Raw genomic sequence first — 56,464 nt, forward strand, 5'->3', positions numbered from 1 at the left:
AGGTTGCCGATGCCGGCGGCGCCGAAGCCCAGCGGGGCGACCTCGACACCGCTCCTGCCGAGGACGGTCACTGGCTCACCGGCCGCAGGCGCAGGCCCTGCATGCCGCCGTCCACGGCTAGGGAGGTGCCGGTGGTGGCGCCGGACAGCGGGCTCGCCAAGTAGGCGACGGCGCCGGCGACTTCGTCGGCCGAGACGAGACGGCCGGTGGGCTGGCGGGCCTCCAGGGCGGCGCGTTCGGCGGCGGGGTCGGGGGCCTTGGACAGCAGGCGGCCGATCCACGGGGTGTCCACCGTGCCGGGGTTGACGCAGTTCACGCGGATGCCCTCACGGACGTGGTCGGCGGCCATGGCGAGGGTCAGCGAGTACACGGCGCCCTTGGACGCGCTGTACAGCGCCCGCTGCGGCAGGCCGGCCGTGGCCGCGATGGAGCAGGTGTTGACGATCGCCGCGCGCCGCGAGGCGCGCAGATGCGGCAGCGCGGCGCGGGCGACGCGCACCATGCCGAGCACGTTGACGTCCATGACGCGGTGCCACTCGGCATCGTCGTTGTCCTCGACGGTGCCCTGGGCGCCGATGCCCGCGTTGTTGACCAGGATGTCGAGTCCGCCGAGCTCGGCGACCGCGGCCGCCACCGCCGCGCGTACGGAGGCGTCGTCGGTGACGTCGGCGCGAAAGCCGAGGAGCGGCTTCTCGACCGAGGAGGGGTCGAGGTCGAGGACGGCGACCTGGGCGCCGCGGGCGGCGAGGAGTTCGGCCGTGGCCCGCCCGATCCCGGAGGCCCCGCCCGTCACCAGAGCCTTCAGGCCCTCGAAGTCCGTCATGCCGCCCGTCCTTTCTTCGCGTCGCGGTCGGCGGCCCAGAAGGCGCCGTCGGGGAAGGAGTACCGCGCGATCGACTCGGGCCGCATGGCGGCCGAGAAGCCCGGCGCGGTGGGTGCCGTGTAGTGAGCCTCGCGGATCACCACCGGATCGAGGAAGTGGTCGTGCAGATGGTCCACGTACTCGATGACCCGGTTCTCGGTGGAGCCGGAGATGCCGACGTAGTCGAACATCGACAGGTGCTGGACGAGTTCGCACAGGCCGACGCCGCCCGCGTGCGGGCAGACCGGTACCCCGAACTTGGCCGCGAGCAGCAGGATGGCGAGGTTCTCGTTGACGCCGCCGACGCGGGCGGCGTCGATCTGGACGATGTCGAGGGCGCCGGCCTGGAGCATCTGCTTGAAGACGACGCGGTTCTGCACGTGCTCGCCGGTGGCGACCTTGACCGGGGCGACGGCCTCGCGGATCGCGGCGTGCCCGAGGACGTCGTCGGGGCTGGTGGGTTCCTCGATCCAGTACGGGTCGAACTCGGCGAGCGCCTTGGTCCAGCGGATCGCCTCCGCCACGTCCCAGCGCTGGTTGGCGTCGATGGCCATGCGGATGTCCGGGCCGATCACCGAGCGGGCGACGCGGCAGCGCCGTACGTCGTCCTCCAGGTCCGCGCCGACCTTCAGCTTGATCTGCTTGAAGCCGTCGGCGACGGCCTGGGCGGCGAGCCGGGTGAGTTTCTCGTCGCTGTAGCCGAGCCAGCCGGCGGAGGTGGTGTAGGCGGGATAGCCGCGCTCCAGCAGCCGGGCGGTCCGCTCGGCTGCGCCCTGCCGGCCGCGGCGCAGGATCTCCAGCGCCTCCGCCGGGGTGAGCGCGTCCGTCAGATACCTGAAGTCGATCTGCTCGACCAGCCATTCGGGGTCGGCCTCGGCGAGCAGCCGCCACAGGGGCTTCTCCGCGCGCTTGGCCGCCAGGTCCCACACGGCGTTGACGACCGCGCCGATCGCCATGTGCATCACGCCCTTCTCGGGCCCCAGCCAGCGCAGTTGGCTGTCGCCGATCAGGTCCCGGTAGAGCGTTCCCGGGTTGGCGCACACCTCCTCGACGGACCGTCCGACCACGTGGTGGCGCAGTGCGTGGATCGCGGCGACCTGGACCTCGTTGCCCCGCCCGATGGTGAAGGTGTAGCCGTGTCCCTCCGGCCCGTCCGCGCCCTCCTCGGATTCGGTGCGCAGCACCACGTACGCGGCCGAGTAGTCGGGGTCCGGATTCATCGCGTCGGAGCCGTCGAGCTCGCGCGAGGTCGGGAACCGGATGTCATGGGTGTCGACCGCGGTGATGCGGCACGAGGGGTCGGGCGTCGGGGACACGGATGGCCTTTCGGTCGGGGGCAGGGGGCGGTCAGTCCTGGGCGCGGCCGGTGGTCACCCGGGCGAGGATGAGCGCGAGCAGGATGATTCCGCCGTAGATGGCGTCGATCCAGAACGACGGCACCTGGGCCATGGTGAGCATGGTCTTGACCACTCCCAGCAGGAGTACGCCGGTCAGGGCGCCGAACATGGTGCCCTTGCCGCCGTCGAGACTGATCCCGCCGATCACCGCCGCGGCGAACACGGTGAAGATCATGTTCTGGCCCTGGTTGGCGCCGATCGCACCGACGTAACCCGTGTACATCAGTCCGCCGATCGAGGCGAGGACGCCGGCGACGACGTAGACGCCGAGCCGGACGCGGTCCACGCGGATGCCCGCGGCGCGGGCCGCCTCCAGGTTGCCGCCGATCGCGTACAACGAGCGGCCCACACGGTGGTACTTGAGCACCAGCCCGGCGACGGCGAAGGCGGCGGCGGCCACCCACACGGAGATCGGGATGCGCAGGAAGGTGGTGGTGGCCAGCGAGAAGAACGAGTCGGGCATGCCGAACAGCGTCTTGCCCTTCGTGGCACCGACGAGGAGCCCGCGCAGGATGATCAGCATGGCGAGCGTGACGATGAAGGCGTTGAGCTTCACCTTCACCACCAGGAACCCGTTGAAGGCACCGATGACCGCGCCCACCAGCGGAATGGCCAACAGGGCCAGCCCGGCGGGGAGTTCGGTGCCCCAGCCGGCCTGGGCCGCGGGCAGCACCAGCAGGGCCGCCACGGCCGGTGCGATGCCGACCACCGACTCCAGAGACAGATCGAACTTGCCGGTGATCAGCACCAGTGACTCGGCCAGCACCACCATGGCCAGCGATGCCGACGAGGCCAGGATGGAGATCAGCGTGGCCTCGGTGAAGAAGGAGTCGTTCAGCACGGCACCGAGCAGAAGAAGCAGCAACAGCGCCGGAACCAGGGCGAGTTCGCGGGCGCGCCGCACCAGCACGGCCCGCGCCGCCCGGGCGTCCGGCACGCTCACCGCCTTCACGGGCGGCGCCTTGGTGTCAGCCATGGTGGTCCACTCCTTCGATGGAGGCGATCAGCTCGTGGTCGCGCCAGCCCGCCGGGTGCTCGGCGGCGACGCGGCCGTGGAAGAGGACGAGGACGCGGTCGCAGCGCCGCAGGTCGTCGAGTTCGTCGGAGACGACGAGCACCGCGGTGCCGTCCTCGCGGGCGCTGTCCACGCGGGCCAGCAGCGACTCCTTGGACTTCACGTCCACGCCCGCGGTGGGGTTGATCAGGACGAGCAGCCGTGGGTCGGAGGCGAGCGCGCGGGCCATGACGACCTTCTGCGCGTTGCCGCCCGACAGGTCGGACACCGGCTGGCCGGGGCCCTCGGCATGGATGTCGAGGCGGTCGATCAGCTCGGTGGCGACGCTGCGCCTGCGGTCGGTGCCGACGAAGCCGAAGCGGCCCAGCCGGTCCAGGACGCTCATGGTGGCGTTGTCGCCGACGGTCATGCCGGCGATCAGGCCCTGGTCGTGCCGGTCGCGCGGGACGCAGCCGACACCGGCCTCCAGAGCGGCATGGACGTCGCCGAACGGCAGCTCCCTGCCGTCGAGTCGGGCTGTCCCGCCGGTCGGCGTGCGCAGCCCCGCGAAGGCCTCCGCCAGTTCGATCTTGCCGCTGGCGGAGGATCCGGCGAGCCCGACGACCTCACCGCGCCGGACGGTCAGGTCGATGTTCTCGTACGCCTCCGAGGTGAGCCCGCGGGCATCGAGCAGGACGGGCGCGCTGTCGTCGACGATCCTCTCCTGCACGCCCTGTTCGGCGAGGGTCTCGATGGACTCCCCCGCCATGGCCTCGATCAGGGCCGTCCTCGGCAGGTCGGCGACCGGGGCCGTGGTGATCCAGCGGGCGTCGCGCAGCACGGTGACCGTCTGGCAGACCTCGTACACCTCCTGGAGGTGGTGGGAGATGAACAGGAAGGTGACGCCCGAGTCCTGCAGCGCGCGCATGCGGTCGAAGAGCCGCTCGATCTCGCGGTTGTCGAGCTGGGCGGTGGGCTCGTCGAGGATGATGAAGCGGGCACCGAAGCTCAACGCCCGTGCGATCTCCACCATTTGGCGGTCCTCGACCTTGAGGTCGGCCGTGCGCGCCTCCGGGTCCACGTGCACGTCCCAGGTGTCGAGGAGCTGGGCCGCCTCGCTCCTCAGGCGGCGCCAGCTGATGAAGCCCCGGTGCAGCGGCTGGCGGTTGATGAAGAGGTTCTCCGCGACCGTCAACTCCGGTACGACCGTGGGGTGCTGGTAGACGCAGGCGACCTTGCGGCGCCAGGCGTCCCGGTCGGCGAGCGGGGGCGCGGGCTCGCCGTCGAAGCGGACCGTGCCCTCGTCGGGTGCCTCCAGGCCGGTGAGGACCCGGACCAGGGTCGACTTGCCGGCGCCGTTGCGGCCGACGAGTGCGTGGGACTCGCCGGCCAGCACGGTGAGCCGGCCGTCCGCGAGGGCGGTGGTGGGGCCGTAGCGCCTGACGACGTCCCGCGCCTCGACGAGGGGCACCACCGGACTCCCTTCGGCCAACTGGCTCTCGTGGGTGCTCATTTGACCGTGTTGCCCCAGAGCTTGGGGTCGTCGACGTTCTCCTTGGTGACCAGCGGGGCGGGCAGCTGGTCCTCGAGGATGCCGCTGGGCAGCTTGACGATCGTCGAGTCGTGGTCGGTGGGGCCGGGCTTGAAGCTCTTCCCCGCCATCGCGGCCTTGATGTAGTACATGCCGTACTTGGCGTATGCGTCGGCGGGCTGGGAGACGGTCGCGTCGATCTGGCCCTTGCGGATGGCGTCGAACTCCTGCGGGATGCCGTCGTTGGAGACGATGACGATGTGGCCCTTCTGGCCCGCCGTCCTGAGCAGGTTCTTCGCCTTCAGGGTCTGCAGGGTGGGCGCGAGGTAGACGCCGCCGGCCTGCATGTAGATGCCCTTGATGTCGGGGTTGGCGTTGAGCAGCGTGTCGAGCTTGGAGGCCGCGGCGTCGGACTCCCACTTGGCGGGGATCTCCAGGACCTTGAGCTTCGGGTACTTCTTCTTCACGCAGGAGCGGAACGCCTCGGAGCGGTCGCGCCCGTTGACCGAGGCGAGGTCGCCCATGATCTGCACGACCTTGCCGCTGGTGACGTGCGCTCCCAGGTAGTCGCACGCCTTGGTGCCGTAGGCGACGTTGTCGGCGCGCACGACCATGGCGACCTTGCCCTTGTCGGGCGCCACGTCGACGGCGACGACCGGCACGCCCTTGCGGTCGGCCTGGTCGAGGCCCGCCTCGATGGCGGCGCTGTCCAGCGGGGCCACCACCAGGCCCTTCACGCCTTGGTTCAGCTGGTTGTTGATGTCCGTGATCTGCTGCGAGGGGTCGCTGTTGGAGTTGACCGTCTTCAGTGCGTCGACGCCTTCGGACTTGGCCATCTTCGGCACGTAGTCGTTGTACGACTGCCAGAACGGCGAGGTCAGCAGGGGCAGGATCACGCCGACCTTGCCGCTGCCGCCGCCTCCCCCGGCGCTTGCGGAGCCGCCGGTGTCCTTGATGCTGCCGCAAGCGGCGAGCGCGAGTGAGGCGCAGGCGGCGATGGCCGCCACGCCGAGGATGTTGGACCTGTTCCGTTTCCGCACTGTCCTGCCGGGCATCTTGGCGGCTCCTCGTTGAGCGGGTTCGAGCAGATGACGGCATACTTATCAGACCACTTCCCCGAAACAACACCCCTGTACCCCAGATTTTGCGGCCACGGACCCATAGTGGTCCGACCACTCCGCTGGTTAGACTGCGGCGGACCCGGTGACTGGAGGCGCGGCGTGGACGAGACAGCTCCGCAGAAGGGCACCGTGACGCAGCGGGCCATGGAGCAGATCAAGGCGATGATCGGCGAGGGCCGCCTCGAGCCCGGCCAGCGGCTGCCCACCGAGCGCGACCTCGCGGCCCAACTGGGCATCTCCCGCAGCTCGATGCGCGAGGCGATCCGCGCGCTGACGGTGCTCGGCGTGCTGGAGGCCCGGCACGGCTCCGGCATCTACGTCACCCAGCTGGAGGCCGGCGACCTGCTGGAGACCTTCGGCGTGGTCGCCGACCTCTCCCGCGGCCCGCGCCTGGTGGAGCTGCTCGAGGTGCGGCGCATCCTGGAGTCGACGGCGACCGCGCTGGCGGCCGCCCGCATCACCCCCGACCAGCTCGCCGAGGTCGAGAAGCACCTCACGGCGATGAACGCCACCGACGACCCCGAGGAGATCCTCGCCCACGACCTCGCCTTCCACCGCGAGATCGCGGCCGCCGCGGGCAACGACACCATGGCGGCCATCCTGGAGGGCCTGTCCTCGCGCACCTTCCGCGCCCGGGTCTGGCGCGGCTACCAGGAGCAGGGCGCCTTCGAGCGCACCCGCCGCGAACACGCGGCCATCCACCGCGCCCTGGTCGCCCACGACCCGGAGGCGGCCCGCGCGGCGGCGGCCGCACATGTGGGCGAGGTCGAGCAGTGGCTGAGGACTCAACTGGGCCCGTGAGCCCGGGCGCTGCACGCGACGCGCAAGAGGAGGGCCGTCTCCTCCTTACGGCACCCCCATTCCGTCGTATTCCCGACCCCCCGGTTCTCTGCTTAGCTGCCCATCGACAGCCGCGGAGCATCGGGGGTTGCCCCGCTGTCACTCAGCTACGGGGGTACGGCTGTGAAAGCCTCTCAGAGAGCGTGACCCCGCCGACGACTCGTCGGGCCACCGGCGCGTAGTCCAACTCACGTACCGCCTTCACCCACGGGACCGCACCTCCCCGGCTCTGGTCCTACCGGTGTACCGCGCCTAGTCAGGCCCTGGCCAGCCGGAGCGTGACCAGCTCGAAGGGGCGCAGGGCGAGGCGGATCACCGAACCGTCCCGCTCCGGTGCCGCCGCGTCGGCGAGCGGGCGTTCCAGCAGGTCGGTCACGGCGGCACCGCCCAGCGGGAAACCGGCGGTGAGCGTGGCCCGGGTGCGGGCCCCGTGCGCCTCGTGCAGGCGCACGATCACATCGCCGCTGCCGTCGTCCGCCAGCTTGACCGCCGTGACGACGACCGCGTCCCGATCGACGCCCACCAGCGGCGCCACCTCCCCCGCACCCGTCGCCCGCCGCTCGGGCAGGTTGATCCGCCAGCCCTCGCGCACCGCGTCCGCGATGCCCGCGCCCGGCACCAGCGCATGCCGGAAACGGTGGATGCCCTGGTCCGTCTCGGGGTCCGGGAAACGCGGGGCACGCAGCAGGGACACCCGTACGGTCGTGGTCGTACCCCGGTCGCCGTCGGTGCGTACGCTGCGGGTCACGTCGTGGCCGTACGTCGAGTCGTTGACGAGGGACACGCCCCAGCCGGGCTCCTCGACGTGCACGAAGCGGTGGTTGCAGGCCTCGAACTTGGCCGCCTCCCATGAGGTGTTGGTGTGCGTGGGCCGGTAGAAGTGCCCGAACTGGGTCTCCGACGCGTACCGTTCGGCGTGCACGTCGAGCGGGAAGGCCAGCTTCAGGAACTTCTCCGTCTCGTGCCAGTCCACCTCGGTGTCCAGCACCAGCCGCCGCTCCCCCGGTGCCAGCGACAGCACCTGCGTGACGCGCGAGGCGCCGAAGGACCGCACGATCCGCACGGACGCGCCGTCCGCGCCGGGAGTCACCTCGTCGGCGTCCGTCAGGTCGGTGACCGTGTTGCGGTAGAACTCGTCCACGTCCCAGGCGTCCCACATGTTCGGGAAGTCCGGGTGGAGTTGGAGGACGCCTGCCGCCCGGCTCGGCGCGATCGTCTCCCGGTCGGCCGCGAGGTCGTAGGCCGAGACGACCAGGCCGCGGGCGTCGACGGCGATCCGCAGCAGCCCGTTGTCCAGGACGTGGCCGCCGCCCTCGCGCGGGGTCAGGACCGTCCGGCCGTCGACGACGGGCGCGGCGGCACCGCCCGACGGGACACCGGCGCGGGCGTGCGGGGCCGAGTTGAACACCAGCGGCGTCGAGCCCTCGCCGGCCAGGGCGCGCTGTGCCGCGTCGATGATCCCGGTCAGCTCCCCGGCGACGCGCGCGTAGGTCGCGCGGGCCTCGCGGTGCACCCAGGCGATGGACGAGCCGGGCAGGATGTCGTGGAACTGGTGCAGCAGGACCGTCTTCCAGATGCGGTCCAACTCCTCGTAGGGGTAGGCGAATCCGGTGCGTACGGCGGCGGTCGCCGCCCACAGCTCGGCCTCGCGCAGGAGGTGCTCGCTGCGCCGGTTGCCCTGCTTGGTGCCGGCCTGGCTGGTGAGGGTGGCGCGGTGGAGTTCGAGGTAGAGCTCGCCGACCCAGACGGGCGGCTCGGGGTATTCGGCCTGGGCCTTGGTGAAGAACTCCGCCGGGGTCTCCCAGACGACGGTCGCCGAGCCTTCCAGGTCGCGCAGCCGGGCCGCCTTGGCGACCATCTCACGGGTGGTGCCGCCACCACCGTCGCCCCAGCCGGTGGGCGCCAGGGAGTGGCGGGCGACGCCCTTGTCCTTGAAGTTCCGTGCCGCGTGGGCGATTTCACTGCCCTTCATGGAGCAGTTGTAGGTGTCGACGGGCGGGAAGTGGGTGAAGATCCGGGTGCCGTCGATGCCCTCCCACTGGAAGGTGTGGTGCGGGAACTTGTTCGTCTGCGACCACGAGATCTTCTGGGTGAGCAGCCGGGTGGAGCCGGCCGCGCGGATGATCTGCGGCAGGCCCGCGGCGAAACCGAAGGTGTCGGGCAGCCACGCTTCGTCGTTCTCGATGCCGAACTCGTCGAGGAAGAACCGCTTGCCGTGCACGAACTGCCGGGCCATCGCCTCCGAACCCGGCATGTTGGTGTCCGACTCCACCCACATGCCGCCCGCCGGCACGAACCGCCCGTCGGCCACGGCCTTCTTCACCCGCGCCCACACCTCGGGCCGGTGCTCCTTCACCCAGGCCCACTGCTGGGCCTGGGACATGGCGAAGACGAAGTTCGGCTCGTCCTCCAGAAGCGCGGTCATGTTCGCCGTCGTACGCGCGACCTTGCGGACCGTCTCGCGCAGCGGCCACAGCCACGCCGAGTCGATGTGCGCGTGGCCGACGGCGCTGATGCGATGGGCGGAGGGAACGGCGGGCGCGGCCAGCACGTCCGCGAGACGTGAACGGGCCTCGCCCGCGGTGCCGTTGACATCCTGGAGGTCGACCGCGTCCAGCGCCCGGTCCGCCGCGCGCAGGATGTCCCAGCGGCGGGCGGACTCGACGGGCAGTTCGGCCATCAGCTCACCCAGCACCTCCAGGTCGAGGACCAGCTGCCACACCGCCTCGTCGAAGACGGCGAGGTCCATGCGGACGAGGGTGTACTGCGGTGCGCTGCCAGCGGTCTCCTTGTCGCCCAACTGCGTGGGCAGGAAGGGGTAATAGTCGAGGATGACGGGGTTGGAGGCGGCCTCGACGTGCAGGCGGACCTCCTCCCCGCCGGCGACGGGCGCGCCGATACGCACCCACTGGTTGCGCGGGTTGAGGCCCTTCACCGGGGTGCCGTCGGGCCGGTAGACCAGGCCCTCGCACTGGAAGCCGGGCATGTTCTCGTCGAAGCCGAGGTCGAGAATCGCCTCGACCGTCTTCCCGGCCCAGGTCTCGGGGACCGTACCGGTGACACGGAACCAGCTGGTCCCCCATGGAGCACCCCACCGGGCGCCCACCTCGATCGGCTCGGGCTCGGCCGCGAGTCCCTCGGCGACCGGCACCGGCTCGCCGGGCGCGTGCCACACCGCGACCTGAAGCGGCACGGACTCGGGGTACACGGCGGGACGGATGCGCTCGTCGAGGACGCGCTTGAGACGGGCTTCGACCAGGCTGCGGTCGTCATGCATGCGGGGTGCTCCAAGGGTGGGGGCGGATTGCGGGTGTTACCAGGGGTGGGTGACGGTGACGGGGTCCGACGAGGTGTACAGCTCCCCCACCGCACGCAACTCCAACCGCGCCCGGCTCTCGCCCTGTTCGGGCTCAAGTCCGGCGACGAAGTAGGCCTGCTGGCCGGTGGCGCCGAGGAAACGCCGGGTGCCGTCGGGCAGCAGGCGGTGCAGGGTGTAGTGCCGTACGCCGCCCGGGGCCGCCCGCCACGCCAGGCGCAGATCGCCGCCGGACGCGGCGGTGACGCGCAGGCCGGAGGGGGCGGCGGGCGTGACGACCGCGTCCCGGACCGCGAGCCCGCCCAGCCGCCACTTCACCGGGCCGCCGGTCGCGCTCAGGCGCACACCGATCGCGTGGACGGTCCCGGACAGGCCGGTGAGCGGCACGCCCACGGTCTGCCAGCCGTCACCCGACTCCACGGGCAGACAGGTGTACGGCGGTGCCGCACCTGCCGCGCCCGGTTCGGCGGTCGCGACCGCGAGCTCGACCCGCACGGCGCCCGCGTCGGTCCGGTGCGTCAGCTCGACCACCGTGTCCGCGGTGATCGGCAGCCGGGTCGCGTACACGTCCAGCACGGCCGGCTGGTCCAGTGCGCCGTCGACCAGGAGGCTGCTGCCGCCGCGCCAGGCGTCGGCGAAGTCGAAGGAGGCGGTGGGCCGTTGGCCCTGCGTGCGCACCACCCACCGCCGCGAGGGCAGCCGGTCCTGGAGCCCGAGATGATTCCAGGGCACATCGGACGTGACCACACCGTCCTCGTACCACCGCAGCCCGTGCCCGGTGTTGAAGGTGCTCGCGAACGGCACACCGCTGACCGTCGACCGGTCCGCGACCGACACCGCGGGCGCCCGCCAGGAGTCGGAGGTGTCCGGCCTGGACGGATCGAGGGAGCGGCCGGTCCAGAACCGGTCGTCGGCGGCGTGGAAGTCGCCCGGGGTGCGGGAGTCGGGCAGGTGGTTGCGCGTCCACTCGGGCCGGTAGAACCCGACCGACGCGACGTGGGACTTCGTGGTGGGCACGATGGCGTCCCAGTTCACGCTCGTGTTCGAGCCGTTGGATTCGACGTCGACGCCCGCCCACAACTCGTAGCGGCTGCGGCCGAGTTGGTCGGCGGCCCGCCCCGATGAAGCGAGCGAACCCGCGCTCCACCGGAAGTCGACGAACATGTCGTCGGCGGCCTGGAAGAACGCCTGGTTCTGGCTGTTCAGCGCGCCCTGCCAGCTCACCGTGCCGCCCACGGTCATCGCGTCGTACCAGGTCACCCGCTGACCGCGGGCGGCGGCGAGCGAGGTGAGCTCCTTGACGAAGCCGAGCATGTCGGCGCCCAGCGCGCTGTTCCCGCCGCCGGTCTCGGCGTTGACGAACCACCCGTCGAAGCCGTACGCGGCGGCGACCGCCACGAGCCGCGCGGCGAGCGGGTAGTGCCCGGTCGCGTCCTTCTGCACCAGGTCGCGGGTCCACTGCAGTTGCCCGCCGTAGGCGGTGGGCGGCAGGAAGATGTTGCCGAGCACGGGCACGCCGTGGCGGTGGGCGGCGTCCACGACCGGCGCGTTCGGCGCGAGGATCAGGCCCTCGCCGGACGAGCCGCCCCAGAACACCAGCTCGTCCATGTAGGCCCAGTGCGTGAGGGCGTAGTAGTCGGCCGTCGCCGCACCCTGCGCGGGGTTGCCCGAGGTCGGCCCGAAGGAGACCAGCGACTGGATGCGTGCCTGCCCGGAGCGGGCGGTGGTGTTCGCCGGAGTCGGCGTGAAGCGGGCCGCGAGCGGCACGGACGCCGCGTTGAAGGCGAGGTCGGCGTCGTCGGCGGCCTTCCAGCTCTTCAGGCTGCGCCAGGTGATGCCGGTACCGGGGCTGCCGGAGGGCAGCGAGTCCGGGTACCAGTAGGAGGCGTACGGCGGTGTGGCGGCGGCCTTCGTCCTGCGGGGAGCCGCGACGGCCGACGGCGGCGACAGCAGGGACGCCGCTGCCGCCGCGCCGGTGATGAGGACGGTCCGTCTGGTGGGGTTCACGAGCTGGTGCCTCCTTGCGGGGTGGGGAGTACCTGTTCGGGAGTGACGACCTCGGCGATGCCGCGTGCGGTGAGGTGGTCCTTGTCGTCCGCCCGGGTGTCCAGGACGGTCGTGGGGCGGGCGCCGTCGGCGGTCAGGCGGAAGAAGGCATCGAAGACCGGACCGCCGGGGGCGCAGCGTGAGCGCCGGGCGGGGTCGGCGGGGACGGCGAGGGCGGTGGTGCGGGGGGCCGGCGGCGTGAGGGTGCGGGCGCGGGCGGCCGCGTCGGCGAGGACGCGGGCGGTGTCCTTGGGATGGCGGTCGTTGGTCAACAGGCCGAGGCCGTACTCGAGTTCGGGGAAGTCGGCGAGGTCGCGGGAGACGTCGTGGGAGCACCACCAGGTGATGCCCCACAGGTCGGGGCAGTCCAGGGCGTTGGTGACGGTGGCCTCGGTGAAGGCGGCGGCGTGCTCGGGCGGGACGAGGGGTGCGGGCGCGCCGACCTCCTGGAGCCAGACGGGGCGGTGCGGGTCGCCGGCCCATGCCTTGGCGAGTTCGACGAGGTAGGCGGCGTGGTGCTCGGTCGGTACGGCGGTGCGGCCGTGGCGTTGGGCGGTGCCGTTGAAGACCCAGGAGTGCACGGCCGTGAGGGCGCCGTGGCGGGCGGCCTGGGCGGGGGTGAAGGGCTGGTCGTCCTGGTACCAGGTGGCGTCGTACTCGGCGTGCAGATGGAGCCTGCCGGGGGCGCCCTGCTCGCAGGCGGCGAGCATGCGCGCCAGCCAGGCGTCGATCTGCTCCTCCGTGGCGCGGTCGGGGTCCGGGTGCGGTCCGGCGGAGAACTGATTGACCTCGTTGCCGAGCGTCATGCCGAGGAAGGTGGGCCGGTCGGCGAGGGCGGCGGCGAGGGTGCGCAGGTAGGTGGCCTGGCCGTCGAGGACGTCGGGGTCGGTGAAGAGGTTGCGGCGGTGCCAGGTGCGGGTCCAGGCGGGCAGGTAGTCGAAGCTGCTCAAGTGACCTTGCAGGCCGTCGACGTTGACGTCGAGGCCGCGTGCGGCGGCGTCGTCGACGAGCTGGACCAGTTGCTCGACGGCGTGGGGGCGGATCAGGGTGCGGTTGGGCTGGAAGTAGGGCCACAGCGGGAAGACGCGGATGTGGTCCAGGCCGAGGGCGGCGATGGAGTCGAGGTCGGCGCGTACGGAGTCGGGGTCGTAGTCGAGCCAGTGGTGGAACCACCCCTTGCTGGGGGTGTAGTTGACGCCGAAGCGCACGGCAGAAGGCATGCGGTGTCCTGTGTCCTTGAACTCGGGTGCGGTGGTCAGCCCTTGACGGCCCCCTCGCCCACGCCGCGGAAGAAGTACCGCTGCAGACAGGCGAAGAGGGCGATCAGCGGTGCCACGGCGATGACCGTGCCCGCGGCGACGAGTCGTTCGTCGTTGGCGAAGGTGCCGTGCAGGTAGTTGAGGCCGATGGTCAGGGTGAACTTGGAGGGGTCGCTGAGCACGATGAGCGGCCACAGGAAGTCGTCCCAGGCGCCCATGAAGGCGAAGATGGCGACGACGGCGAGGGTGCCCTTCACCGACGGCAGGGCGATGCGCAGGAACCGCTGCCAGGCGTTGGCGCCGTCGACGTAGGCCGCCTCCTCGATCTCGTAGGGCAGGTTGAGGAAGGCGTTGCGCATCAGCAGCACGTTCATGGCGCCGATGCAGCCCGGCAGGACGACCCCGATCAGGGTGTTGTTGAGGCCGAGCTCCCGCATAGTGGTGAACTGGGCGATGATGATGCCCTCCACCGGCACGAGCATCGCCAGGATGAACGTGAGGGTGGCGATCCGGCGGCCGCGGTAGCGCAGCCGGGCCAGCGCGTAGCCGGCCAGGGCCGAACCGACGCAGTTGGTGACGACGTTGGCGGCGGCGACCTTCAGCGAGTTGAAGGCGTAGTCCCACACCGGGATGGTTTCGGCGACCCGTTCGTAGTTGTGCAGGGTGGGGTGGGCGGGCAGGAACTTCGGCGGTGAGCTGAAGATGTCCTCGGTCGGCCCCTTGAGCGAGGTGGACAGCTGCCACAGGAACGGGCCGACGGTCAGGGCGAGGACGGCGAGCAACAGCGCGTAGCGCAGGGCGAGTTCCCACACCCGGATGCGGCGGCCGTGCTCGTCGGTGACGCGCGGCTCCCGGGCGGCGGCCGGTGCCTCGACGGGCCGTACCTTCTCGGCGACGCTCATGTCTCCTCCCTGCGGTCGGCGCGCAGCACGAGCAGCATCAGCGCGACGGTGACGACGAAGACGACGAGGGAGAGGGCGGAGGCGTAGCCGACGCGGCCGGTCAGGCCGGTACCGGTGCGCTGGACCAGCATCACCAGCGTGGTGTCCTCGCCGGCCGGTCCGCCGCTGGGGCCCGCCATCAGGTACACCTCGGAGAACACCTTGAAGGCGGCGACCGAGGAGAGCGCGCCGACCAGGACCATGGTGGAGCGGACGGCGGGGACGGTGACGGTGACGAAGCGGCGCACGGCGCCCGCGCCGTCGACGGCGGCGGCCTCGTGGAGTTCACGGGGCACGTTCGCCAGCGCCGCCAGGTAAATGATCATGTAGTAGCCGAGGCCCTTCCACACCGTCACGGCCATCGCGCTCAGCAGGAGCAGCCATTGGTCGCTGAGGAAGCCGACGCGGCCGATTCCGATGCCTTCCAGCAGCGAGTTGATCAGGCCGCGCTCGTCGAGCAGCCATACCCAGATCAGCCCGACGACGACGATCGAGGCGACGACCGGGGTGTAGAAGGCGGAGCGGAAGAAGGTGATGCCGGGGATGTTCTTCTGCACCAGCAGAGCGAGCAGCAGCGGCAGGATCACCAGCGCGGGTACGACGCCGACGACGTAGAGCGTGCTGTTGCGCAGTCCGATCCAGAACATGTCGTCGTGCAGCAGCTCGCGGAAGTTGGCGAGCCCCACGAACTCGCCCGGCATCAGCGTCCGGCGGTCGGTGAAGGAGTTGATCACCGTGGAGGCGAACGGGTAGAGGATGAAGATGCCGGTGATCAGCAGTCCTGGCGCGGCGAACAGCCAGGGGCTCGTGGGCAGTTGGCGCCGCACCCGGCGCATGCCTCCCGCCCCGGGCAGCCGCCGGCCGGACAGGGTGGACAAGGCCATCGGAGCGTCCTATCCCTGCTGCTGGAGCAGCGTGTTGCACTGCTTGACAGCGTTGTCGAGGGCTTCCTTGGGGCTCTCCTTGCCCTGGAGCGCCTTCGCGACCTCGTTGCGCAGCGCCGTCTTCATCTGGTCGCTGAACAGCACGGGCGTGTAATTGACCGCGCTCTTCAGGGACTTGGCGGCGGCGATGCGCACGCGCGTCTCGTCGGTGCCGTCCTCCTTGGTGAAGTACGGGTCGTCCAGGGAGCCGGCGGTGCTGGGGAAGATGGCGACCTTCTTCGCGAAGGACATCTGGTGCTCGGCGTCGGTGACGTAGTGCGCGAAGGCGACGGCGGCGGGCGTGTGCTTGGTCTTGGAGTTGACCATCACCCCCATCACGTACATGTTGACGTGGCCGGTGCTGGTGATCTGGTCGGTGATGCCGATGTTCTTGTACAGGTTCGGCGCCTGCTTCTTGAAGTTGCCGAGGTCCAGGGCGCTGCCCGGGTTCATGGCGACGGCCTCGGTGAGGAACTTCTTGCCGGAGGACTCGGGAGTGGCGGTCAGCGCCTGCGGGTCGAGTGCCTTGGCGTCGTACAACTGCTTGTACTTGGTGAGCAGTTCGACGCCCTTGGCGTCGTTGAAGGTGAAGGCGCCGCCCTGCTTGTCCATCAGCTCGACGCCGTAGCGGCCGAAGTCCTCGATGGTGGGGACGTTGGCGAGGGTGGCGACCTTGCCGTCGCTCTTCTTCGCCATCTGCAGCGAGTCGGCGAAGAGGTCGCCGTAGGTCTTCGGCGGCTGCGCGGGGTCGAGTCCGGCCTTCTCGAACAGGGACTTGTTGTAGAACAGCGGCCCGGTGTTGAGGTACCAGGGGAAGGCGTACGTGCCGGTCATGCCCGGTATCCGGTGGCTGGCCCAGGCTCCGGCGAGGTACTCCTTCTTGTACTTGGCGGCGGCCTTGTCGAGGTCGAGCGCGAGGCCGGCCTTGGCGAGGGGGGCCACGAGGTCCGGGGAGACGTTGACGACGTCGGGCAGGGTGCCGCCGGCCGCGTCCGCGCTGATCTTGTCGGCGTAGCCCTCGGCGGGCTGGTCGATCCACTTCACGTGGGTGCCCGGGTACTTCTTCTCGAAGTCGGCGACGAGGCCGTCGAAGTAGGGCTTGAAGTTGGCCTTCAGGTTCCAGGTCTGGAAGGTGATGTCGCCCTCGACCTTGCCGGAGGCGTCGGACGATCCGCTGTCGCCGCTGCCGGAGCCGCAGGCGCTCAGCGGCAGGACGAGAGCGGCGACGGCTACGGCGGCGAAGGTTCTGCGGGATGTGGGCACGGTGACACGACTCCCTCGGAGTGTCGTTGGCGGTGACGCCAGGGACCATGCCCGGGGCGTTCATGAGAAGTCAATGGATTGGCCTCTACTAAAGAAATTCGCTCCTCATTAGTGCAGGTCAGAGCGTTTGTGATCGAGAACTTGCGCATCATCACTAATGCGCTTTACCGTTCTCGCACTCAAGCGCATTAGCTACGACTGCCGAGAAAAGGGTGAGCCAGGTGCCAGCCAGGCGTTCCCCGGCCCGCCGGCCGACGATGAAGGACATCGCGCAGCGCGCCGGTGTCTCCGAGAGCGCCGTCTCCTTCGCGCTCAACGGCCGCCCTGGCGTCTCCGAGGTCACCCGTGACCGGGTGCGCAGGGTCGCCGAGCAGCTGGGCTGGCGGCCCAGCACGGCGGCGCGCCAGCTGTCCGGGGAGGGCGCGGCGACGGTCGGCTTCGTGCTGGCCCGGCCCGCGGACACGCTCGGCGTGGACTCCTTCTTCCTCCAGCTCGTCTCCGGCATACAGGAGGTGCTGGCGGAGCGTCATCTCGGCCTGCTGTTCCAGGTGGTGGAGGACGTGCCCGACGAGTGCGCGGTCTACCGCCGCTGGTGGGCCGAGCACCGCGTGGACGGCGTCCTCGTGGTGGACCCGCGCACCGACGACCCGCGGCCGGACCTGCTCGACGAACTCGGCCTGCCCGCCGTGGTGATCGGCGGCGCGCCCGACGAGCGCCACCCCGGCCTGTCGACGGTCTGGGCGGACGACGCGGGCGCCATGGCCTCCGTCGTCGACGAGTTGTACCGGCTCGGCCACCGCCGCATCGTCCACATCGCGGGCCTGCCGGGCCTGGCCCACACCGAGCGCCGGATGCGCACCCTGCGCGCCGAGGCCGGCCGCCGCGGCCTGCACGAGGTCGAGTCGGTGACCACCGACTACTCCGACGCGGAGGGCGCGGCCGTCACCCGCCGCGTCCTCGGCCGGCCCGCTCCCCCGACCGCCCTGATCTACGACAACGACGTGATGGCCGTCGCCGGCGTCGCCACCGCGACCGAACTCGGCTTCACCGTGCCGGCGGACGTGTCGGTGGTGGCCTGGGAGGACTCGGCGCTGTGCCGCATGGTCCGGCCCTGGCTGTCCGCCCTCTCCCGCGACAGCGTGGAGTTCGGCCGTACGGCGGCCCGGGAGCTGACCGCGCTGCTGGACGGCGGCCCGGCGCGCACGGTGCGGGTGCCGGTGCCCCAGGTGATCGTGCGGGAGAGTACGGGGGTGGCCCGGGGGGCATGAGCCAGCCGAGGCCCCCGATCGAGCAAGCGCGGCCCGAGCAACAACGAAGGTGAGTGAGTCCGCCCCATGGACGATGCAGACGGCCGCAGGGCTCGATGGTGGGCGGCGCTGCGCCGGACCCCGGTGGCCGTCTGGAACGACGACATCACGGACTGGGCCGCGGCACTGACGTACTACGCCGTCCTGGCCCTGTTCCCGGTGCTGCTGGTGATCCTCTCGATCGTGGGGCTGACCATGCCCACCGCGAAGCCGGAGGTCATCGACCGCATGGCCCAGGCCGCCCCGGTCGCCTCGCAGCCCTTGCTGCGCAGCACCCTGCTGCAGCTGACCGGACAGTCGTCGGCGGCGTGGACGCTGGTCTTCCTCGGCGGGGCGGGAGCCCTGTGGTCGGGATCCAGCTATCTGAGCGTCTTCCGCCGTGCGTTGCACTCCATGCACCGGATCAGTGCCCACCGGCCGGTGTGGCGTACGGCTCCGCGCATCATCGTCACGGCCCTCGTGCTGATCACCCTGCTGCTCACGTCCACCCTCACGCTCTTCCTCACCGGCAGCCTGGCCCGGCGGCTGAGCCGGGCGCTGGATCTGGGCAGCGGGCCGCAGGCCGCGTGGGACGCGCTGCGCTGGCCGGTGGTGGCCCTGGCCGCCGTGGCCATGGTGCTCGTCCTGTACCGCTCGGGCCCCGCGTCGTCCCGCCCGGTGCGCCGGATGGCGCCGGGCGGCACCTTGGCGGTGCTGCTCCTGCTGGCCGTCTCGCTCGGGTTCGCCTTCTACACGTCCCACATCGGCGCCTACCACCGTCTGTACGGCTCACTGGCCGGCGTCGTGATCTTCCTGATCTGGCTGTGGCTGTCCAACCTGGCCCTGCTGGCGGGCGCCCAGTTCAACGCGGAGCTGGCGAAGCCCGTCCGCCGGGTGGCGGCCGATCGACCCGTACCGGTGACGGAACACCCGTAGCACTGCTTGCGTCCCGGCTCATCGGGTACTGCGTTGAAATATGGGATGTTCCCGCAGGACCGGATCTTACGGAAAGTGATGCCTTCGTGACTCTTGCCGGCGGCGCCGACGACCGCGTGGAGGGCTTGGGTGACGATCCGAGCGCCGACGCGCGAGAGATCGCCGATGCGGTGGAGCGTCTTGCGAACCTGTGGTCCGTGGCCGCCCAGGAGGCGGCCGTACGGCTGTCCCTGCACCAGTTGCGGGCGCTACGGGCGCTGGAGGCGGCACCGGAGCTGAATCTCACGGGCCTGGCGGAGCGGCTGGACATCGGGCTTCCCACCGCCAGCCGGCTGTGCAACCGGCTGGAGGCCGCGGGGATGCTGGAGCGCACGCTGCATCCTGTCAACCGCCGTGAGGTGCAGCTGAACCTGACCGGTCAGGGGCAACGTGTGCTGAAGGACGTGGCCCGTCGACGCACCCAGGCCCTGGACGGCCTGCTGGCCGCCATGGCGCCCGCGGACCGGTCGGCGCTGGTGAGCGGGATGAAGGCCGTTCTCTCCACACCGGACGAAGCGGCCTGGCGGCCACCGCAGGACCCGTAGGTCAGCGGTTCGGCCGCTCTTGTCGAGGCGTTTCGGCTTCGCGGCCCGTCCAGTCGAGACAGACGACGGAGGCGTCGGCGAGGAGCTCCCTGCTGCCGACGTGTTCGATCAGTCCGGCGACGACCGAGCGCGCCGCCTCGTGGGGCGAGGTCTGCCGGGTCGCGCCCAGGATCTGGCGCAGGACGCCTTCCCCGAACATGTCCCCGGCCTCCGATCGGGGGCTGTGGACGCCGGTGCTGAGGACGACCAGGCGGTCGCCCGGCTCGACCCGGAAGGTCTGCTCCTCGTAGGGGGTCTCCTCGAACATGCCGAGAGGCATCTGGGCCTCGAGGTCGACGTGTTCGACCGTGGTGCCGCGCTGCCGGTACAGCTGCGGGGACCCGGCGTCCACGGCGGACACCGAGCCCGTGGCGAGGTCGAAGCGCAGCAGCAGGGTGGAGGCGTACCTCTTGCCTCCGTACTGGGAGAAGAGGGCCTGGTCGGCGAGGCAGGCCTGGTCGGCGAGGCCTATGCCGGCACGGCGGGCGTTGCGCAGTGCGCCGACGGTGAGGCTGGTGAGCAGGGAGGCGTCGATGCCCTCGCCCATGCCGTCGGTGACGCTGAGGGTGAGGTGGTCGGCGTTCGAGGACCAGTCGAAGTTGTCGCCGCCGATGGCGTAGGCGGGTTCGAGATGGGCGCCGATGACGAATTCGTCGCGGGCGCATCCCCGGCCCGGGAGGAGCTGCCACTGCATCTCGGCGGCGAGGGTGAGACGGCGGGTGCGGCGGGCCTGGAGGTAGAGGTCGGTGTCCCGGGAGGCCGTGGCGAGCTCGTGGCCCAGCGCGGTGGCGAAGTCACCGAGCCGGAGCACCGTGGCCGGGTCGGCGGCGGTGTCGGGCACGTGGACGGAGAGCACGCCGAGGCGGTCGCCGCGGACGGTGATGGGCAGGTGGACCAGTTCCGTCGCGGGGTCGGCGGTGACTTCCAGCACCGGCTTCTGCGTGGTGAAGGCCGTGCCGGCGGGGCCGTCGTGGGCGGACACCGGGTCGCCGGTGTCGGGCAGGTGCTTCACCGGTTGCAGGACCGACAGCCCGTAGTCGGCGAGGAGGAGCGTCGCATCGGCCGCGCCGAAGCGCTCCGCCAGCAGCCGGCCGGCGCTGGCCACCAGAGCGTGGGGCGGAGCGGCCCGCAGCTGGGATTCCGCGGACGGGACCGCGTCAGAGCTGTTCACGAAGTCTCCATCCTCTCCCCTTGCCACCTCCACGCTATCGCGAAGGGTGGTGCTCCCGGGATGGGGGCGGAGCGGTGCGGCACAGGAGGAGGCAGACGTCGTCGTCGCGTTCGGTGTCGTGCACCAGGGGCTTGAGAAGCGACTCGGCGCACCCGTCCAGGTCCTCGAGCTCGGAGTCGCCCAGCGCCGACAGGGTCCGGCCCAGCAGTTCGATACCCGGATCGATACCGTGCGCCCTCCGCTCCACCAGGCCGTCGGTGTACAGCACAAGCGTCGAACCGGGCGGCAGTTCGGCCCTCTGGTCCTCGTACTCGAAGGGCAGGGGCACGCCCAGCATGACGCCTGGTCGGGTGTCCAGGACGCGCACGCTGCCGCCCGGCACGCGGACCACGGCCGGGGGATGTCCGGCGGCGGCCCACACGACGTGGGGATCTCCTGGCCGGAAGCGGGCGATCACGGCGGTCGCGTACAGGTTCGGCTGCTGGTGGCGCAGCATGCGGTGCAGGCGGGTGAGGATCCGTGCGGGGCTGTCGTCCTCGGCCGCGTAGGCCCGCAGGGCGGTGCGCAGCTGGCCCATGATGACGGCGGCGCGCAGCCCGTGTCCGGTGACGTCTCCCACCACGGCCAGCACGCTGCCGTCGGGCTGCGGCAGGGCGTCGTACCAGTCGCCGCCGATGTTGAGTCCGCGGGTGGCGGGCAGGTAGCGGGCCGCCAGGTCAAGTCCCTCGGTGCGGGGCAGATCGGTGAGCTGGGCTCGTTGCAGCGTCTCGGCGGTGTCCCGGTGCTGTTCGTAGCGGCGGGCGTTGTCCAGGGCGATCGCGATCCGGCGGGCCAGTTCGACCAGCATCACGCTGGTGTCCGCGTCGAAGCGGTCGCCGGACGCGGTCAGGGTCAGCACGCCCGCGGTGCGGCGCACGGTGAGGGGAATGCTCAGCAGCGGCCGGTCCGGGGACAGCGCCGAGGGCGGCAGGTCGTGGACGCCCGGGAGGGCTCCGGGGCGGGGGCCGGCGTGCTGCGGACGGTCCGAGCGGGCGGCCGCGACCGCGGCGGCGGAGCGGGCGCTGTGCGGGTCCGCCGATTCGTCGAAGAGCCAGACGTCGACCTGACTCGCGTACTCGGGGACGAGCAGTTCGGGAAGCAGCCGCAGGATGTCGTCCTGGTCGAGGGAGGCTGTCACGGCAGCGCTGGCGTCGCCGAGAAAGGTCAGCAGCCGTCGTGTCTTCTCCGCCGCCGCGTGTGCGGTGCGTTCGGCGTCGAGCAGTGCCCGCTGGGTGCGCGCGGCGGCCTCCAGTTCGGCGTGCAGAGCCAGCACGCCCTGGTTGGTGGCGTGCAACTCCTCGCGGTGCAGGCGCAGTTGCCGGTCCGTCTCGTCCAGCCGCCGCAGGATCGACGCCGTCTCCTGGTCCGCCGCCAGCACCGCGTCGGCGTATGTGGTGTCGTCCTGGCCCACCGGCTGCGGCAGGTCGCGTGGCGCGGGGCCGGGACAGGTGAGCGTCAGCTCCCAGGGCGGTGTCCGGCCGGGCCGGGGTGCGAGCGGCTCCACGACGGCCCGCACGAGCACCGTCCCGTCGGATGCGCAGGGGTGCAGGGTGAGAGTGAGTTCCGCTCCACCCCGGCCGAGACACTCGCGCAGGCGCGCTGTGAGCGCTGTGAGGAAGCGAGCACGGTCGACCGGGGAAGTGCCCGGGGCGGCCGTGAGGCGCGCGGCGGAGATCCGGGCGTCGACGGCCTGGGCGAGTGACGTTATCTTCCGCACGTCGGGCGGGCTCACGGGTACCCCTCCGAGTGGTCGCGGGCCAGGACGGCCACACACGTGTCGTCGCGTACGGGGCCGTCGGCGCTGCCGGCGTCGCGCAGGATGGCCGCCGCGACGGCTGCCGGTTCGTGGGCGAGGAGGGCCGGATCGTCGGGCGGCGCCCATCTGCTGGGCAGCCCGTCGCTGTGCAGGACGAGCAGGCTGTCCGGCTTCCAGGGCACCCGGTGGACGGGGACGGTCGCCGGGAACTGCGCGCCGACGATCCCGGGGTGGGATACCAGGTGTTCCCAGGAGTCGTCGCCGTGCAGCCGGGCGCCTATGTTGCCGACCCCCGCGAAGGACAGCTCTCCGGCGTCCACGTCCAGCCGGGCCAGGGCGACAGCCGCCCCGCGGGTGGATCGCAGCGCCTCGTGCAGGCGGCGCAGGATCGCGGCGGGTGGCAGGTGCCCGTGGCGGTGCAGCTCGTCGACCGCCGCACCGGACGCCTGCGCCGCCTTGCGGCCGTGGCCGAGGCCGTCGGCGACCATCAGGGTCAGTGCGGAGCCCGACCGGACGCAGCTCCAGGCGTCCCCGGAGTGCTCGGCCCGAGCGAGCGGGATGTTGACCCCGCCGGCCCGGCACCCCGGCCGGGCGGACCCCCGGGAGACCCCCTGCTCGATCCGCGCCACCGAGACGGTGCCCCGAGGGGAGCTGCACACGTCGAACGCGCTGGAGATGCGCTGGCAGGTGCCCAGGCCGGCGCCGCGTGACGCCTCGCTGGTGCTGTAGCCGTCGCGCATGGCCTCGGTGACATCGCGGATGCCGGGGCCATCGTCGAGGGCGACGAGCTGGACCGCGGGAGTGCCGGCGCCCGCTCCGGGACCGTCGACGAGGTCGATCACCAGGCGGCCGCCCCCGGCGTGCTTGAGCAGATTGGTGGCCAGCTCGGTGGCCACCAGGACCGCGGCCGCGGTGCGCAGGGCGTCCAGACCGGCATGGGCACCGGCCGCCTCGGTCGCCGCACGGACGTCTCGCACACGGGTGGAGTCGTGCACCGGGACGTCCCAGACGCGCGTCATCTCTCCCCCCTACGGGCAGCGGGGACACCGGTGATCCAGGCGGTGACGGTGACGACCGTGCCCTGGCCCGGCGTGGTGTCGATGCGGAACTCGTCCATCAGCCGCTTGGCTCCGCCGAGTCCCATCCCGAGGCCGCCGCCGCTGGTGTAGCCGTCGGACATCGCCTGCTCGACGTCGGCGATACCGGGGCCGCTGTCGACGAAGGCGAGCTGGAGTCCCCGCTTCGGGCCGTCGGTCAGCGGGGTGATCTTCACCTCGCCCCCGCCGCCGTGGACGAGGGTGTTGCGGGCCAGTTCGCTGGCCGCGGTGACCAGTTTGGTCTGCTGCACGAGCCCGAAACCGAGCCCGGCCGCGACCTGCCGCACCTGGTGACGCAGCCACGCGAGATCGGCGTCCGAGCCGATCGGCAGGCGCCTGGTGGTGGCGGGGTCGGTCGTCGGCGTCACGTGCCCCCCTCGGCCCTGGCCGGGTCGGACCGCCGCAGCACATCGAAGGCGCGGTCGACGTCGAGCGTGGTCACCAGGCCGGGCAGCGTCAGGCCCAGCTCGACCAGGGTGATCGCCACCGCCGGCCGCATCCCGCACAGGACGGTGCGGGCGGCCAGCAGGCGCGCGGCGGCCGCGATCTCGGCGATGATCCGCCCCAGGAACGAGTCCACGATCTCGACCCCGGAGACGTCGATGACCACGCCGGTCGCCGCGCTGCCGGCCACCCGGCGGCTGATGTCCTGCTGGAGCTGCTCGGCCGTACCGTCGTGCAGCTCCCCCTGGAGGGAGACCAGCAGGACGTCCCCCAGCGCCAGGACCGGCACCGGGGCCTCGTAGGCCGGAAGCGGGGAGGTCATCGTGGGTTCGCACCTGCCACGGTCCGGGAGACCTCGACGCCCTGCTGGGCGAGCGCGTAGGCCAGGGCGTCGGCCAGCGAGCCGCGGGTGAGCACCGGGCTCAGGTCGATGCCCAGGTGAACGATGGTCTGCGCGATGGCCGGGCGGATGCCGGAGACGATGCAGTCGGCCCCCATCAGACGGGCCGCGGCGACGGTCTTCATCAGGTGCTGCGCGACGAGCGAGTCGACCGTGGGCACCCCGGTGATGTCGAGGATCGCGTAGCGGGCCCGCTGCTCCACGATGGCGTGCAGCAGCGCCTCCATGACGACCTGGCTGCGGGCGCTGTCCAGGGTGCCGATCAGCGGCACGGCGACGACGCCCTCCCACAGGCTGATCACGGGGGTGGCCACCTCGAGGAGTTGCAGCCGCTGCCGCGCTATCAGCTCCTCGCCGGCGTTGAGCGACGTCTGCATGATCACCAGCCGCAGGGTCCCCATGAGGACCGTCAGGGCCAGCAGAACCTCGTGCGCCTCGCGGCCCGCGGGCCCGTTGCTCTCGTGGCGCAGCAGCTCTGAGGCCGCCACCCGCAGACCGGCGGCCTCGTCCGCGATCTGGGCCGGGCCGAATCCGCTGCCGGCACGAGAGGCGGCCATACGCCCCAGCTGCTCACGCACCGAGTCGAACCCCGGCGCCGCGACGTCCTCCAGCCGGCCGCTCGACGCCACCTCGCACAGGGCGTCCACCACGGCCTTGCACGCCTCCACGGCCTCGTCGCGGGAGACGGTGAAGACCGTACGGAACAGAGGTGCGTCCGCCCACCGCTGGGCGATCTGCTCACGGCAGCGCTCCAGGAAGGCTCCCAGCTCCCGCGCCGCCGCCTCGGCCGTCACCTGCTCCGACACCCTGCATCGTCTCCTTTCAGGAAGGACTGCTGTTTCACGAAAGACCGCTGCGCCACATCTGGCGCACTCCGGCAATTATTGCCACATGACAAGTATTGATGCCGCGTATGCCGTGCAAAACGACACCGCATCGACACATCCGCGGCGGGCGCCCGCGGCTCAGTGCCCGCGCCAGTCCAGACAGACCACGAGCGCGTCGTCCTGCGGGGCGGACTGGCCGCGATGGCCGGTCAGCTCCCGCAGCAGGGCTCGCGGCACCTCGGCGGCGGGCAGCAGACGGGTGGACATGATCGCCCGGGCCAGGGCGGCGTCCCCGTAGGCCTCCCCCTTGGGCGAGGCCGCCGCGTACACCCCGTCGCTGACGAAGACGAGCCGGTCGCCGGGCTCGACCTGGAACTCCTGAGCCACGTAGTCGGTCTCCTCGAACATCCCGAGCGGGAGCTGCGCCTCGAAGCCGACCCGCTCGACCACGCCCTCCCGCAGCCGCAGCAGCTGCGGGGAGCCGGCGTCCACGACCTTCACCCGGCCCGTCGCCAGGTCGAAGTCCAGCATCAGCACCGAGAGGTAGCAGCGCCCCCGGTAGTGGGCGTAGACCGCCTGATCGGCCAGGGCGGCCTGGTCGTCGATGGCGATACCGGCCCGCCGGGCGTTGCGCAGGGCGTTGATCGCGAGGTTCGTCAGCAGGGAGGCCTCGATGCCCTCGCCCATGCCGTTGGTGACGTAGAGCATGAGGCGGTCGGCGTCGGCCGACCAGTCGAAGTTGTCACCGAAGATCGCGTAGGCCGGCTCCAGCTGGGCTCCGAGGTCGTACTCGGGCCGGGAGCAGGAGCGGCCGGGCAGGAGCTGCCACTGCATCTCGGCGGCCAGGGTCAGCCGGTCCTTGCGCCGCGCCCGCAGGTAGACGTCCGTGTCGCGCTCGGCCACGAGCACCTCGTGCGCCAGCACCTCGGCGACGTCCGCGAGCTCGCCCAGCAGCTCACGCACGGCCTGCCGGTCCCGCATCGTGACCGAGAGCACGCCCAGCCGGTCCCCGCGCACCGTCACCGGCAGATGCGCGCGCACCGCGTCGTCGCCGACGCCCTCCAGGAACGGCTCCTGGGCGCCGAAGGCACGGCCGGCGGAGCTGTTGTGCACCGACACAGGATCCGCCGTGCGGGGCAGCTCCGACACCGGTTGCAGGACGGTCAGGCCGTAGTCGGCCAGGAACAGCTCGACGGACTGCGCCGCGTACTCCTCGACGAGCACGCGGCTCACGGCGTCGAGCAACTCATGGGGGGCCGCCGTGCGCAGGGCGCGCTCAGCGGTCACGAATCTGTTCACGATGGGAGATACACCATTCCTTCGTCGGACGTGCACGGGACTGGCTCCGGGCGACGATCCGGCCGGGGTCGAGCCCCGCCGACTGTCCGTGCGATGTGTTGCCGCTTCCGGCACCTAGTACGCTGACGACCGTCCCAGTGCCTGCGAGAGTGTGACGGTGACTGTCTTCCGCCCCCGCCCCGAGCCCGCCGAGGTCGCCCGCACGACCTTGACGACGGTGGAGTTGCTGGAAGTCCTGTGGGGCAGGGCCTCGACCGCTCCGGCCTCCCCGTCCCAGCTGCGCATGCTGTTCATGGTCGAGCACCAGGACGGCATCAACCTGCGCACCCTCGCCGACTCCCTCGCCTCCACGCCGCCGTCCACCAGCAGGCTCTGCGACCGGCTGGTGGCCGCCGGCTTCCTCGAGCGCGTCGTCAGCCCCGTCGACCGGCGCGAGGTGCGGCTGCACCTGAGCAGCCGCGGCCGCGCCTTCCTCGACGACCTGCGGGCGCGCCGGGAGCGGGAGCTGCAGGCGGTGCTGGAGCTGATGCCCGCCGCCAAGCGGACCGCGCTCCTCGAGGGGCTGGAGGCGTTCTGCGACACCGCGGCGTTGCAGATACACGACGGCGCCTCGCACACCTCTCGGGACCGGACCGCCTGAACACCGGGCCGGACCACCGGGCGCCCCGACAGCACGGGCTCCGGACGGCCGGCGCACGGAGCGGACACCGCCCACCGGAACATTGCAGATCCTTCCCCGCGCAGTACGACTCGCCTACTTTGTTGCCTCATGGCCATAGTTGTCAAACGACAACTATTGTGCCGCGGTCTGTTGCCCTCCGGGTACCCCGAAAGCTCCGGAGCCGACTGTGGGGAACCTCTCGAAGCGTGGACGGGCCGGCCGGTGGCGGCCAGGGAGGGCTACGCGGTGCGGCAGTGGCGGACCTGGGACCGCCCGGCGGTCAGCCCGTGGTGAGCATGCCCTCGCGCAGGCCCGCCAGGAGGCGGGAGAGCAGCCGGGAGACGTGCATCTGGGAGACACCGAGGCGCTCGCCTATCTCGGCCTGGGTGAGCTCCTCGACGAAGCGCCAGTGGATGATCTTGCGGTCGCGTTCGCCGAGTTCGGCGATCATCGGCGCGAGGGCGTGGAAGTCCTCGACCAGGCCGAGGGCGGCGTCCTCGTCGCCGATGAAGTCCGCCAGCGCGGCCTCGCCGTCCTCGCTGCTGTTGATCGCCGCGTCCAGGGACGCCGACTTGTAGCCGTTGGAGGCGAGTTGGGCCTCGACGACCTCGGCCTCCGGGAGGCTCATCAGCTCGGAGAGCTCCCTGGTCGTCGGGGTCCGGCCCAGCCGGCTGCGCAGTTCCTCGCTGGCGCGGGCGAGCTGGAAGCGGGCCTCCTGGAGCCGGCGCGGGACGTGCACGGCCCAGGTGGTGTCGCGGAAGAACCGCTTGATCTCACCGACGATGTAGGGGACGGCGAAGGAGGTGAACTCGACCTCTCGGGTCAGCTCGAACCGGTCGATGGCCTTGATCAGGCCGATCATGCCGACCTGGACGATGTCCTCCATCTCCTCCGGCCCCCGGCTGCGGAAGCGGCCGGCCGCGAAGCGGACGAGGGACATGTTCATCTCGATCAGCGTGTTGCGCGCGTACTGATACTCCGGCGTGCCCTCCTCCAGCACGGCCAGCTGGTCGAAGAACAGCTTCGACAGCTCCCGCGCGTCCTTGGGCGCGACCTTGGAAGGGTCTTCGATCGTCGGCACGTCCACCGTCTGCTCCGCAGTCTGCGCGGTCGTCGCCGTCATCTTGCGCCCCTCCCGGTCGGTCAGTTCTGTCGTCGCCGGACCGAAGCCCGGCAAGCACCCTGATACCCCGGTCGCCGAGCGGCATTCCTCGAGCCTCTTTCCGCCGCCGCTCGGCTCCGGGTGCCGCGAGGTCTCCGCCTCAGTAGCGGGCGGTGCTCTGCGGCAACGGCGGATACACCGGGCTGGTGACGCCGTCCACGGTGGCGCCCGCGTACTTGAGCATGGGTCCGACCTGCTGGTCGAGCTCGTACGGGAAGTTCAGGCGGGGCGCCGACACCTCGTTCAGGACCGCTGTCTGCTCCGCCGTCAGCTCTACGTCGAGACCGGCGAGGTTGGCCTCGAGATGGTCCAGGGTGCGCGGGCCGATGAGGGTGGAGCTGACGCCGGGCCGGTTCTGCACCCAGGACAGGGCGACGGCCGCCGGACTCGCGCCGACCTCCCCGGCCACGGCGGCGAGCGCCTCGCTCACCGTGAACTGGGCCTCGCTGGGCTGCCCGAGGACGGCCGACCGCCTGACGTCGGCGGGATCCGCCTGCCCGCGGCGGTACTTGCCCGACAGATAGCCGCTCTTGAGCGGCCTCCACGGCAGCACGCCCATGCCGGCGTCCTGCGCGAGCGGGATCAACTCGCCCTCGATGGTGCGTTCCAGGAGGGAGTACTCCATCTGCAGCGCCGTCACGGGGGTCCAGCCGCGCAGCGGGGCGGTGGCGTGGGCCTTGGCGGTGAACCAGCCGGGGGTGCCGGAGAAGCCGACGTAGCGGATCTTCCCCACGGTGACGAGGTCGTTCAGGGTGCGCAGGGTCTCCTCGATCGGGGTGGAGCGGTCGTAGTTGTGCAGCCAGTACAGGTCGATGTAGTCGGTGCGCAGCCGCCGCAGCGACTCCTCCAGCTGGCCGATGACCGCCTTGCGGCTCGCGCCGCCGCCGTTGGGGTCGCCGAGGTGGAGGTTGCCGTAGAACTTGGTGGCCAGCACCAGGCGGTCGCGCAGGCCGGGGTGGGCGGCGAGGAAGTCGCCGAGGATCGCCACCGAGTTGGCCGTTGGTGTAGGAGTTCGCGGTGTCGACGAAGTTCCCGCCCTGGTCGAGATAGGACCGCAGGATCTTCTCGGATTCCTCGACGCCGCAGCCGAAGCGGCCGTCCTCGCCGAAGTTCATAGCGCCGAGGCAGAAGGGGCTGACCTTGAGGCCGCTGCGGCCGAGACCGACGTACGAATCGAGTGCCACGAAATGCTCCGAGAGGTGCGGAGGTAAGGGGACTCCTTCGAGGAAAGCAGCCTGAGCAGGGCAGTTGTCAGTGCGATCCCCTCGGCCTCTTGCACGATCCCGCCGCGCCCTGTTGGCCGTTGGCCGGCCGCCGGACCCGTGCGCTTCGCTGCCGCTTCAGAGCCTGAACAGCGCCCAGACGATCTTTCCGCCGTCCGCGCGCGGATTCCAGCCCCAGCCGTCGCTCAGCGCCGAGACCACCTGCAGTCCCCGGCCCGACTCCGCGAGTTCCTCCGCCTCCACGGCCGCCGGCCCCAGGTCGCTCTCGTCGGTCACTCCGCACACCGCACAGGACCAGCGGTCCCAGTAGGCGATCCACAGCGCCGGCTGCAACTCGTGCTCGGTGCCCGGGGCCCGGCCGTAGCGGAGGGCGTTGCTGACCAGTTCCGAGACGGTGACCGTGACGTCGTCGATGCGGTCGCGGGCGACGCGGTCGGCGAGCGTCGTCCTGATGAAGTCGCGGGCGATGTGCGCGGATTGGGGCAGGGGCGGTACGACGAGGACCGAGCAGCGGGCGGGGCCGTGGCCGTCCTCGGAGGCGGGTGCGAGGGGGAAGGTGATCCCGGGACCGGGGCGGCCTATGTGATCCACGGCCTGGCACAGCCACTGCCAAGTCGCCTCGATACGCGGGGGGTCGGCCGGTTCTGCGACTTGCTCTGCGGACATCGCGACCCCTGGGACCCCTGCGAAGAGAACTGACGAGCGCTACACCTGTGCGAAGCATCGTCCTACGCCCGCAAGTCTGTACGCAAGTGCATCGGCAATTACCGCTGCAATTGCAGACGATCTTGCAAGCGGTGTCCGCCGGGCGCTATCGTCCCCCGCGTCACCCGTGGATGCAATTGAAGATGCAATTGCAGAGCCGGCAGCGCGACTTCATCTCAAAGAGGCTTCAGATGCAGCACGTGAGCAACGGCGTTCCTGCCACCCAGCTGAGAGGCGCGATCTGGCGCAAGAGCCATCACAGCAACCCCGAAGGCAACTGCGTCGAACTCGCCGCGCTCCCTGACGGAAGCGTCGCCGTACGCAACTCCCGCCACCCCGAAGGTCCGGCTCTCGTGTACACCAGCGCCGAGATCTCCGCTTTCGTCCGCGGCGTGAAGGACGGCGACTTCGACGGCCTACTCCCCGGCCGTTGAGGTCTTGCACACCCGCGGGCGGCCGGAAGGCGCAGGTCAACGGCAGGCGCCTTCCGGCCACTTCACGCACCGCAGCCGTTCGACACCACGGTGCTACCCTCCTTTGTTGAGTCCCGCACACATGCAGACGCAGCCGGCTCGGCGGCCGAGGGGATGACCATGACGGCAGTTCGACCCGATCCGATCGCCACCGGCTCCGACGTCCTCAGCCTCGGGCGCGGCGGCCCCACCGTGCAGCGCATCATGCTGGGCACGCGGCTGCGGCGGCTGCGGGAATCCCTCAACATCACCCGGGACAGGGCCGCTTCGGCGATACGCGCCTCGGACGCCAAGCTCTGCCGCATGGAGCTCGGCCGCGTCGGCTTCAAACAGCGCGACGTAGCAGATCTGCTCACGCTCTACGGCGTCCATGATCCCGAGGCACGCCAGGAGTACCTGGAGTCGGTGCAACGGGCCAACGAACCCGGCTGGTGGCGTGCTTACGGCGACGCCTTCCCCAGCTGGTTCGAGCAGCATCTGGGCCTGGAGGAGGCCGCCTCCCTCATTCGCACCTACGAAGTCCAGTTCATCCCGGGCCTGTTGCAGACCCCCGACTACGCCGAGGCCGTCATCCGCCTCGGCCACCCCATCAGCTCACCGGAGGCGATCCAGCGCCGCGTCGAGCTGCGCATGACCCGGCAGACACTGCTCTCCCGGCCGGGTGCGCCGAAGCTGTGGGTCGTCGTGGACGAGGCCGCGCTGCGCCGTCCGCTCGGCGGGAAGGGCGTGATGCGCGCCCAGCTCGAGCACCTCGTCGAGGTCGCCGCCCAGCCCAACGTCACGCTCCAGGTGCTGCCCTTCCACGTCGGCGGCCACGCGGCGGCCGGCGGCCCGGTCACCGTGCTGCGCTTCCCCGTGCCCGACCTGCCGGACGTCGTCTACCTCGAGCAGCTCTCCAGCGCCCTGTACCTGGACAAGCCCGAGGAGGTCGACCACTACCTCGCGGTCATGGACCGCCTCAGCCTGGTCGCCTCCCCGGCCGTGGACTCGGTGTCCTTCCTGGAACAGGTCCTCGCCGACCTGACCTGACCATGTCCCCGGCGACGGCCGGTGATCACACAGGCGTGGGCGGGTTGTCCACCAGGTCCTCGGCGTGCTCACCGGTGACCAGGTAGACCACGCGCTGGGCGATGGAGACCGCGTGGTCGGCGAAGCGCTCGTAGTAGCGGCCGACCAGGGTGACGTCGACGGCCGTCTCCACGCCGTGGTGCCACCGGTCGTCCATCAGATGCTGGAAGATCAGGCGGTGCAGCTCGTCCATCCGGTCGTCGTCCCGCTCCAACTGGAGCGCGGCCTCGACGTCCTGGGTCATGAGTACCTCGGCGGCCTGCGCCATCAGCCGCTGCGCGAGCTGGCCCATCTCCAGGATCGTACGGCGCAGGTCGCGCGGCACCGCCTGGTCCGGGTGGCGTCGCCGGGCCAGCGTGGCGACGTGCTGGGCCAGGACCCCGCTGCGCTCGAGGTCGGCGCTCATCCTCAGTGAGGTGACCACCGTCCGCAGATCGGTGGCGACGGGCTGCTGCCGGGCCAGTACCGTGATCGCCTTCTCCTCCAGATCCCGCTGCATGACCTCGACCTGCTCCTCGGTGGAGATCACGCTCTCCGCGAGGCGGAGATCGGCGTCCAGCAGCGCACTGGTCGCACGGCCCATGGCGGAACCCACCAGGTTCGCCATCTCCACCAGGGCCTCGCTGATCGATTCCAGCTCCTTGTGGTAGGTGTCTCGCATCCGTCCCTCACCGTCCCGTCCCCAGCCTGCACCGACTGCCAGATTCGCACATGGTGTGCCGGGCGTCTCCAGGGAACCCGGCACAGCAGGAGATCCGGCAACGGCACGGAAGGGAAGCGGCGGATGCACGCTCTGGTCGGCTGGCTCGTCGGGCTGTCCGGGCCCGTGGTCTACGCCGTGGTGGTGGGGCTGGTCTTCGCCGAGGACGCGTTGTTCTTCGGGTTCGTCCTGCCGGGCGAGACCGCCGTGATCGTGGGCGGTGCGCTGGCCCGGCGGGGCACCGTGGACCTGGTCTGGCTGACCGTCGCCGTCGTCCTCGCGGCGATCGCCGGGGACGGCGTCGGCTACGAGATCGGCCGGCACCTGGGTCCGCCGCTGCTGCGCACCCGGCCGCTGCGCCGGCGGGCCGAGCGGGTCGACAAGGCGCGTGACCTGCTGCGCAGGCGGGGCCCGGCGGCGGTCTTCGTCGGCCGCTTCGTGGCCCTCCTGCGCTCACTGGTGCCCGCGCTGGCGGGCGCCTCGAGCATGACGTACCGCCGTTTCCTGCTCTACAACGCCCTGGGCGGGCTGATCTGGGGCGTCGGCAACGTCGCCGTCGGCTATGCCGCGGGCGCCGCGTTCCAGCGCGTCGAGGGCGTCATCGGCAAGACCGTCGCCCTGGCCTCGGCGGCACTCGTCGTCGTGGGGCTGATCGTCTGGCGGGTCCGCCGGCACCGCCGCTCGAACGCCTGAAGCGACGGTCACCAGAGCGCCGACTCCCTGGTGACCGTCTGCGTTGCGGGTACCCCTAGATCCGTGAGCGGTACAACTGAAAACGATCGAGTCGTACGGTGCCTCGTGCCGCCGTGATCCGCAGCCGCCACCGGCGGGCCCGTACGGGCGCGGGCAGGAGCAGGATGCGGCTCGCGCCGACCGTTTTGGCCCGGGTCACCTCCGTCCAGGCACCGTCGCGGTACGCCTCGACCACGCAGCCCTCGATCTGCTGGCCGTGCCGGATGTCCTCCGCGAGCCGGATACGGTCCACCTCGCGCCCGGCGCCGAGATCGACGGTCCGCTCCCGGGAGGAGCCGGTGACCCGTGCCCCGTGGGCCAGGTCCACGGGCAGCTCGTGCTCGATCCGCTCGCGGAACTCGCGCAGCCGGACCACGTCCGTGTCGTGCAGGCGGCCGTCCGTGTCCGGCGGGACGTTCAGCAGCAACACCGCGTTGCGGCCCACGGATCCGAAGTAGATCTCCGTCAACGTGTCCACGCTCTTGGGCAGTTGGTCCGCGTGGTAGAACCAGCCGTCGCGGATGGACACGTCGCACTCGGCGGGCCACCACTGCAGGTAGTCGGTCCTGGGCTGCGCCGTGACCAGCGCCTCGCGGCTGCCCTCGTCGGGAGTGTCGTAGGACAGGGCCCAGTCGGTGCGGCCGTACTGGTTCTCCTTGACCGGGATGACGCTCCATTCGTTCTCGCGCGCCAGTCCGCTCTCGTTGCCGACCCAGCGCAGGTCGGGTCCGGTGACGGCGATCGCCGCGTCCGGGGCGAGCGCGCGGACCAGGGCGTACCAGCTGTCCCAGTCGTAGTCCTCCACCTTGCCGGGCGGGATGCGGCCCTGGGCCCCGTCGAACCAGACCTCGTCCACCGGCCCGTACTCGGTGAGCACTTCGTAGAGCGTGTTGAGCATGTGGGCGCCGTAGTCGGTGGCCGCCAGCCGGAAGGTGCGGTCCGGTGTGCGGTCGTCGCCCTCGGCCAGGGTCGGGATGGTGCGCCCGGTGCGGGCGCTGCCGTTGGCGTACACGCCGTGCAGGTACTGGTTCTCGTCCGCGGGCGAGATGTAGACGCCGACCTTGAGGCCGTGGCGGCGCATGGAGTCGGCGAAGGAGCGCAGTACGTCGCCGTGGCCGCCCTGCCAACTGCTCGACGCCACCGTGTGGTTGGTGTAGCGGGAGGGGTAGAGGACGAAGCCGTCGTGGTGCTTGACGGTGAGGATGGCGAGCCTGAAGCCGCCGTCGCGCAGGGCGCGGGCCCACTGGTCGGTGTCGAGGCCGGTGGGCTGGAAGACGTTCGGGTCCTCGTCGCCGGTGCCCCACTCCAGGCCGGTGAAGGTGTTCACGCCGAAGTGCAGGAACGCGGTCTGTTCGAGGGACTGCCAGGCGATCTGCCGTGCGGTGGGCCGGACTTGGGCAGCCTTGCGGACCAGTTCGTCCGGGGTGTCGTCGGGGCCGACGGGGATGCGGGAGCGGTCGGAGGCCGTCGAGTGGGCGGCGGCCGCGGGCAGGCCGGGTGCGGCGAGGGCGGCGGCCGACGCGACGGCCGAGGTGACGAAGAGGCGTCTGGAGAGGGCCATGTGATCGGTGTCCTCGGGGTCAGCGGGTGGTTCAGTCGATGGATCAGCGTGCGGTGAGGTGCCAGACGGCGGGGGCGTGCTGGTCCCGCGGGTACTGCACGAGAGCGCCGTCGCCGCCCACGCTCAGCGCCATCTGCGTGATCGCGTTGACGAGTTGATAGCCGCCGGACGCACGGACGAGCTGCCAGCGCTGGAGGGTGCCGGCGTCGTCGCAGGTCTTCCAGCTCGCCGCAAGGCCCGGCTGGAGCGGCACGTTGAGGGTGAGCTTGCCGCCGCTCATCTCCAGGCAGCCGTCGGCGTTCCGGACGGTCGCGTAGCCGTCGGCGGTACGGGTGACCTGGGCGTCGAAGGCGTGTCCGGCCGTACGGAAGGTGTAGGTGCCGGCCGTGACCGGCAGCCGGGTGAGGTCGCGCCACCCGGGTGCGTGTCCGACGGCCGTGCCGCGCGCGGTGAAGTCGTCGTAGGTGGCGTCGGGGTGCGGGTCGCCCCAGGTGGCCTGGGCGATGTGCCGCAGGGCGGGCCAGAGTTCGACGGCGACCTCGTTCTCGGTCTCGCCGCGGCCGTTGTCCGGCCACAGGCTGATCTTCGCGCCGGTGACGCCCTTGCCGGAGGTCAGCTTCTCGCCCTCGAAGCTGCGCGGGTCCCAGCTCTGGTCGTACAGGGACCTGGTGTTGGTGTGGAAGCCGCCGCGGACCAGGTAGAGCGAGTAGGCGGCGTTCATCAACGGGTAGCCCTGGGCGATGATCCGGCTCGGTTTGACGGTCACGTCCAGCCAGTGCTCGACGGTCGTCCCGGTGGCCACCGGGACGGTGTTGGCGCCGGTCAGGCCGTCGTTCCAGATGCGCAGGTGCTTGCCCTTGCTCGCGGCGTAGGCGTGGACGCGGTTGATGAAGTCGATGTAGGCGTCCTGCGGGGTGGCGCTCGCGCCGTACTTGTCCTGAGCGTAGCGCAGCATCTGCGGGTACTTCGAGTAGTCGGAGCCGAGCATGTACTCGTCGGCGCCCATGTGCCAGGACCTGGCGGTGAACACCTGGGCGTACTCGTCCATCAGGCTCGTGTAGTAGTCGAAGGCCGCCTGCTGGGTGACGTCGAGCCGGGCGGGCTGCTTGTTGCCGTCGGAATCGGTGAGCTGGAGGTCCGGGCGGTTCTCGATCCACGGGTCCATGTGTCCCGGGGAGTTGATCTCGGGGATGATCTCGACGTGGTACTTCTCACCGAGGGCGACGAGCCGGCGGATCTCGTCCTTGGTGTAGTAGCCCCAGGTGTCGGCCTCGGGGTGGGCGTCGCTCTTCACCTTCAGCTCGACGAGCAGCTGGTTGAGCTTGTGGTGCGCCATCTCGCGGACCAGGTTCTCCAGCCAGGGCAGCGTGATGTGGATGTAGCAGGCGCAGACGCCGACGCCGCGTTCCTTGTAGCGCGGGGTGTCGGTGGTGCGTCCGGCGGGGATCCGGTCGCCCTGGGCGAGGAGCTGGAGGACGGTGCGGGTGCCGTAGAAGGCGCCGGTCTCGGTGGCGCCGGTCACCGACAGCCGTGTACCGGCGTGGAGTTCGTAGCCCTCGGCGCCGAGGGAGACCCTGGACGGCTGGACGTCGATCACGATGTCGCCGGTGCGGGCACCGCCGCGGACGACCGGGACGCCGCCGTGGCCCGCTGCCTTCAGATCGTCGGCGAGGGTGTCGGCGACCCGGCGTTCGGCGGCACTGCCTGCGACCAGCCGGGTGCTGCTGCCGTAGCTGTAACTGCCTTGTTCTGACGCCCAGTTGGTCAGCGCGGGCACGGTGACCGGCGTCGTGTCCTGTTCCTGTGCGAGGGCTGATGCCGGCGCCATGAGCAGCGTCAGCGCCGCGACGACCCCGAGCAGCCGCAGCAGTCTCCTCCTGAACTCAGCCATGCCACTCCACCTTGAACACCCACACGTGCTGTCCCGCCTTGCGGGCCGGCCCGGGTACGTCGATCACCAGCGCGCCCTTGCTGACGGTCCAGGTCAGCGGCCGGTCGTGGCCGAGCATCGTCACCTTGTCCCCGGGCCGGATCGGCACGGGCGCCTCCACGGTGAGCTTGGCGCCCGGCTCGGTCAGGGAGTGGATGTAGAAGGCCTCGTCCGGGCGGATCGTGAACCGCAGGTCGTCGCCGAGCTGGGCCATGCGCGACCAGTACGTCGTGTCGTAGATCGCCTCGCCGTTGACCGCGAGCCAGGCACCGGTCTCGCGCAGCCTGCTCTGCATGACCTCCGGGATGGTGCCGTCGGCGCGCGGGCCGATGTCGAGCAGGAAGTTGCCGTTCTTGGAGACGATGTCGACGAGGCTGTGCACCACCTCCTCGGCGCTCATGTAGGAGGCGTCCGGGGTCGCCCGGTTGTAGCCGTAGCTGAACGGGTCCAGGCCGCGGCTGGACTCCCACTTGGCGACGACGGTGTTGTCGTACGTCGTGTACTCGGGCGTCGTGAAGTCGTGGAAGGCGATGCCGGAGCGGTTGTTGACGGTGACGTCGACCGGACGGGCCCGGTTCTTGGCGTGGTTGAAGTACTCGGCGAGGACGTGGAGGCTGTCGTTCGCGCCGCCGATGTCGCACCAGATGATCTCCGGGTCGTAGCCGTGGATCAGTTCGAGCATCTGCGGGGCCTGGAAGTCCTTCACGTAGTCCTTGCCCGCGGTGTATCCGGTGTACGGCACCGGCTCGAGCGTGTACGGGTTGCGCGGGGCGTGGCCCATCCACGGGTTGTCCGGGTTGAACCACTCGGGCATCGAGAAGTACAGGCCGCGGTGGAGTTCGGGTGCGTACCGGCGGGACGCGGCGAACAGCTCCTTGACCAGATCCCGCTTCGGGCCCAGCTTCACGGCGTTGCGGTCGGAGACCTTGGTGTCCCACAGGGCGAAGCCCTCGTGGTGCTTGGAGGTCAGCACGTGGTACTGCGCGCCGGCGTCCCGGAACAGCTCCACCCACGCGCGAGGGTCGAACTTCTCGGCGGTGAAGCGCGGGATGAAGTCGTCGTAGGCGAAGTCCGCGCCGTAGGTGTCGCGGTGGTAGGCGTACGTCGGGTTGTTCGGGTCCTGCATCTGGTCCCAGTACCACTCGGCGTACTGCACGCCGACCGGCGCCCAGGCGGGCACCGAGTAGACGCCCCAGTGGATGAAGATGCCGAACTTGGCGGCGTTGAACCAGTACGGCGCCTGGTGGCCGGCCAGCGAGGTCTCGGTGGCCTGGTAGTCGGCCGTGCCGAGGGTCAACGTGCGCCGGCCGGTGGCGGCTTGGGCTCCCCGTCCGCGGACGGTCACCGCGCCGTCCTGCCGGGTGCCGGGTGCGGTGCCCGCGCGGTTGCGGATGCCGACGTGGACGCGTGCCTGCTCGCCGGGGTCGAGGCGCCGTATCCGGGCGGGTTCGACGGTGCGGGCGCCGGGGACGTCGACGCGTACGGTCACGTCGTCGCCGCTCAGGATGGCGACGGTGCCCGCGTTGACGACGGTGGCCTCGACGCTCTGCGCGCCGGTGGGCTCCAGGAGGGAAGGGGTGGAGCGGGCGTCACGCAGGGTCAACGCCCGTCCCTGTGCGGCGGGTTGGAGGGAGAGCGCGAAGACGTGCAGGGCGGTCTTGTTCTCCTGCGCCGGGTTGGTGACCGGCAGGGTGAGGGCGACGGCATCGCGCGCCGGGTCGAGCCAGACCTCCGAGGTGCCGATGCCGACGCTGTGCTCGTCCTTGGTGCCGTCCGGCTTGTAGCGGTACGGCGCGGACAGCGAGCCGCCCGCCGCGTACCAGTCGGCGCCGCCGAGGCCGGCGGTGCTGGTCGTGCCGTCCGCGTAGTGGACGGTGGCCTTGCCGGAGGCGTTGCCGTAGCTGCCGGCGGTGAGGAAGACGGCCGACAGGTAGCGGCCCCTGGGCAGGTCGACGCGCTGGCCGAGGGCGACGACGTTGTTCTTGGCGCCCGCCGTGGCGGCCGGGAAGTCGAAGGGGATGCCGTCGACCTCGACGCGGCCCGCGGGGAGGGCCTCGCCGGGGAAGGTGTAGCCGGAGCCGTCGAAGTCGCCGCCGCGGGCGGTGGCGGTGTCGAGGCCGTCGTTGTCGTAGAGGGTGTCGAGCGGGACGGGGACCGGGTCGGGGACGGGGGCCCACTGGGGTGGTGCGGCCTCGTCGTCGCCGGTGGAGGTGGCGGCGTGGGCCTCGCCGGGTACCGCGAGGGGCAGGGCGGCCGCGGCGGCGACCGTGGCCGCCGCACCGAGGACCTGACGTCTTGGATACGGACTCATACTCATGAGCGGCTCCCAATTCATCGGATGTCTGATGATTGGGCGGGCCCAGAAGCCTGTCAATGGGGCCAGGATCGGCCAGAGTTGGGCCAGTGATCGGATGAGCTGCGGTCCTGGGGGCGGTGACCGAAAGATCCTCGCCAAAAGTCCAACAACAGCGCCGCGAATGTCCAAGAGCAGAGGCTCTCGACGTGCGGCCCGCCGCGGGGCAGAGTGCTGTGCGTACTGACGAGTAAGCCCACGCTTCGCATCCCCGAGGAGCACCCGTGACCAGCTGGGTCGGCCGGACCGCCGCCGAGATCGCCGCCGCCGTACGCGAGAAGCGGGCCACGCCCCGGGAGGTGGTGGCCGAGCACCTGGACCGGATCGAGCGGCTGGACGCACGCGTGGGGGCGTTCCGGGTGGTGCGGGCCCGGGCGGCGCTGGCCGAGGCCGACGCCGTGGCCGACCGCGGCGACCTGTCCGAACTGCCCCTGGCCGGCGTGCCAGTGGCCGTCAAGGACAACCTCGCGGTACGCGGCGAGTGCAACCGGGTCGGCTCCGCGGCGACGCCGACCACGCCCGCCGAGGAGGACCATGTGACGGTGGCCCGGCTGCGGGCGGCGGGCGCGGTGGTCGTGGGCCTGACCAACGTGCCCGAGCTGTGCGTCTTCGGCACCACCGAGGGCGTGCACGGCACGGCCCGCAACCCCTGGGACCTGACCCGCAGCGCGGGCGGCTCCTCGGGCGGCAGCGCGGCCGCGGTCGCCGCGGGCCTGGTGCCGATCGCCCTCGGCAACGACGGCATGGGCTCGCTGCGCATTCCGGCCGCCAACTGCGGCCTGGTCACCATCAAGCCGGGACACGGCGTGGTCCCGGCGGGCATCGGCGAGGGCGACTGGTTCGGCATGTCCGAGAACGGCCCGCTCGCCACGACGGTCGAGGACGCGCGCCTGATGCTGACGGTCCTCGCGGACATCGACGCGATACGGCCGTCCGAGCCGGCCATGCGCAAGGTCGCCGTCTCGCTGCGCAGCCCTCTGCTCGGCGTCACGATCAGCAGCCCGTACGCGGCCGCGGCCCGCGACGCCGGCGGCGTCCTGATCAAGGCCGGCCACCAGGTCCGGCGCGCGGACCCGCCCTACCCGCTGTCCCTGAGCACGACGTCCCTCACCCACTGGACGGCCGGCACGGCCGTCGACGCCAAGGACCTCGACCCGCGCCTGCTCACCCGGCGCACCCGCGTCCACGCCACCATCGGCCGCCGCTTCGTCAACAACGTCCGCACCAGCGACAGCCGCGAACAGCTGCGCCGCCGCATGGAACCGTTCTTCGCCGAGTACGACGTCCTGCTCACCCCGGCCCTCGCCCGCCGCTCCCCCAGGTCCGCGCCCTGGCACCAGCGGGGCTGGCTGCCCAACCTGCTCGCCAACACCAACTACTCGCCCCTGACCCCGCCCTGGAACCTCACCGGCTGGCCCGCCATGGCCGTCCCCTTCGGCACCCTCCCCTCCGGCGCGCCCACCGCCGTCCAACTGGTGGGCCTCCCGGGCTCGGAGACGATGCTGCTGGAGATCGCGGAGCAGCTGGAGAAGCTGCATCCGTGGGAGCGGACTGCGCCGCTGGACTAGCGGACTTCGAGTCATTTCGCCAGGTCATCCGTGCCGCGGCGGAGGACGGCCGGCCGACGGGCGCCGCTCGATAATCGCTCGACGCCTCCTTCGGACGTGCGGGAGACTCCGCACGGTGACGCGACGAACCGATACGCCTCCCACCTGGGACGAACGCACGCAGCTGACCACTTTCCTCGACTACGCCCGTGACACCGCGCGGGCGAAGTGCGAGGGGGTGTCCGCGGAGGACGCCCGCAAGGCCCCGCTCCCGAACTCGCCGCTGATGACGATGTGCGGGCTGATCAGCCATCTGCGGTGGGTCGAGTATCACTGGTTCCAGGTGATGTTCCTCGGGGAGGAGCCCGCGGGACCGCTCACCGAAGCCACCGACGAAGACCCCGACCCTGAGATGCGGACAGCGGTCGACATCCCGCTGCCCCGGCTTCTGGCCGCATACGAGGACCAGAGCGAGCGCTACCGTCGCCTGCTGTCCGACTACGCCCTCGACGCATGGGCCGCGCGTCCCATCAGCGACGGCCGCCACGTGGATCTCCGCTGGGTGATTCTCCACCTCGTCGAAGAGATCTCCCGCCACAACGGCCACCTCGACATCGTGCGCGAACTCGTCGACGGCCGGACCGGTGTCTAGGAGGCACCAAAAAACCGGCTGAAGCCAGGCCCGCCCCCGTGCTTGCATGGACGCATGCTCTCCACCGACCGACTGCTCGCCTTCGCGGCGCTGTCCTTCCTGCTGATCGTGGTTCCCGGGCCGAGTGTGCTGTTCGTGATCGGGCGGGCGCTCGCGCAGGGGCGGCGGGCCGCGCTGACGACGGTGGTGGGGAACACGCTGGGGGCGTATCTGCTCGTCGTCGGCGTGGCCGTGGGCATCGGGTCGCTCGTGGAGCGCTCGGTGCTGGTCTTCACGGTGCTGAAGCTGGCCGGCGCCGCCTACCTGGTGTTTCTCGGGGTGAAGGCGTGGCGGGCGCGCGGTTCGCTGCGGGCCGTGTTCGCGGGCGAGGGCGTGGCCCACAGCGGGCTGCGCACGTTCTGGGAGGGATTCGCGGTCGGGGTGACGAACCCCAAGACCATCGTCTTCTTCGCGGCCGTGCTGCCGCAGTTCGTCGACCGTGAGGCGGGCCACGTCACGCTGCAGATGCTGCTGCTGGGGGTGGTGTTCAACGCCATCGCCCTCGCCTCCGACAGCGTCTGGGGCCTGGCGGCGTCCACCGCACGCGACTGGTTCGCCCGCTCACCGCGCCGGCTGTCGATGGTGGGCGGGGCCGGCGGGCTGACGATGATCGGCCTGGGCGTGACGGTGGCCGTCACCGGCCGCAAGGACTGAGCGGGCCGTGCCGGGGCCTGCCGCCCTACAGCGCCCGGTGCATCACGTGCAGCCCCACTCGCCCGTACCGGGGATGGTCGTAGGCGTCCGGCACCGTGCCCAGGATCGTGAAGCCGAGTGACAGCCACAGCTTGACGGCCGGGTTGGTCTCGACGACGGCGTTGAAGACCATGGCGTCGAAGCCCTCGGACCTGGCCGCGGCCAGGATGTGTCCGGCGAGGGCGCGGCCGAAGCCACGGCCGGCCTGGTCGGGGTCGACCATGAAGCCGGCGTTGGCGATGTGGGCCGCGGGGCCGCCGTAGTTGGGAGTGACGAAGGCGGACGCGACGACGACGCCGGTTTCGTCCTCGGCGACGTAGACACGCTTGGCGGGGTTCATCCACAGGGCCCGGGCGGCCTCCTCGGAGGTGTCCGGGTCCCATGTGTAGGTCTCGCCGGCGGCGACGATGCGGTGCCAGAAAGGCCAGATCCGCGGCCAGTCGTCGGCCGCGGCTTCTCTGATCTGCATGGGCGTGAGTCTGGCACGCCCATGCGGTCGGCGATCGCGAGGATCCTGCCGGGTGGCTCAGTCCACGCTGGGCAGGATGTGGGGCTCGGCCAGGTCGTCCTCGTAGCCTGCCAGGCGGATCGGTGCGGAGCGGGCCCACACGTCCAGGCTGCCGATCTCGCCGGGCTGCCGGCCGGCGCGCTCCGTGCGTTCCTTGGGGCGCTGTTCGCGATTCGTCTTCTCTGGTGTCACCGCGCACTCCTTATGTGTCGGGTCACCCTCGGGGCGTGCCGGCCACTCGGCGGTCCGGCGCCTGACGCCCGCTCAGGTGTGAGTCGAAAGCAGTTCGGACGCGGTGGCGCCTGCAACTCGTCTGAGAACAGGCCGCTGTGAACCGGCTTGCCCCGGGACGGACGTGGGTGTGGGTGGGACCCGGTGGAGCTGTCCGTCCGCTCCAGATTAACCAAATGAGCGGAGGACCGCTCTATGGGGCTCAAAACTTGGGCTCAATGTCCTAAGTTATTGGGTTTCAGCCCTCTCTTCTGTCACTCGTTCGGCCTACATGCGTGCCGAACGGCCAACACCCGTTCCATGCTGGGTCCGAGAGACACGTCCGGGAGGAGGACGTCATGGCGTCGGTCACCTTCGACAGAGCCACCCGGTGCTTCCCGGCGATGGACCGGCCGGCCGTGGACTCGCTCGACCTCGCGATCGAGGACGGTGAGTTCATGGTCCTCCTCGGTCCTTCCGGGTGCGGAAAGTCGACCTGCCTGCGCATGCTCGCCGGGCTGGAGGACGTCGACTCGGGTTCGGTCCTCATCGGCGTCCGGGACGTCACCCATCTTCCGCCCGCGGACCGGGACATCGCGATGGTGTTCCAGGACTACGCCCTGTTCCCGCATTTGTCGGCTGCCGACAACATCGGGTTCGCCCTGAAGATCGCCCGCATGGCCAGGCCGCGGGCCCGGCAGCGGGTTCAACACGCCGCCGCCGTCCTCGACATCGAGCAGTACCTCGACCGCCGGCCCGGCACGCTCGCGGGCGGCGAGCGGCAGCGGGTCGCGACCGGGCGCGCGCTCGTGCGTGACCCGCGGGTCTACCTGATGGACGAGCCGCTGTCGAACCTCGATGCCCGGCTGCGCGCGGAGACCCGCGCGCAGATCGTCCGGATGCAGCACCACCTCGGCATCACCACCGTGTACGTCACCCACGACCAGCTCGAGGCGATGGCGGTGGGCGACCGCCTCGCGGTGCTCAAGGACGGGCTGCTCCAGCAGGTGGGCACGCCGCGGGAGGTCTACGCGCACCCGGCCAACACCTTCGTGGGCGGCTTCGTCGGCTCGCCCGCGATGAACCTCTTCCGGCTTCCGCTGTCCGCGGACGGGGCCCGGCTCGGCGCCCTGGACATACCCCTGGCCCGCGGCACGCTGCGGGCGGCCGGCGCCCGCGAGATCGTGCTCGGCGTGCGGCCCGAGCAGTTCGAGTTCCTCTCGCGCGAGGACCGCGAGACACCCGGCCTCGACCTCGTCGTCGACACGGTCGAGGACACCGGCGCCGTCGTCTACCTCCACACCACCGCACGCTCCGGCCCGGACCGCACCGAGATCGTCGTCCGCCTCCCGGGGCGCCCCACCTACGGCAAGGGGGCCGCGCTGCGGGTCGCGATCCGCGCCGGGGACGTGCACTGCTTCTCCGCCGTGACGGGGCAGCGGCTGCCCGAGGACCCGATACCCGTGAGCTGATCCGCGCCCCGGCGCACGGAACAGGCCACGCAGTTCAAGTCCCGTTGGCCGAATCGCAAGGCGGCCATGATCTGCTGACGGACGGCAACGGCTTGTCCTGCGGGAGGGCGGGAGGACTGACGCATGGAGCTGCGCAGTGTCGAAGAGCTGATGGATCTGCTGTACGCCTGCCGGGGCTCGTGGGACGCCCCGGGCCTGCGAAGGGGCCGGGTCGACCTGCACCAGCACGCGCTGCAGACCGCCGCACTGCTGCGGCGCCGACGCCCCGCCGACAAGGAACTCCAGGTGGCGGGCCTGGTGCACGCCATCGGCCCGCTGCTGCGCCCGGGCGACGCGGCCGCCCACCCCGGCAGCGCGGCGGACGCCGTGCGCGGCCTGCTCGGCGAGCGCGTGGCCCGGCTGGTCCGCGAGCACCACCGCTCCGGCAGGCCCTCCGACGACGACCTGGCCCGTCTGCGCCAGGCGGACGAGGAGGGCCGCGCCCCCGGCGTCGACGCCGGGGTGCTGGAGGACTGGCGCACGGTGCTGGAACTGGTCGCCGCACGCAACTCCCGGCTCGGGGCTGTCGACTGACGGTCCGTCATGAGACGGTACGGCGATGACGTCGTCGTACGGGCTGAGGGGCAGGGCCGCCGTCGTCACCGGGGCGACGCGCGGCATCGGGCGCGCGATCGCCGAGCGGCTGGCCGAGGCGGGGGCGCTGGTGTGCGTGACCGCGCGGGACGCGGACGAGGTGCGGCACACGGCCGAGGAGCTGGGCGGCGTGGGGCTGGCCGGCAGCGTCGGGGACCCGGAACATCTGCGGGCGGTCACGGAGCTGGCGCTGGGCGCGTTCGGCCGGATCGACGTGGTGGTCAACAACGCCGCGACGAACCAGCCGTACGGGCCGCTCATGGACGTCGACCCGGAAGCCTGGCGGGAGGCGTTCGCGGTGAACGTGGAGGCGCCGCTGCGGCTGGTGCAGTGTGCGTGGCGGGCGTGGATGCGGGAGCACGGCGGCGCGGTGGTCAACGTCTGCACCGAGGGCGCCGGGCACGTCGGCCCCCGTGTGGGCGCCTACGGCACGAGCAAGGCGGCCCTGCTGCACCTGACCGCCCAGCTCGCCGGGGAGCTGGCGCCGAAGGTGCGGGTCAACTCGGTCTCCCCCGGGCTGGTGCGCACCGAGATGGCGCGGTTCGTGTGGGAGCCGGGCGGGGCGGAGCTGGCGGCGGGGCTGCCGCTGGGGCGCATCGGGGAGCCGGACGACGTCGCGCGAGCCGTGGTGTGGCTGGCCTCGGACGCGGCGGAGTGGATCACCGGCGCGGATCTGCTGGTGGACGGGGGGACCCGCGTCAGGACGGCGTACCCCGGGCCGGGGTACGCCGTCGGTGACTTTCTTCGGTCATACGCACCACCTCGTTCCTGACGGTGGCTATGGCTCCCTCACGGGAACAGCGCGATGCCCATGGCGATGATCAGGACGATGAACACGACGAGGGCGATCGTGCCCCACGTCCAGGGGTGCCTGTAGGGATCTCCCCCGGAACCGCCGCGAGGCCGGTCCTCGGGCAGCGCCGACTGGCTCGGGCGATCGTTCGCATAGAACTGCTCATCGGTGGAGTAGCGGTTGCGCGGATCGTGCTGTGCTCGCGGATCGATGTTCTGCGGACTCCCCATGATCACTCCCTGACGCGGTTGTCAGCAGGAGCCGGGTCCCGACGGGCGCCGGGCCACGCGCGCGATCGTGGATCACCACTTTCCGGGCGCGTAGTCCTTCAAGAAGACGCCGTACAGGTCCTCGCCCTGTTCGCCGCGCACAATCGGATCGTAAACCCGCGCGGCCCCGTCGACCAGGTCGAGCGGTGCGTGGAAGCCCGCCTCGGCCAGCCGCAGCTTGTCGTAGTGCGGGCGCTCGTCGGTGATCCAGCCGGTGTCGACGGAGGTCATCAGGATGCCGTCGGCCTGGAACATCTCCTGGGCGCTGGTCCGGGTGACCATGTTCATGGCGGCCTTGGCGGCGTTGGTGTTCGGGTGGCCGGCGCCCTTGTAGCCGCGGCCGAAGACACCCTCCATGGCGGAGACGTTCACGACGTAGGCACGCCCGCTCGCCGCCTTCTTCGCGGCGTCGGCCATGGCCGGCCGCAGCGCGCTGATCAGGATGAACGGCGAGGTGTAGTTGCACAGTTGGGTCTCCAGCAGCTCCACCGGGGAGATCTGGTCGATGGTCTGCACCCAGGTGTTGCTGTCGACGACGTCGGGGACCAGGCCGCCGGCGTCGATGGCGGTGCCGTCGAGGTGCCGGGCGACGCTGGCGTTGCCCGCGACCAGCGCGAGGTCGGCGACCTTCTGCGCGTCCAGGCCGCCGGTGCCCAGCGGCAGCGCGGCCAGGCCGTCGACCGCGCCGGAGTTGAAGGCGCCGATGACGTGGTGGGCGGGCAGCTCCCCGGCGGGCAGCGGGGCGCTCTCGCCGTCGACCAGGGCGGCGTAGGCGGAGGGGAGGCGGCGTACGGTCTGCGTCGCGTTGTTGATCAGGATGTCGAGCGGGCCCGCCTGGGCGACCTGCTCGCCGAGGGCCACGGCCTGCGCCGGGTCCCGCAGGTCGATGCCGACGACCTCCAGACGGTGGATCCACTGCGCCGAGTCGTCCATGGCCTTGAAGCGGCGGATGGCGTCCTTGGGGAAGCGCGTGGTGATCGTGGTGTGGGCGCCGTCGCGCAGCAGCCGCAGCGCGATGTACATGCCGATCTTGGCGCGGCCGCCGGTGAGCAGGGCGCGCTTGCCCGTGAGGTCGGCGCGCACGTCGCGCTTGACGCGGTTGACGCGGGCGCAGTCCGGACACAGCTGGTGGTAGAAGTAGTCGACTTCCACGAACCGGGACTTGCAGGTGTAGCAGGAGCGCGGGCGCTGGAGTATCCCCGCGAGCTTGCCCTCGCCGGTGGCCGACGACGGCAGCAGACCCTCGGTCTCGTCGTCGATGCGCTGGGCCGAGCCGGTCGCCGTGGACTCCGTGACCGCCTTGTCGTGGGCGGTCTTGGCGGCCCGGCGCTCCTGGCGGCGGCGCTGCTTGACCGTGCGGTAGACGCCCGCGGTGGCCCGGCGCACGGCGATCGCGTCCGGGTGGTCGACCTCGAGCTTGTCGAGTTCCTCGAGCACGCTGAGGCAGACGGCCAGCCGTTCGGGGTCGATACCGGGCCCGAAGACGATCTCGTCCGTGATCGCCGAGCCGTTGTCTGTCACCGTCATGGCCGCTGCCGTTCCCTGCTCTTTCGTCGCGGCGCTCCGGTCGCGCTCGCTTTCGAACGCCGAATTTTAGCGGAGCGCCGGGCCGGTCCACCAAACCCGGGACGATCAGGAGCCGCAGGCGGTGATGAGGGCCTGCACCTCCTCGGTGAGGGCGGCGGCCAGCACGTCCAGGTCGGGTACGGCCTTGGCGTCGGCGACGAGGCCGTAGTGGACCTTGCCGCGGTAGGTCGAGACTGCCACCGCCAGGGACTGTCCCCGGGCCAGCGGGGCGAAGGGGAAGACCTCGGTGACCGGGTTGCCGCCGAGCTTCAGGCCGAAGCTGGGCAGCGGCACGCTGGTGACCAGGATGTCGAACCAGAGCCGGGCGGCCTGGCTGACCAGCGGTCCGCCGAGCCGGTGGCCGAGCGCGGGCACGTGGTCGGCGAGCAGGGCGACGGCGCCCGCGCCGCGGTTGGGGCCCGCGTCCTTGTTGCGGTCCATGGCGGTACGGACGGCGTCGAACCGGCCGAGCGGGTCGGGATCGTCCACGGGGAGCCGTATCAGGTAGCCGGAGAGCCGGTTGCCCTGCGGGTGGGCGGTGCGCGGGCGGCGCTTGGAGACGGGGATGAGTGCGCGGGGTGTCACGCCGTCGCTGCCGTCGCCGCGCTCGTCGAGCCAGCGGCGCAGGGCGCCGGCGACGACCGCGATCAGGACGTCGTTGACGGTGCCGCCCTGGGTCTTGCGGACGCGCTGCACGTCGTCGAGGTCGATGACGACGCCGGCGGTGCGGCGGGTGCCGGTGGCCTCGGAGGTGAACGCCGAGGAGGAGCGCATGCCGAGGCTGGACACGGCCACGGAGGCGCCGATGTCGAGGGCGCGTCCCACGTCGGACAGTGCGCCCCTGACCAGGCCGGGCAGCTTGCGCACATCGGGCAGCAGGCCGCGCTTGGGCTCCTCGGGGCGCGGCCTGCGCTCCGGCATGTCCATCGGGTCCAGGATGGCGGCGGCGAGCGTCAGCGCCCGCAGGCCGTCGGCCAGGGCGTGGTGGAACTTGAACAGCACGGCGAAGGAGACGCCGTCCTCGCCCGGCAGCACATGGGCCTCCCACGGCGGCCGGCCGCGCACCAGTGACCGCTCCATGAGCCGGCCGGCCTCGGCGTGGAAGTCGGCGGTGGGCGCGTGCAGCAGGACGTGGTTGAGCGGGTCGAAGCCGGGGTCGGGCTCGCGGCTGGCGCTGCCGAAGGACATCGGCCTGAGCGGCGAGGGCTGCCACAGGTCCCGGATGCGCATCCGCAGTCCGGGGACCGCCGCGGCCCGCGAGGCGAGCAGGTCGGCGGCGTGGGCGCCGGCGGTGGGCGAGTGCGCCGAGAACACCCCGAGGGCGCCGAGGTGCATGGGGTGCTCGGCGGACTCGATGTTCCAGAACGCCAGGTCGAGTGGAGCGAGCAGGTCAGTGGTCAATGGCTTGCCTCGCGTCGACGGACGGGTGAGCCAGCAGTCAACCTCTCCGGGGAGATTACGGTCAAGTACGATCAGGCTACGCACAGTTAACAGCAGATTAAGTCCCGTCCCCCTGTTGAGGGACGGGACTCATGTGACTCCTGAGGTCAATTCAGCGCAGGTGGCGCCGCCTTGGGTGACGTACCCCACTCAGACGGCTGCGGGCCGACCGTGAAGTCGAGCGAGCGCAGAGAGCGCAGCGAACCGGTCGTCAGATACGTCCGGTCGTACGACTTCCCGTCCGTCCGGGCCGACTGGATGTACCGGTCGGTGCCGGAGGTGCCCTTCGCGGTGATCGTCAGGGCACCGCGCGGGTAGTAGCGGCGGTCCAGGGTGAGGTCGACGCGGTCGAAGACGGGCGTGGACAGCCCCCAGGTGTCGTAGCCGGGCTGCACCGGGAAGACCCCGATCGACGACAGCACGTTCCAGGCGGACATGGTGCCGAGGTCGTCGTTGCCGGTCATGCCGGTCGGCGTGTCCGTGAACAGGGTCAGCGCCGCGTGCACGACGTCGGTCGTCTTCCACGGCTGCCCGGTGGACAGATAGGTGTACGGGGCGATGAGGTCGGGCTCGTTCTGCGGGTTGTACTTGTCGGCGTTGTAGTAGTCGTAGGGCCCGTTGACCCACACCTCGCGGGCCGTCTTCGCGGGGTCGGCCAGCAGCTGGCCGTAGGCGAAGAAGGAGTCCAGCCGGTCGTTCGTGGCCTGCTCGCCGCCGATCAGGGAGACCATGCCCGGCAGGTCCTGCGGCACCAGCCACTGGTACTGCCAGGACGTGCCCTCGTGGAAGCCCTCGCTCTGCGCCGGGTCGGCCGGGCCGGTGAAGGCGCCGGAGGCGTCACGGGCGCGGAAGAAGCCGGTCGAGGGGTCGAAGATGTGCCGGTAGCTCTGGGCGCGGGCGGCGTAGCGCGCCGCGTCCGCGTCGTGCCCGAGGTCACGGGCCATCTGCGCGAGCATCGCGTCCGACAGGGCGTACTCCAGGGTCGCCGAGGCGCCGTGGTCGTAGTCCGAGTCGCCCGGCTTCACGTGGGGGCGGTTCTTGATGTACGGCGCGAATCCCTCGGAGATGTACTCCTTGTTCGCCTCGCGGCCCACCGCCGGCGAGTCCGTGGGCGGCACCCCGTCGGCGTTCTGCCGCAGCGCCCGGTACGCCCGCTCCTCGTAGCCCTTGAGCAGGCCCTGCTGGTAGGCGTTGGTCAGGAACGGGGTGACCGGGTCGCCGGTCATGATGTTCGTCTCGACCGTGCCGTAGCCCCACTTGGGCAGCCAGCCGCTCTCCTCGGAGATCTTGATCACCGAGATCGCCATGTCGCGGGCCTCGCGGGGCGCGAGCAGCGACAGCAGCTGGGACTGGGTGCGGTAGGTGTCCCACAGCGACCAGTTCTGGTAGTACGTGAAGCCCTTCGTCCGGTGGATCTTCTGGTCCCAGCCGGTGTAGCGGCCGTCGACGTCGCTGCCGATGTTCGGCGCCAGGAAGGACCGGTACAGCGACGAGTAGAAGGTCCGCCGCAGACCGTCGTCACCGCCCTGCGCGCGCACGTCGTCCAGACGGTTCTCCCACGCCCGGTCCGCCCCGTGGCGTACGGAGTCGAAGGAACGGCCGCCCTCGGCGCGGAGGTTGATCGCGGCGCCGTGCGCGTCGACGTACGACAGGGCCGTGGTCGCCTCGACCGTGCGGTCCTTGGTGGTGTCGAAACGGACGTAGGCGCCGCCGGGGCCGGTCTTCGAGCCCGCGGTCACCGTCGAGCCGTCCCAGGTGCCGTACGTGGTGAAGGGACGGTCGAAGCGGGTGATCGTGTAGACGGTGTACGGCTTGGTGTCCTGGCAGAAGCCGCGGCCGGTGATGGCGGTGCGCACGGTGCGGTTGTCCAGGACCTCGACCTTGCCGGCCACCCCGGTGTGCAGCGACTGGGCCGCGTTCAGCAGGACGTTGGCCTTGTCGGTGGCCGGGAAGGTGTAGCGCTGCACGCCGGTGCGGGCGGTGGCCGTGAGTTCGGCCCGGATGCCGGTCTTCAGGCCGACCTCGTAGTAGCCGGGGCTCGCCTTCTCGTCGTCGTGGCCGAACTCGGCCGCGTACTTCGCGTAGTCCGTCTGTGTGACATCACCCGTCGTCGGCAGCACCGGCAGGTCTCCGCCCAGGCCGCAGCCGACGCCGGACAGATGGACCAGGGAGAAGCCGCGGATGTGGTTCTGCGCGTAGTCGTAGCCGGTGTTGTGGCCGGTGTCGGGCGAGAACTGCACCATGCCGAAGGGCACGGCCGCGCCGGGATAGGTGTTGCCCTCGTTCTGGGTTCCGATGAACGGGTTCACGAGGTCGGTGAGGTGGGTGCCGCCCGGCTCGGCGGCCTGGGCGGTGGTAGGGACGGCGGTCAGGCCGGCCGTGCCGAGCAACACGGCGAGCACCAGAGCCAGCCGCCGTCTGCGGCGGGGGAAGTGCACGGAACCTCCCATAACAACGTTGTCATGAACAGCAGTTGGCATGACAACACGGATTCCGCTTCCCCGTCCAGGGACATGACAAGTCAGAAACGGCCGAGGGCCCGTCACCCACGGCGGGGTGACGGGCCCTGTGTCCACGTGTCTACGACACCACCTGGCCCTTGCCCAGCGCGATCACACCGCCCTTGGAGACGGTGTACAGCTCCGCGTCCCGCTCGGGGTTGACGCCGATCGTCGCACCCGGCGGCACCTCGACGTTCTTGTCCAGGACCGCTCCGCGCACGACCGCGCCGCGGCCGATGTGGACGTTGTCGTGCAGGATCGAGCCCTGGACGACGGCTCCGGGGTCGACGCGGACGCCGGGTGACAGGACGGAGCGGGTGACCTGGCCGCGGATGAGGCAGCCCGCGCTGATGATGGACTCGCTGGCCATGCCGCCCGCGTTGAAGCGGGCCGGGGAGAGCTGGTTGGAGTGGGTGTAGATGGGCCACTGCCGGTTGTAGAGGTTGAAGGCGGGACGCTCGGCGATCAGGTCCATGTGGGCGTCGTAGTACGCGTCCATCGTGCCCACGTCGCGCCAGTAGCCCTGGTCGCGGGTGGTCTCGCCGGGCACGTGGTTGGCGCTGAAGTCGTAGAGCTGCGCCTCGCCGCGGTCGGTGAGCTGGGGCAGGATCGAACCGCCCATGTCGTGGACGGAGTGCTCGTCCTCGGCGTCCCGCTGCAGCGCCTCGATGAGCGCCTTGGTGGTGAAGATGTAGTTGCCCATGGAGGCGAAGACGCACTCCGGGTCGTCCGCCAGGCCGGGCGGGTCGGCGGGCTTCTCCAGGAAGCGCTCGACCGACAGGCCGTCCGTGCCCGGGGAGATCACGCCGAACTGCGAGGACTCCGAGCGCGGGACGCGGATGCCGGCGACCGTGACGCCCGCACCGCTCTCGATGTGCTGGGAGAGCATCTGGCGCGGGTCCATGCGGTACACGTGGTCGGCGCCGAACACCGCGACGTACTCGGGTCCGTCGTCGTAGACGAGGTTCAGGGACTGCAGGATGGCGTCCGCGCTGCCCAGGTACCAGCGCGGGCCGAGCCGCTGCTGGGCCGGGACCGGCGTGACGTAGTTGCCGAGCAGGCTGGACATCCGCCAGGTGGTGGTGATGTGCCGGTCCAGCGAGTGCGACTTGTACTGCGTGAGGACGCAGACGCGCAGGATGTCGCCGTTGACGAGGTTGGACAGGACGAAGTCGACGAGGCGGTACGTGCCGCCGAAGGTGACCGCTGGTTTGGCGCGGTCCGCGGTCAGGGGCATCAGGCGTTTGCCTTCTCCGCCCGCCAGTACGATCCCGAGCACCGAAGGTCCGCCACGACGCATGATCGCTCCCCTCACCGTGGTTGATCCATGCTTGCCCCTGCCCAGGGCGGTGTAAGCCTGTTCGAACAACTACCGCCGTTCTCCGCGTCTAGTCCTGTTTCAGGGTCTCCTCGTAGAGGCGGACCGTACGGCGGGCGACCGCGTCCCAGCCGAACTCCTCCACCGCACGCTGCCGGCCGGCCTCGCCCATCCTCCGGGCGGTCTCCGGGTCGCCGATCACCGTGTCCAGGGCCTGCGCGAGGGACGCCTCGAAGTCGTCGTCCACGTCGACGAGCAGACCCGTCCTGCCGTCGTCGACGACCTCGGGGATGCCGCCGACCCGGGAGGCCACGACGGGCGTCCCGCAGGCCATGGCCTCGAGGTTGACGATGCCGAGGGGCTCGTAGACCGACGGGCAGACGAACGCCGCCGCGTGGGTCAGCAGCTGGATCACCTCGGGGCGCGGCAGCATCTGCGGGATCCAGTGCACGCCCTCGCGCACGCGGTCGAGGTCCTCGTAGAGCTCGCGGAACTCCCGGTCGATCTCCGGTGTGTCGGGCGCCCCCGCGCACAGGACGACCTGCGCGGACGGGTCGATGTCCCGCACCGCGCGCAGCAGATGGGGCACACCCTTCTGCCGGGTGATGCGGCCGACGAACAGGACGAAGGGGCGTTTGGCGTCCAGGCCGATGCGCTCCAGCACGTCGGTGCCGTGGTCGGGGCGGTACAGCGTGGTGTCGATGCCGTTGTGCACGATGTGGACCCGGGCGGGGTCCAGCGCCGGGTAGCAGCCGAGGATGTCCTCGCGCATGGCGCCGGAGACGGCGATCACCGCGTCGGCGGACTCGATCGCGGTGCGCTCGGCCCAGCTCGACAGGGCGTATCCGCCGCCGAGCTGCTCGGCCTTCCATGGCCGCAGGGGCTCGAGCGAGTGGGCGGTCATCACGTGCGGGACGCCGTACAGCATCTTGGCGAGGTGACCGCCCAGGTTGGCGTACCAGGTGTGGGAGTGCACGAGCTCGCGGCCCTCGACGCCCGCCGTCATCGCAAGGTCGACGGAGAAGGTGCGCAGCGCGTCGTTGGCGGTGTCCAGGGCGGCCCAGGGGCGGTGGCGTACGACGCCCACGCCGCGGCCCTCTCCCCAGCAGTGCACCTCCAGGTCGACCAGGGAGCTCAACTCCCGGGCGAGGAACTCCACGTGGACGCCCGCGCCGCCGTACACATCCGGCGGGTACTCCCGGGTCAGCAGTCCCACTCGCACCCGCAACCCCCAGCTCTCGGCGACCGGTTCCCTCATGGTCACCCAGATGTGTCGCGTGGGGAAGAGCGCGGCGGCCGCAGGAAGCAACAGTCGCCGCACACTCCGCCGCCGGGCACGCGGTAGTAGAGGCAGCAGCTGCGGCGCCGGAAGGCGGTGCCGGTGAGGGTGCCGGTGGCGGACAGCAGGGGGTGGGCGTGGAGTTGTGCGGTGAGGGCGCGGGTAAGGGCCGCGTCGCCGGTACGGCCGTGCCGGACCGCCCACTGCTCCAGCTGCCGGGCGGCGCCCGCCAGGGCCGAGGCCGCGTTGCCCCACAGCAGGCCGGCCGCGATCCGGTGGCGGGCGCGCAGGGCCGCCGCCAGCGGCTCGAGGTGGCCGTGCAGCACGGTGTCCGCGACGCTCGCGGCGTGGGCGGGCAGCGCGCGGACCCCGGAGAGCCACAGGTCGTCGGGAGCGGCGGCGTCGGGGTCCCAGTGCAGCAGGGCGGGATCGAGGTCGGGGATGCGGTCGTAAAGGACGGCGCAGCCCAGCGTCACCGACCACAGACGGGCCGCGAGACCCTGCTGGGCCACGGAGGCCGCGATCCGCAACTCGGGTGCGTGCAGGGATCGGGCGACCTTTTCGACCCGAAAAGTAATAGGATCTGCTCTAGCGCCGGATTCAGCGTCCGGCGACTGGTTTCCGTACGCGCGGGCGAGCGTCGACAACGGCCCCTGCGGCGCCCCGCCGGTGCGCAGTACGAAGAAGCCGCCGAGCGGTCCGAGGGCGGCGAGATCCTGGTCGAGCTCCACGAAGGGCAGTAGTACCCGATCCACGAAAAGCAGTGGAACCCAGGGGGCCCTAGGGGTTCCCATTGGGGGATCTCCACCCGTCGTCGCCCACCTTGGGGAGGACGGCGCCCGATTCGTACTCCACCGGCAGTAGGACCCATTGACTGCTCAGGGACGACGACGGGAAGAGATCGGCAAGGCATCGTGTTGGTTATGAAGGCCGACCGTTCGTCGCGCGGGGCACACCGCCCCCGCCACACGCAGAGGAGCAGCTCATGAGTGCCCTCGCGTTGTCCGTTCTGCTGTCGCTCGTCTCCGCCGTGGCGTACGCGGGCGGGGCGATCGTGCAGGAGCACGTGGCGGTGTCCTCTCCCGACCAGCAGTACGCGCCGCTGCGCCGGCCGACCTGGTGGGCCGCGGTGGCGCTGAACGGCCTGGGCGGACTGCTGCACGTGGTGGCGCTGGCCTACGGCCCGCTCAGCCTGGTGCAGCCGCTCGGCGCGCTGACGATCGTGTTCGCGCTGCCGATGGCGGCGCTGTTCGTGGGCCGCAAGGCCGGCGCGACCGCCTGGCGGGGCGCGATCATGGCGACCGTGGGCCTGGCCGGTCTGCTGGCCCTGGTCGGTTCCTCCGAGTCGCAGTCGCTCTCCACGGCCCAGCGGGTCGCGATCGCCGTCATCTCCGGTGGCGTGGTCGTGGCGCTGATGGTCGCGGGCCGGGCCGCCCACCGGCACCCGGCGGTGCGCAGCATGCTGCTCGCCACCGCGTCCGGCATAGCGTTCGGCATGTCCTCGGTGTTCACCAAGACCGTCGCGGTCGACTGGACCGGCGGCGTGTCGGCGGCGGACCTGCCCTTCCTGGTCGTGATCGGTGTCTTCGCCACGGCCGGCATGCTGCTGTCCCAGGCTTCCTACCGCGGCGCGGGCCTCGCGGCCCCGCTGGCCACGCTGACCGTCGTGAACCCGGTGGTCGCGGCCGCGGTCGGCATCACGATGTTCGACGAGACCTTCCGCTACGGCACCACGGGCACCGCGCTCGCGCTGAGCTGCGGCGTGGTGGCGGCGGGCGGCCTGATCCTGCTCACGACGGAGCGCATCACGCGCACCGCCCCCGAGAGCGCGCCGGAGCCGCAGGGCGTACCGGAGCCGCAGTCCGTACGGGAGCCGCAGGCCGTACCGGAGGCGGTGGTGTCCGCCTCCGGGCCGACGCCCGTCGAGGAGCTGCTCGCCGCGATCCCGGAGCAGTCGGCGGACGTGCCGCGCGAGGAGACGCTGGTCCCCTCCCAGGTGGGCCCGACCGTCTTCGCCGTGGCCTACGACGCGGACGACGTCCCGGCCGCCGACCCGGCCCGCTACCGCTTCTACGGCCCCTTCTACGGCGGCTCGTACGTCCCGATGCCGGACCTCGACCGGCACCGCGAGCGCGTCAAATCCTGACGCCTCCGGCCCTGAGATAGGCGACAGGGTCGATGTCAGAACCGAAACCGGGCCCCGTCCGCACCTCGAAGTGCAGATGCGGGCCCGTGGCGTTCCCGGTCGCGCCGGAGCGGCCGATGCGCTGCCCGGCACCGACGCCCTGCCCCGCCTTCACGGAGATCGCCGACAGATGGCCGTACTGGCTGTAGCGGCCGTCGGCGTGCCGGATGACCACCTGGTAGCCGTAGGAGCCGCCCCAGCCGGCGGAGACCACCCGGCCCGCGGCGATCGCCTTGACCGTCGTGCCGGTGGGCACGGGGAAGTCGATGCCGGTGTGGTAGCCCTTCGACCAGGAGGAGCCGGCCTCGTGGTACGGGGTGCCGGTGGGGCCGTGGACCGGCGCGACGAGCGCGTGGCTGCCGGTGCCGGCCTTCTCCTCGGTGGCCGAAGAGGTCTTCTCCGTCTTGGCCTTGTGGTGCT

The 56,464-nt window shown here is 71.2% G+C and carries 51 protein-coding genes (2 of these 51 only partly in view); 15 read left to right on the top strand and 36 right to left on the bottom strand.

Annotated features, from left to right (window positions below):
* The 6 genes in view from ACIBN2_RS19120 to ACIBN2_RS19145 are tightly spaced (at most 31 nt apart) and all read right to left on the bottom strand, a layout consistent with a single transcriptional unit that may run on beyond the window.
* Positions 1-71 carry the start of an aldo/keto reductase gene (locus tag ACIBN2_RS19120; RefSeq protein ID WP_399135639.1) on the bottom strand. It extends 916 nt beyond the left edge of the window, so the window shows 71 of its 987 coding nt (coding positions 1-71); its start codon is at positions 69-71; its stop codon lies beyond the left edge, outside the window.
* On the bottom strand, positions 68-823 hold the full coding sequence (locus ACIBN2_RS19125; RefSeq protein WP_399135640.1) for an SDR family NAD(P)-dependent oxidoreductase: 756 nt from the start codon (positions 821-823) through the stop codon (positions 68-70). Before ACIBN2_RS19125 ends, ACIBN2_RS19120 begins: the two co-directional genes overlap by 4 nt.
* Complete coding sequence (locus ACIBN2_RS19130) at positions 820-2,178, bottom strand: L-fuconate dehydratase (RefSeq protein WP_399135641.1); 1,359 nt, start codon at positions 2,176-2,178, stop codon at positions 820-822. Before ACIBN2_RS19130 ends, ACIBN2_RS19125 begins: the two co-directional genes overlap by 4 nt.
* A gap of 31 nt (positions 2,179-2,209) precedes the next feature.
* Positions 2,210-3,235 carry an ABC transporter permease gene (locus tag ACIBN2_RS19135; RefSeq protein WP_399135642.1) on the bottom strand — a complete coding sequence of 342 codons (1,026 nt, stop codon included), beginning with the start codon at positions 3,233-3,235 and terminating at the stop codon, positions 2,210-2,212.
* The gene (locus ACIBN2_RS19140; RefSeq protein WP_399135643.1) at positions 3,228-4,766 is read right to left on the bottom strand and encodes a sugar ABC transporter ATP-binding protein; all 1,539 of its coding nucleotides are present in this window, start codon (positions 4,764-4,766) and stop codon (positions 3,228-3,230) included. The genes ACIBN2_RS19135 and ACIBN2_RS19140 overlap by 8 nt, the downstream gene beginning before the upstream one ends.
* Positions 4,763-5,839, bottom strand: coding sequence for a sugar ABC transporter substrate-binding protein (locus tag ACIBN2_RS19145; RefSeq protein WP_399135644.1), 1,077 nt, complete (start codon positions 5,837-5,839; stop codon positions 4,763-4,765). The genes ACIBN2_RS19140 and ACIBN2_RS19145 overlap by 4 nt, the downstream gene beginning before the upstream one ends.
* 165 nt (positions 5,840-6,004) lie before the next feature.
* Between ACIBN2_RS19145 and ACIBN2_RS19150 the strand changes: the two genes are divergently transcribed.
* Positions 6,005-6,706, top strand: a complete 702-nt coding sequence (locus ACIBN2_RS19150) for a FadR/GntR family transcriptional regulator (protein WP_399135645.1) — start codon at positions 6,005-6,007, stop codon at positions 6,704-6,706.
* A 295-nt stretch (positions 6,707-7,001) separates the two neighbouring features.
* Here ACIBN2_RS19150 and ACIBN2_RS19155 read toward each other — a convergent pair whose 3' ends face one another.
* The 6 genes from ACIBN2_RS19155 to ACIBN2_RS19180 are packed head-to-tail and all read right to left on the bottom strand — an operon-like array spanning position 7,002 to position 16,493.
* Positions 7,002-10,022: an alpha-mannosidase gene (locus ACIBN2_RS19155; protein WP_399135646.1), complete on the bottom strand. Its 3,021-nt coding sequence runs from the start codon at positions 10,020-10,022 to the stop codon at positions 7,002-7,004.
* Positions 10,023-10,058: 36 nt separating this feature from the next.
* Positions 10,059-12,068, bottom strand: coding sequence for an endo-beta-N-acetylglucosaminidase (locus ACIBN2_RS19160; protein ID WP_399135647.1), 2,010 nt, complete (start codon positions 12,066-12,068; stop codon positions 10,059-10,061).
* Positions 12,065-13,327, bottom strand: coding sequence for a glycosyl hydrolase (locus ACIBN2_RS19165; protein ID WP_399135648.1), 1,263 nt, complete (start codon positions 13,325-13,327; stop codon positions 12,065-12,067). The genes ACIBN2_RS19160 and ACIBN2_RS19165 overlap by 4 nt, the downstream gene beginning before the upstream one ends.
* 35 nt (positions 13,328-13,362) lie before the next feature.
* Entirely contained in the window at positions 13,363-14,268 is a 906-nt protein-coding gene (locus ACIBN2_RS19170; protein WP_399135649.1) for a carbohydrate ABC transporter permease, read from the bottom strand.
* Positions 14,265-15,191, bottom strand: coding sequence for a carbohydrate ABC transporter permease (locus tag ACIBN2_RS19175; RefSeq protein WP_399135650.1), 927 nt, complete (start codon positions 15,189-15,191; stop codon positions 14,265-14,267). Before ACIBN2_RS19175 ends, ACIBN2_RS19170 begins: the two co-directional genes overlap by 4 nt.
* A gap of 9 nt (positions 15,192-15,200) precedes the next feature.
* Complete coding sequence (locus ACIBN2_RS19180) at positions 15,201-16,493, bottom strand: ABC transporter substrate-binding protein (protein WP_399135651.1); 1,293 nt, start codon at positions 16,491-16,493, stop codon at positions 15,201-15,203.
* A 221-nt stretch (positions 16,494-16,714) separates the two neighbouring features.
* On the opposite strand from ACIBN2_RS19180, the gene ACIBN2_RS19185 reads away from it, so the two are divergent.
* The 3 genes from ACIBN2_RS19185 to ACIBN2_RS19195 all read left to right on the top strand — a co-directional run bounded on the left by ACIBN2_RS19185 (position 16,715) and on the right by ACIBN2_RS19195 (position 19,299).
* The gene (locus ACIBN2_RS19185) at positions 16,715-17,761 is read left to right on the top strand and encodes a LacI family DNA-binding transcriptional regulator (protein WP_399135652.1); all 1,047 of its coding nucleotides are present in this window, start codon (positions 16,715-16,717) and stop codon (positions 17,759-17,761) included.
* Between the two features lie 66 nt (positions 17,762-17,827).
* A complete protein-coding gene (locus tag ACIBN2_RS19190) occupies positions 17,828-18,715 on the top strand; it encodes a YihY/virulence factor BrkB family protein (protein ID WP_399135653.1) in 888 nt (295 codons plus the stop codon).
* 86 nt (positions 18,716-18,801) lie between these two features.
* Complete coding sequence (locus ACIBN2_RS19195; protein ID WP_399135654.1) at positions 18,802-19,299, top strand: MarR family winged helix-turn-helix transcriptional regulator; 498 nt, start codon at positions 18,802-18,804, stop codon at positions 19,297-19,299.
* Between the two features lies 1 nt (position 19,300).
* Here the strand turns inward: ACIBN2_RS19195 and ACIBN2_RS19200 are convergent, their stop codons facing one another.
* The 7 genes from ACIBN2_RS19200 to ACIBN2_RS19230 all read right to left on the bottom strand — a co-directional run bounded on the left by ACIBN2_RS19200 (position 19,301) and on the right by ACIBN2_RS19230 (position 26,371).
* Positions 19,301-20,509, bottom strand: coding sequence for a PP2C family protein-serine/threonine phosphatase (locus ACIBN2_RS19200; protein WP_399135655.1), 1,209 nt, complete (start codon positions 20,507-20,509; stop codon positions 19,301-19,303).
* A 34-nt stretch (positions 20,510-20,543) separates the two neighbouring features.
* Positions 20,544-22,280, bottom strand: coding sequence for a PP2C family protein-serine/threonine phosphatase (locus tag ACIBN2_RS19205; RefSeq protein ID WP_399135656.1), 1,737 nt, complete (start codon positions 22,278-22,280; stop codon positions 20,544-20,546).
* Positions 22,277-23,323 (bottom strand): SpoIIE family protein phosphatase, encoded by a 1,047-nt coding sequence (locus tag ACIBN2_RS19210; protein ID WP_399135657.1) that lies wholly within the window; start codon positions 23,321-23,323, stop codon positions 22,277-22,279. Before ACIBN2_RS19210 ends, ACIBN2_RS19205 begins: the two co-directional genes overlap by 4 nt.
* Positions 23,320-23,769 (bottom strand): anti-sigma regulatory factor, encoded by a 450-nt coding sequence (locus tag ACIBN2_RS19215; protein ID WP_399135658.1) that lies wholly within the window; start codon positions 23,767-23,769, stop codon positions 23,320-23,322. The genes ACIBN2_RS19210 and ACIBN2_RS19215 overlap by 4 nt, the downstream gene beginning before the upstream one ends.
* Positions 23,766-24,167, bottom strand: a complete 402-nt coding sequence (locus ACIBN2_RS19220) for an STAS domain-containing protein (protein WP_399135659.1) — start codon at positions 24,165-24,167, stop codon at positions 23,766-23,768. The genes ACIBN2_RS19215 and ACIBN2_RS19220 overlap by 4 nt, the downstream gene beginning before the upstream one ends.
* On the bottom strand, positions 24,164-25,051 hold the full coding sequence (locus tag ACIBN2_RS19225) for an STAS domain-containing protein (protein ID WP_399135660.1): 888 nt from the start codon (positions 25,049-25,051) through the stop codon (positions 24,164-24,166). Before ACIBN2_RS19225 ends, ACIBN2_RS19220 begins: the two co-directional genes overlap by 4 nt.
* Before the next feature lie 159 nt (positions 25,052-25,210).
* Positions 25,211-26,371, bottom strand: a complete 1,161-nt coding sequence (locus ACIBN2_RS19230; protein WP_399135661.1) for a PP2C family protein-serine/threonine phosphatase — start codon at positions 26,369-26,371, stop codon at positions 25,211-25,213.
* A 151-nt stretch (positions 26,372-26,522) separates the two neighbouring features.
* Between ACIBN2_RS19230 and ACIBN2_RS19235 the strand changes: the two genes are divergently transcribed.
* Positions 26,523-27,011: a MarR family winged helix-turn-helix transcriptional regulator gene (locus ACIBN2_RS19235; protein WP_399135662.1), complete on the top strand. Its 489-nt coding sequence runs from the start codon at positions 26,523-26,525 to the stop codon at positions 27,009-27,011.
* Positions 27,012-27,312: 301 nt separating this feature from the next.
* Here ACIBN2_RS19235 and ACIBN2_RS19240 read toward each other — a convergent pair whose 3' ends face one another.
* The 3 genes from ACIBN2_RS19240 to ACIBN2_RS19250 all read right to left on the bottom strand — a co-directional run bounded on the left by ACIBN2_RS19240 (position 27,313) and on the right by ACIBN2_RS19250 (position 30,083).
* Positions 27,313-28,155, bottom strand: a complete 843-nt coding sequence (locus ACIBN2_RS19240) for an RNA polymerase sigma factor SigF (protein ID WP_399135663.1) — start codon at positions 28,153-28,155, stop codon at positions 27,313-27,315.
* Positions 28,156-28,294: 139 nt separating this feature from the next.
* Positions 28,295-29,182, bottom strand: a complete 888-nt coding sequence (locus ACIBN2_RS19245; protein WP_399135664.1) for an aldo/keto reductase — start codon at positions 29,180-29,182, stop codon at positions 28,295-28,297.
* A gap of 352 nt (positions 29,183-29,534) precedes the next feature.
* The gene (locus tag ACIBN2_RS19250) at positions 29,535-30,083 is read right to left on the bottom strand and encodes an ATP-binding protein (protein WP_399135665.1); all 549 of its coding nucleotides are present in this window, start codon (positions 30,081-30,083) and stop codon (positions 29,535-29,537) included.
* Positions 30,084-30,313: 230 nt separating this feature from the next.
* On the opposite strand from ACIBN2_RS19250, the gene ACIBN2_RS19255 reads away from it, so the two are divergent.
* Together ACIBN2_RS19255 and ACIBN2_RS19260 are read left to right on the top strand one after the other, a co-directional pair.
* Complete coding sequence (locus tag ACIBN2_RS19255) at positions 30,314-30,556, top strand: DUF397 domain-containing protein (RefSeq protein ID WP_399135666.1); 243 nt, start codon at positions 30,314-30,316, stop codon at positions 30,554-30,556.
* A gap of 159 nt (positions 30,557-30,715) precedes the next feature.
* A complete protein-coding gene (locus tag ACIBN2_RS19260; protein WP_399135667.1) occupies positions 30,716-31,624 on the top strand; it encodes a helix-turn-helix domain-containing protein in 909 nt (302 codons plus the stop codon).
* A gap of 25 nt (positions 31,625-31,649) precedes the next feature.
* On the opposite strand, the gene phoU is transcribed toward ACIBN2_RS19260, so the two are convergent.
* Positions 31,650-32,324, bottom strand: coding sequence for a phosphate signaling complex protein PhoU (phoU, locus tag ACIBN2_RS19265; RefSeq protein ID WP_399135668.1), 675 nt, complete (start codon positions 32,322-32,324; stop codon positions 31,650-31,652).
* Between the two features lie 123 nt (positions 32,325-32,447).
* Between phoU and ACIBN2_RS19270 the strand changes: the two genes are divergently transcribed.
* On the top strand, positions 32,448-33,056 hold the full coding sequence (locus ACIBN2_RS19270; RefSeq protein ID WP_399135669.1) for a DedA family protein: 609 nt from the start codon (positions 32,448-32,450) through the stop codon (positions 33,054-33,056).
* Between the two features lie 55 nt (positions 33,057-33,111).
* Here the strand turns inward: ACIBN2_RS19270 and ACIBN2_RS19275 are convergent, their stop codons facing one another.
* Genes ACIBN2_RS19275 through ACIBN2_RS19285 form a run of 3 tightly spaced genes read right to left on the bottom strand, consistent with a single transcriptional unit; the run spans position 33,112 to position 38,897 of the window.
* Complete coding sequence (locus ACIBN2_RS19275) at positions 33,112-34,656, bottom strand: alpha-L-fucosidase (RefSeq protein WP_399135670.1); 1,545 nt, start codon at positions 34,654-34,656, stop codon at positions 33,112-33,114.
* 43 nt (positions 34,657-34,699) lie between these two features.
* Entirely contained in the window at positions 34,700-36,547 is a 1,848-nt protein-coding gene (locus tag ACIBN2_RS19280; protein ID WP_399135671.1) for a family 20 glycosylhydrolase, read from the bottom strand.
* Positions 36,540-38,897 carry an alpha-L-fucosidase gene (locus ACIBN2_RS19285; RefSeq protein ID WP_399135832.1) on the bottom strand — a complete coding sequence of 786 codons (2,358 nt, stop codon included), beginning with the start codon at positions 38,895-38,897 and terminating at the stop codon, positions 36,540-36,542. Before ACIBN2_RS19285 ends, ACIBN2_RS19280 begins: the two co-directional genes overlap by 8 nt.
* Positions 38,898-39,163: 266 nt before the next feature.
* Here ACIBN2_RS19285 and ACIBN2_RS19290 point away from each other — a divergent pair, with 266 nt between their 5' ends.
* The 3 genes from ACIBN2_RS19290 (at position 39,164) to ACIBN2_RS19300 (ending at position 41,831) form a co-directional block, all read left to right on the top strand.
* Positions 39,164-40,507: an amidase gene (locus ACIBN2_RS19290; protein WP_399135672.1), complete on the top strand. Its 1,344-nt coding sequence runs from the start codon at positions 39,164-39,166 to the stop codon at positions 40,505-40,507.
* Between the two features lie 115 nt (positions 40,508-40,622).
* On the top strand, positions 40,623-41,138 hold the full coding sequence (locus tag ACIBN2_RS19295) for a DinB family protein (protein ID WP_399135673.1): 516 nt from the start codon (positions 40,623-40,625) through the stop codon (positions 41,136-41,138).
* Between the two features lie 54 nt (positions 41,139-41,192).
* Complete coding sequence (locus ACIBN2_RS19300; RefSeq protein ID WP_399135674.1) at positions 41,193-41,831, top strand: LysE family translocator; 639 nt, start codon at positions 41,193-41,195, stop codon at positions 41,829-41,831.
* Between the two features lie 25 nt (positions 41,832-41,856).
* Here ACIBN2_RS19300 and ACIBN2_RS19305 read toward each other — a convergent pair whose 3' ends face one another.
* Both ACIBN2_RS19305 and ACIBN2_RS19310 read right to left on the bottom strand, forming a co-directional pair.
* Positions 41,857-42,339 (bottom strand): GNAT family N-acetyltransferase, encoded by a 483-nt coding sequence (locus ACIBN2_RS19305; protein ID WP_399135675.1) that lies wholly within the window; start codon positions 42,337-42,339, stop codon positions 41,857-41,859.
* A 57-nt stretch (positions 42,340-42,396) separates the two neighbouring features.
* A complete protein-coding gene (locus tag ACIBN2_RS19310) occupies positions 42,397-42,570 on the bottom strand; it encodes a hypothetical protein (protein ID WP_399135676.1) in 174 nt (57 codons plus the stop codon).
* Positions 42,571-42,947: 377 nt separating this feature from the next.
* On the opposite strand from ACIBN2_RS19310, the gene ACIBN2_RS19315 reads away from it, so the two are divergent.
* The 3 genes from ACIBN2_RS19315 to ACIBN2_RS19325 all read left to right on the top strand — a co-directional run bounded on the left by ACIBN2_RS19315 (position 42,948) and on the right by ACIBN2_RS19325 (position 45,465).
* A complete protein-coding gene (locus ACIBN2_RS19315) occupies positions 42,948-44,060 on the top strand; it encodes an ABC transporter ATP-binding protein (RefSeq protein ID WP_399135677.1) in 1,113 nt (370 codons plus the stop codon).
* Between the two features lie 123 nt (positions 44,061-44,183).
* A complete protein-coding gene (locus ACIBN2_RS19320) occupies positions 44,184-44,633 on the top strand; it encodes a hypothetical protein (RefSeq protein ID WP_399135678.1) in 450 nt (149 codons plus the stop codon).
* A 25-nt stretch (positions 44,634-44,658) separates the two neighbouring features.
* Positions 44,659-45,465, top strand: a complete 807-nt coding sequence (locus ACIBN2_RS19325) for an SDR family oxidoreductase (RefSeq protein WP_399135679.1) — start codon at positions 44,659-44,661, stop codon at positions 45,463-45,465.
* A gap of 17 nt (positions 45,466-45,482) precedes the next feature.
* Here ACIBN2_RS19325 and ACIBN2_RS19330 read toward each other — a convergent pair whose 3' ends face one another.
* The 7 genes from ACIBN2_RS19330 to ACIBN2_RS19360 all read right to left on the bottom strand — a co-directional run bounded on the left by ACIBN2_RS19330 (position 45,483) and on the right by ACIBN2_RS19360 (position 54,653).
* On the bottom strand, positions 45,483-45,716 hold the full coding sequence (locus ACIBN2_RS19330; RefSeq protein ID WP_399135680.1) for a hypothetical protein: 234 nt from the start codon (positions 45,714-45,716) through the stop codon (positions 45,483-45,485).
* Between the two features lie 72 nt (positions 45,717-45,788).
* Positions 45,789-47,282 (bottom strand): SDR family NAD(P)-dependent oxidoreductase, encoded by a 1,494-nt coding sequence (locus ACIBN2_RS19335; RefSeq protein ID WP_399135681.1) that lies wholly within the window; start codon positions 47,280-47,282, stop codon positions 45,789-45,791.
* Positions 47,283-47,387: 105 nt separating this feature from the next.
* Positions 47,388-48,722 (bottom strand): wax ester/triacylglycerol synthase family O-acyltransferase, encoded by a 1,335-nt coding sequence (locus tag ACIBN2_RS19340; RefSeq protein WP_399135682.1) that lies wholly within the window; start codon positions 48,720-48,722, stop codon positions 47,388-47,390.
* Positions 48,723-48,868: 146 nt separating this feature from the next.
* Complete coding sequence (locus ACIBN2_RS19345; RefSeq protein ID WP_399135683.1) at positions 48,869-51,199, bottom strand: GH92 family glycosyl hydrolase; 2,331 nt, start codon at positions 51,197-51,199, stop codon at positions 48,869-48,871.
* Between the two features lie 142 nt (positions 51,200-51,341).
* Entirely contained in the window at positions 51,342-52,562 is a 1,221-nt protein-coding gene (gene glgC / locus ACIBN2_RS19350) for a glucose-1-phosphate adenylyltransferase (RefSeq protein WP_399135684.1), read from the bottom strand.
* Positions 52,563-52,650: 88 nt separating this feature from the next.
* Positions 52,651-53,802, bottom strand: coding sequence for a glycogen synthase (gene glgA, locus ACIBN2_RS19355; protein ID WP_399135833.1), 1,152 nt, complete (start codon positions 53,800-53,802; stop codon positions 52,651-52,653).
* A gap of 38 nt (positions 53,803-53,840) precedes the next feature.
* Positions 53,841-54,653: a (2Fe-2S)-binding protein gene (locus ACIBN2_RS19360; protein WP_399135685.1), complete on the bottom strand. Its 813-nt coding sequence runs from the start codon at positions 54,651-54,653 to the stop codon at positions 53,841-53,843.
* A 191-nt stretch (positions 54,654-54,844) separates the two neighbouring features.
* Here ACIBN2_RS19360 and ACIBN2_RS19365 point away from each other — a divergent pair, with 191 nt between their 5' ends.
* Entirely contained in the window at positions 54,845-56,005 is a 1,161-nt protein-coding gene (locus ACIBN2_RS19365; protein WP_399135686.1) for a DMT family transporter, read from the top strand.
* On the opposite strand, the gene ACIBN2_RS19370 is transcribed toward ACIBN2_RS19365, so the two are convergent.
* Positions 55,995-56,464, bottom strand: partial view of a transglycosylase family protein gene (locus ACIBN2_RS19370; RefSeq protein WP_399135687.1) — the 3' end only. 709 nt of this gene lie beyond the right edge of the window; the window shows 470 of its 1,179 coding nt (coding positions 710-1,179); the start codon falls outside the window, past its right edge; it ends in the stop codon at positions 55,995-55,997. The genes ACIBN2_RS19365 and ACIBN2_RS19370 overlap by 11 nt on opposite strands.

This window comes from Streptomyces sp. NPDC050534 (assembly GCF_044457745.1).
In the GTDB taxonomy this organism is placed as follows: Bacteria; Actinomycetota; Actinomycetes; order Streptomycetales; family Streptomycetaceae; genus Streptomyces.

Bases quoted from the DNA above. Each gene is read 5' to 3' on its own strand.
- ACIBN2_RS19125 (WP_399135640.1), bottom strand. From the start codon at position 823: ATGACGGACTTCGAGGGCCTGAAGGCTCTGGTGACGGGCGGGGCCTCC.
- ACIBN2_RS19135 (WP_399135642.1), bottom strand. From the start codon at position 3,235: ATGGCTGACACCAAGGCGCCGCCCGTGAAGGCGGTGAGCGTGCCGGAC.
- ACIBN2_RS19140 (WP_399135643.1), bottom strand. From the start codon at position 4,766: ATGAGCACCCACGAGAGCCAGTTGGCCGAAGGGAGTCCGGTGGTGCCC.
- ACIBN2_RS19145 (WP_399135644.1), bottom strand. From the start codon at position 5,839: ATGCCCGGCAGGACAGTGCGGAAACGGAACAGGTCCAACATCCTCGGC.
- ACIBN2_RS19155 (WP_399135646.1), bottom strand. From the start codon at position 10,022: ATGCATGACGACCGCAGCCTGGTCGAAGCCCGTCTCAAGCGCGTCCTC.
- ACIBN2_RS19165 (WP_399135648.1), bottom strand. From the start codon at position 13,327: ATGCCTTCTGCCGTGCGCTTCGGCGTCAACTACACCCCCAGCAAGGGG.
- ACIBN2_RS19170 (WP_399135649.1), bottom strand. From the start codon at position 14,268: ATGAGCGTCGCCGAGAAGGTACGGCCCGTCGAGGCACCGGCCGCCGCC.
- ACIBN2_RS19175 (WP_399135650.1), bottom strand. From the start codon at position 15,191: ATGGCCTTGTCCACCCTGTCCGGCCGGCGGCTGCCCGGGGCGGGAGGC.
- ACIBN2_RS19190 (WP_399135653.1), top strand. From the start codon at position 17,828: ATGGACGATGCAGACGGCCGCAGGGCTCGATGGTGGGCGGCGCTGCGC.
- ACIBN2_RS19210 (WP_399135657.1), bottom strand. From the start codon at position 23,323: ATGACGCGCGTCTGGGACGTCCCGGTGCACGACTCCACCCGTGTGCGA.
- ACIBN2_RS19220 (WP_399135659.1), bottom strand. From the start codon at position 24,167: ATGACCTCCCCGCTTCCGGCCTACGAGGCCCCGGTGCCGGTCCTGGCG.
- ACIBN2_RS19240 (WP_399135663.1), bottom strand. From the start codon at position 28,155: ATGACGGCGACGACCGCGCAGACTGCGGAGCAGACGGTGGACGTGCCG.
- ACIBN2_RS19250 (WP_399135665.1), bottom strand. From the start codon at position 30,083: ATGTCCGCAGAGCAAGTCGCAGAACCGGCCGACCCCCCGCGTATCGAG.
- ACIBN2_RS19255 (WP_399135666.1), top strand. From the start codon at position 30,314: ATGCAGCACGTGAGCAACGGCGTTCCTGCCACCCAGCTGAGAGGCGCG.
- ACIBN2_RS19260 (WP_399135667.1), top strand. From the start codon at position 30,716: ATGACGGCAGTTCGACCCGATCCGATCGCCACCGGCTCCGACGTCCTC.
- phoU (WP_399135668.1), bottom strand. From the start codon at position 32,324: ATGCGAGACACCTACCACAAGGAGCTGGAATCGATCAGCGAGGCCCTG.
- ACIBN2_RS19270 (WP_399135669.1), top strand. From the start codon at position 32,448: ATGCACGCTCTGGTCGGCTGGCTCGTCGGGCTGTCCGGGCCCGTGGTC.
- ACIBN2_RS19275 (WP_399135670.1), bottom strand. From the start codon at position 34,656: ATGGCCCTCTCCAGACGCCTCTTCGTCACCTCGGCCGTCGCGTCGGCC.
- ACIBN2_RS19280 (WP_399135671.1), bottom strand. From the start codon at position 36,547: ATGGCTGAGTTCAGGAGGAGACTGCTGCGGCTGCTCGGGGTCGTCGCG.
- ACIBN2_RS19285 (WP_399135832.1), bottom strand. From the start codon at position 38,897: ATGAGTCCGTATCCAAGACGTCAGGTCCTCGGTGCGGCGGCCACGGTC.
- ACIBN2_RS19300 (WP_399135674.1), top strand. From the start codon at position 41,193: ATGCTCTCCACCGACCGACTGCTCGCCTTCGCGGCGCTGTCCTTCCTG.
- ACIBN2_RS19305 (WP_399135675.1), bottom strand. From the start codon at position 42,339: ATGCAGATCAGAGAAGCCGCGGCCGACGACTGGCCGCGGATCTGGCCT.
- ACIBN2_RS19315 (WP_399135677.1), top strand. From the start codon at position 42,948: ATGGCGTCGGTCACCTTCGACAGAGCCACCCGGTGCTTCCCGGCGATG.
- ACIBN2_RS19320 (WP_399135678.1), top strand. From the start codon at position 44,184: ATGGAGCTGCGCAGTGTCGAAGAGCTGATGGATCTGCTGTACGCCTGC.
- ACIBN2_RS19325 (WP_399135679.1), top strand. From the start codon at position 44,659: ATGACGTCGTCGTACGGGCTGAGGGGCAGGGCCGCCGTCGTCACCGGG.
- ACIBN2_RS19330 (WP_399135680.1), bottom strand. From the start codon at position 45,716: ATGGGGAGTCCGCAGAACATCGATCCGCGAGCACAGCACGATCCGCGC.
- ACIBN2_RS19335 (WP_399135681.1), bottom strand. From the start codon at position 47,282: ATGACGGTGACAGACAACGGCTCGGCGATCACGGACGAGATCGTCTTC.
- glgC (WP_399135684.1), bottom strand. From the start codon at position 52,562: ATGCGTCGTGGCGGACCTTCGGTGCTCGGGATCGTACTGGCGGGCGGA.
- ACIBN2_RS19360 (WP_399135685.1), bottom strand. From the start codon at position 54,653: ATGGGAACCCCTAGGGCCCCCTGGGTTCCACTGCTTTTCGTGGATCGG.
- ACIBN2_RS19365 (WP_399135686.1), top strand. From the start codon at position 54,845: ATGAGTGCCCTCGCGTTGTCCGTTCTGCTGTCGCTCGTCTCCGCCGTG.